Genomic DNA, 54,206 nt, shown 5'->3' with positions numbered 1-54,206 from the left:
GGCGCGTGCTCGACGACGACCCGGCTGCCGTCGCTCGTGCGCACGGTCGATCGACGCACGCTGCCCAGGAAGATCGTCTCTTCGACGATCGCATCCACGCCGGGAGCGTCGGGGCCCACCAGCAGCACGTTCTCGGGGCGGACCACGACCTCGCAGTGACCGTCGTGAGCGGCCGCCGCGAGGGGGAGTTCCTGCCCCCACACCTCGACGACGACGCCCTCGACGATCCCGGGGACGGCGCTGACCGGCCCGAGGACCTCGGCGACCGCCGTATCGCCGACGCGGGCGTAGACCTCGTCGGGCGTGCCCGCGGCGACGACGCGCCCCGCATCCATCACGACGAGCTGATCGGCCACGGCGGCGCCCTCGGCGGTGTCGCGCGTGGCCCACAGCGTGGTGACGCCACCTTCCCGCAGCTCTCGAACAAGTCGATCGCGGGTGGCGGCGCGCGCGCTCGTGTGCAGGGCGGCCAGGGCGTCGTCGAGCACGAGGGCGCGGGGCCGCGAGGCCAGGGCGCGCGCGAGCGCCCACCGCTGGCGATCGCCGTGCGACAGGCGGTGCACGCTCTTGTGGCCGGTGGTCAGACCGACCACTTCGCACAGACGGTCGGCCTCGGCATCCGGATCGATGACCCCCGCGTGCCGGCCCGCGGCGACGATCGCCGCGCGCGCACGGCCGAAACGCGCCACCGGCGTGCGGTCGCGGACCTCCGCGACGCGGGGCGCCGCCGGCCCCACGCGGCCCTCGATCGTGACGCTGCCCGCATCGGGCTTCTCCGCTCCGCTCACCAGGCGCAGCAGCGTCGACGCCCCGCAGCCCGAGGGACCGACGAGACCGACGATGCGTCCGGCGGAGACATCGAGATCGACGCCGTCGAGGATGACGACTCCGGAGCGCTCGCGACGGACGCCCTCGAGGACGATGGTCCAGCCCGTGGGGCGCGACGCGTCGCCCGGTGACGGATCGAGGGCGGTGACGGCGACCATGACCCGACGGTAGATGCCCCGGATGACATGCGAACGCCCGGGGGGTGAACCCCGGGCGTCGCTGGACCGAACCTTACGGAGCCAGTCGCGTCGGGCCGCGGAAGAGGTAGGTGACCTCGCGGATCGAGGACTCGCCGAGCAGCAGCATGAGCACGCGGGCGAGGCCCATGCCGAAACCGCCGTGCGGGGGAGCGCCGAAGCGGAAGAAGTCCAGGTAGAAGTCGAGGTGCTCGGGGTCGAGACCCTTCTCTTTCGCCTGCTCGATCAGCACGTCGACGCGGTGCTCGCGCTGCGCGCCGGTGGTGATCTCGACGCCGTTGAACAGCAGGTCGTACGACTTGGTCAGCCCGGTCTCCTCGTCGCGCATGTGGTAGAACGCGCGGATCTCGGGGTGGTAGTCGGTGATGAACACGAACTGGTGCCCGATCGTCTCGGCCACGTGCGCCGCGATCTGACGCTCGCCCTCGGGGTCGAGGTCGCCGTCGGTGCGGGGGATCTCGTAGCCGCGGGCGGCGACGATCTCGCGGGCCTCGGCGAGCGGGATGCGGGGGAACGGAAGCGTGGGAACCTGCACCTCGATGCCGAACAGCTCCTGGATCTCCGCCCCGTGCTTGTCGGCGACGGCCTGGAAAGCGGTCTGCAGAAGCTCCTCCTGCATGCGGGCCACGTCTTCGTGCGAGTCGATCCAGCTGATCTCGGCGTCGATCGAGGTGAACTCGGTCGCGTGACGACTGGTGAACGACGGGTCGGCGCGGAAGGCCGGGGCGATCTCGAAGATCTTGCCGAAGCCGGCGACCTGCGCCATCTGCTTGAAGAACTGCGGGCTCTGCGCGAGGTAGGCCGTCTTGTCCTCGAAGTAGGGCACCTCGAACAGCTCGGCGTTGGACTCCGAGGGGGAGGCCATGAGCTTGGGGGAGTGCACCTCGATGTAGTCGCGCTCGACCCAGTACGTGCGCATGGCGTGCTCGAGAGTCGTCTGCACACGGAAGATGAGGTTGTTGCGGCGCTGGCGCAGGTCGAGGAAACGCCAGTCCATGCGCTTGTCGGGGCTGCTGTCGGCGGCGATGGGCGTCTCGGGGTTGGCCGCGGCGGCGACCATCAGCTCGCCGACCTTGATCTCGACGCCGCCGAGCTTGACGCGCTCGTCGTGCTTGAGCTCGCCGCGCACGGTCAGGAACGTGCCGGTCGCGAGGCCACCGATCGTCTCGGTGAGGGCGAGGGCCGCGGCATCCTGCTCGCCGGCGTCCTCAGCCGGGCGCGTCGCCGGGTTGACCAGCTGCACGGCGCCGGTCTCGTCGCGCAGGACGACGAACTGCACCTTCTTCTGATCGCGCACGGTTTCGACCCATCCCGACACCTCGACGGGGCCGGCGGGGAGGGATTTCAGCTGGTTGACCAGGACGCGTTCGCTCACGATCGACCAGTCTACGTGCGGGCGGTCGCGCGCCCCTCGTCGCCTCCGCGTCGGGGGCGTCGTGGTGGGGCCGACCGTGTGCGCAGTCGATCCGCGGGCGGGGCGCGCCCGCCGTCCCTATGATGGCGCTCGTGACGTTCTCCCTCCCCCCGGAGTCGTTCCGGACGCTGCGTCCGGAACCCCGCGGGCGTGCCGCGCGACCGTGGGACGTCGCCCTCACCATCGTCCTGCTCGTGCTCCTGCCGCTGCTGGCGCTCGTGGCGACCTACGCCGGGGTGGTCCTCGCCTCCGCCGCGCAGGTCTGCGCGACGCAGTCGTGCGACGCAGGGCTCATGAACTCGGGTTTCTGGACCGCCGTCATCGCCCCGTGGGTGATCCTCGTGATCGGCGTCGTCGTGGCCATCGTCCGTCTCGTGCGTCACCGCCTGGCGTTCTGGGTCCCCCTCGTCGCGATCGCGACCATGGTCGCCGTGTGGTTCGTCGCCGCCGCCCTCGTCGGCGCCGGGCTCTCGGCATCCTGAATCGCTCGGGGGCAACCCCCAGGAACCGCGCCGGACCGGGCCGTAACCTGGACCGAGGACGCCTGGACGGGCGGCCGATCACCGAGCGCGAAGGCACCCGATGACCGACACCACCCTCTCCCTCTCCCCGCTGCGGGCCGGTTCCGGTTCCGGTTCCGCCGAGGAGCAGTCCTGGCTGACCTCGCTCGCCGACTGGACCGTGTCGCTCATGGAGGTCATCGGGCCCGTCGGGGCCGGCGTCGCGATCGCCCTCGAGAACCTGTTCCCCCCGCTCCCCAGCGAAGTGGTGCTCCCGATGGCCGGGCTCACAGCCAGCCGCGGATCGTTCACCCTCGTCGAGGCGCTGCTGTGGACCACGGTCGGTTCCGTCGTCGGCGCCTTCCTGCTCTACGGGCTGGGACGCTGGCTCGGCGCCGCGCGGCTGCGGGCGTTCGCGGCCAAGATGCCGCTGCTGCATCCCGAAGACGTCGACCGGACCGTCGCCTGGTTCGAACGCCACGGCGGCAAGGCGGTGTTCTTCGGTCGGATGATCCCGATCTTCCGCAGCCTCATCTCGATCCCGGCCGGCGTCTCGAAGATGCCGCTGTGGCGCTTCGGGCTGCTCACCGGCGCGGGGAGCCTGATCTGGAACACGATCTTCGTGCTCTCCGGCTACCTGCTCGGCGAGAACTGGCACATCGTGGAGGAGTACGCCTCGATCCTGCAGTACGTCGTCATCGCCGCGGTCGGCGTCGGCGTCGCGTGGTTCCTCTACTCGCGGGTGAGGTCGCTGCTCGCGGCCCGTCGGGACGCCTGAGCGGGGGATATCTCCACGTCGAGGCAACCGGCATCCGGACTCAGTCAGACCACAGAACCCGCGCCTAGACTGGGATCGTGCCCGCCGATCGCCTTCATCTCGTGCGCCACGGAGAGGTCTACAACCCCCGTCGCGTGCTCTACGGTCGGCTTCCCGGTTTCGGTCTGAGCGTCGAGGGGCGCCGCATGGCGCGGCAGGCGGCCGAGTACGTCCACGGCCTCGAGCGTCCCGTGAGCGCCCTCGTGGTCTCGCCCCTGCAGCGGACGCGCGAGTCGGCAGAACCCTTCGTCGAACTCTTCGGTGCCGAGCCGTTCATCGACGATCGCGTCATCGAGCCCACCAACGTCTTCGAGGGCCGCCGCATGAAGCAGGCGCTCGCGAACCCCCTGAACTGGCGTCACCTGAGCCGCCCCGCCGTGCCCAGCTGGGGCGAACCGTACGAGCGCATCGTCGCCCGGATGGTCGCGGCGATGGACGACGCCTGGAACCGCGTGCCCTCGGGCGACGTCGTCGTCGTCTCGCACCAGCTGCCCATCTGGGTGACCCACCTCGCCCTGTCCCACCAGCCCACCCGCCACGACCCGCGCAAGCGCCGCTGCGAACTGTCGAGCGTGACGAGCTTCGAACGGCGCGAGGGCGCCGGCGGTCCGCGGTTCGTCGAGGTGGCGTACGCAACGCCGGCATCCACCGCCGGTGCCGTCGACGTAGGAGCCGTGTGATGCGCCGAATCCTCACCGCGGCCGGAGCCGTCCTGGCATCCGCCGCGCTCATCGCGGGTCTGGCCGCCTGCAGTGCCGATCCTCTCGCCGACCAGTACCGCGCCGGTGACAACAAGGGCTACATCGCCGCAAACGGCTTCCAGACCAAGGAGATCGCGGCCGACCAGCGCGGCGAACCCGTCGACTTCTCGGGAACGCTCGACAACGGCTCGCCCGTCTCGAGCGCCGACTTCGCGGGCAAGGTGCTCGTGGTCAACTTCTGGTACGCCACGTGCGGACCGTGCATCATCGAGGCTCCGCGTCTCGAGCAGGCCTACCAGAGCTTCCAGGGTCAGGACGTCGCCTTCCTCGGCATCAACACGTACGACCAGCCCGCGACGGCCCTGTCGTTCGCGCGCGACCACGAGGTGTCGTACTCGAGCGCGATGGCCGTCGACGACGCGCAGCTGAAGCTCGCGTTCAACAAGGCGACCCCGCTGAACGCCACCCCCACCACCCTCGTGCTCGACAAGCAGGGCCGCGTCGCGGCCCGCATCGTCGGCGAGCTCCCCGAGGCCTCGATCCTCGAGGCGATCGTGCGCACGCTGGTCGCGGAGAACGCGTGAACCCGGGCGCTCTCGTCTTCGACGGGGCGCTGTGGGTGGCCGTCCCCATCGCGCTCGCGGCGGGGCTCATCTCCTTCCTGTCGCCGTGCGTGCTGCCGCTGGTCCCGGGATACCTGGGCTACATCGGCGGTGCCGTCGCCCCCCGCGGGGGATCGGCATCCGGACCCGGCCGCGGGCGACTGCTCGGCGGGACCCTGCTGTTCATCGCCGGTTTCACGGCGGTGTTCATGGCGATCAACGTCCTGGGCGGCACCCTCGGCGCCTTCTTCATCGAATACGCCGATGTCATCACGCGCGTCATGGGCGTGGTCATCATCCTGATGGGGTTGGTGTTCATCGGTCTGTTCGGGCTCGCCCAGCGATCGGTGCGCATGCAGTCCCGCGCGAACCTCGGACTCATCGGCGCCCCGCTGCTGGGCATCGCCCTCGGCATCGGCTGGACGCCGTGCATCGGCCCCACGCTCACCGCGATCCTCTCGGTGTCGTACAACCTGGGCGACCCGGGCCGGGCGGCGCTGCTCGGACTGGCGTACTCGCTCGGCCTCGGCATCCCGTTCGTCCTGCTCGCCCTGGGCCTCGGCTGGGCCACGCGGTCGGTGTCGTTCGTCCGCAGGCACATCCGCGTCGTGAACCTCATCGGCGGAGGGCTGCTGATCGTCCTCGGCCTGCTCATGGTCACGGGCCTGTGGGGCCAGTGGATGTCGGTGCTGCAGGGGGTGATCCAGGGTGTCCAACTCCCGCTCTGATCGAGGGAACACGATGACCGACCCGCTGCGTCCGTCCGACCACGCCGACAGCGGCTCCGCCGACGAGGTCACCCAGCCGAAGCTGGGCGTCGTCGGCTGGCTGCGCTGGGGATGGCGTCAGCTGACCAGCATGCGCACGGCCCTGGTGCTGCTGCTCCTGCTCGCGATCGCCGCGGTGCCCGGCTCGCTGGTGCCGCAGCGCAGCGCCGACCCCAACGGCGTCACCCAGTACTTCACCGACAACCCCGACCTGGCGCCGGTGCTCGACAAGCTGAGCCTGTTCGACGTCTACACCTCGCCGTGGTTCTCGGCCATCTACCTTCTGCTGTTCATCTCGCTGATCGGCTGCGTGCTCCCGCGCACGAAGCACCACTGGAAGGCCCTGCGCTCGCAGCCCCCGCGTACGCCGGCGCGTCTGTCGCGCCTGGACGACCACCGCTCCCGCACGATCGCGGTCGAGGGTGATGCGGATGCGGATGCGGATGCCGTGGCGGCGGCCGCCGTGGAGTCCGCGGCCGCGCAGCTGCGCAAGAGCGGCTACCGGGTGGCGCGGTACGACGGGCGCGGATCGTTCTCGGTGTCCGCCGAGCGCGGATACCTGCGCGAGACCGGGAACCTGCTCTTCCACGGTGCGCTCGTGGGCGTGCTGATCGCCGTCGGCGTGGGCGGGGGATTCACCTACACCGGTCAGCGCGTTCTCGTCGAGGGGCAGGCCTTCGCGAACAGCCTGCTCGACTACTCCTCGTTCAACCCGGGTCGCTTCGTCAGCGGCGACACACTCACGCCGTACTCGATGACGCTCGACAAGTTCGACGTGACCTACGTCCCCCCGGGGCAGCCCGGATCGGGTCAGGCCGGCGATTTCGTCGCGCACGTCACGACGCAGGCCCCCGGTACCGATCCGCAGGACGGGGAGGTGCGCGTCAACCACCCGCTCGACGTGCAGGGCGACCGCGTCTACCTGCTCGGCAACGGCTACGCCCCGACCGTGACGATCCGCGACGCCCAGGGCAACGAGGTGTTCCACGACTCGGTCGCCTTCCTGCCCCAGGATGCCAACATGACCTCGCTCGGCGTCATCAAGGTCGCCGACGGCCTGCCCGAACAGCTCGGTCTGCTCGGCTTCTTCTACCCGACGATGGACGTGCTCCCCTCGGGCGCCCTGACCTCGACCTACGGGGCGCTGGAGTACCCGACGCTCACGCTGCGCGTCTACGAGGGCGACCTCGGCATCGACGACGGCACTCCCCGATCGGTGTACACGCTCGACCCCTCGGGCATGACGCAGATCGCCGGAGGAGACAGCGGGAACCCGGCCATCCAGCTCATGCCCGGCCAGACCGAAGACCTGCCGAACGGCCTCGGCACGATCACCTTCGAGAACGAGGCGCCCGCGGGAGCCGTCGGGTACGAGGGATCGGTCAAGCGTTTCGCCTCCCTGTCCATCCACCGCGACCTCGCAGGGCCCTGGGTGCTCTCCTTCGCCCTGCTGGCCCTGCTCGGTCTGCTCGCCGCGCTCTTCGTGCCGCGCCGCCGCATGTGGGTCAAGGCCACCCCGCAGGGCGACTCCGTGCTCGTCGAGTACGCGGGCCTCGCGCGCGGGGAGGACCCGACGCTCGCGGCGGCCGTCGACCAGCTCGCCGAGAAGCACGGTGCGACCCTCCCCCCGACCCCCGGCCAGAGCCACCCCGACACCGGAAAAGTAGACTGAGACCATGCCCGGAACCGACCCGCTTCTCCTCGACGAGATCTCCCTCCTCCTGGTGTGGACGGCGGTCGCCATCTACGTGCTGGCGTTCATCGCCTACGCGATCGACCTGGCGCGCCGCTCCGACCTCGCGCTCAAGGCGAAAGACGAGGTCGTCGCGCGCGAGCTCGTGACCGCGGGCGGCGGGGGAGTGATCTCTTCCGGCGGCGGGTCGGCGGCATCCGCCACCTCCGCCAAGCCGCGCTACTTCTGGGCCCGCCTGGGCACCGTGCTCACGGCTCTCGGGTTCGTCTTCCACCTTGTCGCGACGGTGCTGCGCGGAATCGCCGCCGAGCGCGTGCCGTGGTCGAACATGTACGAGTTCGCCATGACCGGGCTGCTGCTGATCATCGCGGTGTACCTGGCCGTGCTCACCCGTTACGACCTGCGCTTCCTCGGCTCGCTCATGACCGGCCTCGCCGTGCTGCTGCTCGGCGGAGCGACGCTGGCGTTCCACGTCGAGGTCGTGCCGCTCGCCGACCCGCTGAAGTCGGTGTGGCTCGTCGTGCACGTGTTCGTCGCGAGCCTGGCGACGGCGCTGTTCGCTCTGGCTTTCGGGCTCTCGGTCGTGCAGCTCATCCAGACCCGTCGCGAGCGCAAGCTCGCCGAAGCCCCGGGGGATGCCGAGCCGAAGCGCGGCTTCCTGCGCACGGTTCCGAACGCCGACGCCCTGGAGTCGCTGGCCTACCGCTTCGCGATCGTCGGCTTCATCTTCTGGACCTTCACCCTCATCGCCGGTTCGATCTGGGCCAACGACGCGTGGGGCCGCTTCTGGGGCTTCGACACCAAAGAGGTCTGGACCTTCGTCATCTGGGTGCTCTACGCCGGCTACATCCACGCTCGCGCGACCCGCGGCTGGCGGGGCACCCGCTCGGCGTGGCTGTCGATCATCGGCTTCACCGCGGTGCTGTTCAACTTCACGATCGTCAACGTCTTCTTCAAGGGCCTGCACGCCTACAGCGGCCTGACGACGTAATCCGCCCTTCCCGTGGGACTCGGGCCCGTCCGGCAGTCGCCGGGCGGGCCCTTCGCGTGCGCCCCTCACTCTGTTGAGTGTCCAAAACACGCCGGCCAACGGCGGACACGGACGGCGTGTTCTGGACACTCAATGCAATTCGGCCGCGCCGAGGGCACGGGCGACCGGGGTCACCACGTCGCGCTGGGGTGCGTTGAGGTGGTGAGCGACGACGCGGATCAGCGTCCAGCCTTCGCGCGCGATGGCGCGCCAGCGGTCGGCATCCCGGCGGCAGCGATCCTCGAGACGGGTCAGCGGGTGGTCGTGGGTGACGCGGACACCGTGGAACGGCGAACGCAGATCGTGCGCGCTGAGCCGTCGACGAAGGACGCCGTGCTCGTCCGCCTCCCGCACGAGAACGCCGAGCCGAGTTCGGGTGGAAGCGGTCGCGATCGCAGGTGGCCAGCCCACACCAGGTCCGCCCGCCCCGCGTCGCATGTTCCCGCGGCCTGTGGACACCCCCCTTGTGGAGGGCCCACCTCGGAGCGCCTCCTCGGATGAGTGTCCGAGAAACCCCGTTCGGGCAGGACGCGCACCGGCGTTTCCTGGACACTCAACCGAGAGCATCGCGCCGCGGAGCCGCGACCCGGTCCGGTGGCGCTCTCGCTCGTGGCGCCGTTACGCGGGCTGGGCGGCGGTCTTCGCGGAGGTCGTGCGGCGGCGCACCACGATCAGCGTCGTGACGATCAGCGACAGCACGGCCCACACGACGAACCCGGCGACGCCCGCCCCGACTCCACCGGCCGACGACAGGGCGCCGAGCATCGCCTGGTACGCCGGAGCCGTCGGCAGGAGGGATGCCGCGGCGGCCAGCGCCGGAGGCACGGTCGAGACGATGCTCGCTCCCAGCGCCAGCGCGCCGATCACGGCGGCGATCCAGCGTCCCGCGCCCCCGAACACCGCGACCAGGGCCTGGTGCACGGCCGCGAAGGCGATGCCGGCCGCGACGCACACGAGGGCGAACACCGCCCAGTCGCCCCAGTCGTACTTCGAGGCGATCTGCACCACCCCGGCCACCAGCAGACCCTGCACGGCTCCGATGAGGGCCGCGGGGGCGAAGCCGCGCAGGGCCACGAGGGCCGACGGGCGACGACTGGTGAGGGCGCGCGCCGACACGGCCTGGAACGCCACGAACGAGGCGAGCCCGCCGAACCACAGCACGGCCATCGCCAACAGGGGGACGGCCGCGAGGCCGAAGAGCGAGTCGTCGGCTCCCGTCGCCGACACCGGGTCGGCCACGACGTCGGCGAGGGTTGTCGCCTGGCTGTCGGTGTAGGTCGGCAGCTGCGCGACGGCGGAGTCCAGCCCGTCGGCGAGCGACGAGGTGCCGCTCGCGACCTGGCTCACGCCGTCGGCGAGTTTGCCGGCGCCGTCTTCGGCTCCGGAGGCTCCGGATGCCAGCTGCGCGGCGCCCGAACTCAGGGTCGCGGCGCCTGCGCCGAGCTTCGCCGTCCCGTCGGCCAGCTGGGTCGCACCGGTGGCGATGCCGTCCATTCCGCCGGCGAGCGTGCCGAGACCGGTCGCCGCCTCGCGGGCACCGCCGGCGAGGCCGGTCGCGCCGTCGGCGAGCTGCTGGTTGGCGTCGGCGATGGCGCGGATGCCGGCCGGGAGCTGGGCGGCCTGTCCGGCCAGATCGCCGATCCGCGTGACCGTGTCGGTCGCCTGGCCGAGAGAGGCTGCGGCGGCGGCCGCCGCATCGCGCAGGGCCTGGCACTGCTCCGGCGTTCCCGTACACTCCGCCGCCGCCTTCTGCAGGGCGTCGTTCGCATCGACCAGGGCCTTGTTGACCTGCGGGGCCGCGTCGGCGAGCTTCTGCGCGTCGTCGGCGAAGCCCGGGGGGATCTGGTCGGCGAGACCGTTGATCCGCGTCGCGAGCTCCTGGTTGCCGGCGGCGATGCCGTCGGCCCCGGTCGCGAGCTTGTCCACGCCCGCGGCGGCATCCCGCGTTCCGCTCGCGAGGGCCGTCGACCCCGACGCCAGCTTCGAGGCGCCGTCGGCGAGAGGGCCGGTGCCGGCCGCGATCTGGGCGGCCCCGTCGGCGACGCCCGCGGCTCCGGTGGAGAGCTGTCCGAGACCGTCGCGCAGGTCGCCCGCCCCGGTCGCGGCCTGCGAGGCTCCGTCGGCCAGCTGGTGCGCGCCGCTCGCGGCGGAGCCGAGCTGATCGCTCAGTGTGGTGAAGCCGAGGAAGACGTTCTTCAGGTACTGCGACGACAGTTCACCGCCGTAGACGCTGGTGGCGGTGGTGGCCAGCGCGGAGGTGATGGCTCCGTCGACGACGCGCGCGTCCGGGGCCGTCTGCACGCCGATCGTCGCCTTGACCGGCGTCTCGCCCGGCCGCGTCGAGAGCGAGGCGGCCGTGAAGTTCTCAGGGATCGTCACGACGGCCGTGTACGTCCCGTCGGCGAGGCCCGCGGCGGCATCCTCGTCGTTCGAGATGACCCAGTCGATGTTGCTCGACTGGTCGTCGGCGCCCTTGACGAGACCGCCGGTGAGCTGTCGACCGAGCGGGACGAGCTGGCCGTTCAGTTCGACGGCCTTGTCGTCGTTGACGATCGCGGCGGTGATGTTCTCGAGCCGGTCGGTGGGGTTGTACAGCGCGCCGACCAGGATGCCGCCGATCACAGCGGGCAGCAGGAGCACGCCGATGAGCGTGAGCCAGGTGACGGGGCGGCGCGAGCGGGAGCGCTCGACGGGGAGAGTCATGCGAACACCTCGGAGAGATCGGCGAAGGTTTCGGGTTCGGTGCGGTGCCGTCGCGGCGTGGGCAATGACAGGGATGCCACGTCGGGGCGGTGCGCCTCCGACAGCAGAGCGAGGGCGCGGCGTTCGTCGCGGGCCGACACGACGAGAGTGAAGGGCGACGAGGCGTCTCCCGCCCGCTCGCGGGCCTCGACCGCGGCGCGGCGGAGCACGTGCGCGACGTCGTCGCGGGCGTCGTCGTCGAGGCGGTCGATGTCGGAGACGACGACGATGCGCGTTCCGCGGGCGACGGCCTGGACCACGTCCGCCTCGGCGGTGGAGGGGTCGTCGAGGAGGGCGACGCCGACGCGGGCGCGCACGGCACCGGCGCGCTCCGGCACCAGCAGGCCGTCGACGCGGAGCTTGCCCTCGATCTTCGACAGGCGACCGGCGAGGGCGAGGAGGAGCGTGCGCGTGGTGCGGGTCTCTCCCGTCACCAGCAGCGTGCCGCCGTAGCCCAGGCGCAGCGACACGTCGCGGAACACCGGCTCCTCGGCATCCGACGAGACGGATGTCTGCAGATCGTCGGCGGCGATCGCCATCGCGGGCTCGGCGGGCCAGTCGGTGAGGTGCACCTCGCGCTCGACCGCCTCGCCCTCGACGTCGAGCTTGGGCAGGATGCGGTCGAGCCAGCGCGGCATCCACCACGCCTTCGCGCCCAGCAGGGCGAGGATCGCCGGCACGAGCGTCATGCGCACGAGGAACGCGTCGACGGCGACCCCGACCGCGAGCCCCAGGGCGATGGGCTTCAGGCTCGAGTCGCCCTCGGGGACGAACGCCACGAAGACCGCGAACATGATCACGGCCGCCGCCACGACGACGCGGGCGGATGCCGAGAAGCCGCTGCGGACCGCGCCGAGCGCCACCTCGCGGGGCGTGCGCCCGTCGCGTTTCGCGTGTACGTAGTCCTCGCGCATGCGCGAGACGAGGAAGACCTGGTAGTCCATCGCGAGGCCGAACAGCACACCCATCACGACGATGGGCATGAAGCTGATGATCGGTCCGACCTTGGCCACGTGCAGGGCGTCGGCGAACCACCCCCACTCGAACACGGCCGCGACGACGCCGAACGAGGCGGCGACCGACAGCAGGTACCCGCCGGCGGCGGTGAGCGGCACCCAGATCGAGCGGAACACGATCATCAGCAGCACGAGCGACAGGCCCACGACGAACAGGCCGAAGGGCAGGAGGGCCGCGCCCAGCTGATCGGAGATGTCGATCGTGACCGCGGTGTAGCCGGTGACGAGCAGGCGCACGCCGAACTCGTCGTACAGGCGGTCTTCCTGGGCGCGCAGCTCGCGCACGAGGTCGGCGGTGCGGGGGTCGTCGGGGGCCGTCTCGGGGACGATCTGGACGATGCCGGTGTCGGCGGTCTCGTTCGGCGTCGCCAGGGCCACCTCGGCCACGCCGGGGATCTTGGCGATCTCGTCGCCGATGTCGGTCATGAGGTTCAGCGGGTCGTTCGAGGTGACGATCGTCCCCGTCATGATGAGGGGGCCGTTCGCGCCGGGACCGAAGTACTCGTCGGTCAGCTCGTACGCGACGCGGGCCTCGTCGCCCTGGGGCAGCTGTCCCGCATTGGGGAGGGTCAGCGCGAGGGAGGCGGCGGGGATCGCCGTGACGCCGAGCACGCCGATCACGGCGACGGTGGTGACCACCGGATGCCGGGTGACCAGGCCCACCCAGCGCTTGGCGGGGCCGTTGCGCTGGGCCCGCACGGCCGCCGTCGAGGCGCGACGCACGCTCTCGGCCGCGGCCTCTTCGGCGGCGGCGGCGTCGTCTTCGGCGGTCGCCGTGCGCGAGCGCTTCTTCGGGCGCTTGTACCCCCAGCCGACCACGCGCTGACCGGCGAACCCGAGGAAGGCCGGGGTCAGGGTCAGCCCGACGCACACCGCGATCGCGACCGCGACGGAGGCGGCGATGCCCATGGTGGTGAGGAAGGGGATGCCGGCGAAGCCGAGGCCGATGAGGGCGATGAGCACGGTGATGCCGGCGAAGACCACGGCCGAGCCGGCGGTGCCGACGGCGCGCGCGGTGGACTCCTCGGGGTCCATGCCGGCTCTCGTCTGGTCTTGATGTCGCGACACGATGAAGAGGGCATAGTCGATGCCGACCGCCAGGCCCAGCATCACCGCCAGCAGCGGCGTCGTCGAGGACACCGTGGCGAATCCGGTCGCGATGAAGATCAGCGCGATCGAGAGGGCGACGCCGAGGATCGCGGTGGCCAGCGGCATCCCGGCCACGAGGAACGAGCGGAACGTCACCATGAGCACGAGGGCGGCGATCAGCACGCCGAGGGCTTCGGTGAGGGACGCGCCGGGGATCTCGGTGGCGAAGAGCTGGCCGCCCAGCACCGCCTGCGAGCCGGCGGGAAGGGCGTCGCCGAGGGCGGTGGCGGCCTCGCGGAGTCCGTCTTCGGTGGCCTGGGGCACCTCGGTGGATTCGCCGGAGAACTGGATGCGCACGATCGCGGCGCGCTGATCGTCGGAGATGCCGCCCGAGATGCGGGAGTCATAGGGGTCGGTCACGGCTTCGACGAAGTCGAGCCCGCCGACGTCGGTCGTGGTCTTCTGCACGGCGTCCTGGTAGGCCGGGTCCGTGACCTTCGCCCCGTCGGCTGAGACGACGATGATCTCGGCGCTCGCGCCGCTCACCTGGGGGAACGTGCGACCGAGCATCTCGAGGCCCGCCTGCGACTCGGTGCCCGGGATGGTGAAAGTGTTGTCGGTGCCCTTGGCGAAGAGAGCGACGCCGCCTCCGGCGAGCACGAGCACGAGCAGCCACGCGGTCAGGACGCGCCACGGGTGGCGGAACGACCAGCGACCCAGGGTGTACAGGAATGTCGACACGGCGGCTCCCACGATCGGTGAACGAGTCGATACATCACCGTATCGGATACATCAATGTATCGTAGTCGGAGCGGGCGGGGTCGAACCTGGATTTCGCCCCAGAAAGAGAGGCAGCGGATGAGCGATTCCGCCCCCGCGACGACGCGCCGTCGCGAGAACACGCGCACCCGTCTCATGGATGCCGCCGCCGAGATGTTCGCCGAGATCGGCATCGAGGCCGCGTCGGTCGAGGCCATCTGCGAGCGCGCCGGATTCACGCGCGGCGCCTTCTACTCCAATTTCGCCTCGAAGGAGGAGCTCTTCCTCGCGCTGTGCGCGCGATCGGCCGAGGTGACCGTCGCGATGGTGCGCGAACGCGTCACCTCGATCGAGGCGCGCGGCCTGGATGCCACGGGCGAGGTCCTCCAGCTCGTGCAGGAGGTGCTCGAGATCGCCGGCGACGACCGGCTCGACGTGCTGCTCGGCGCCGAGATCCGCGTGCAGGCGCTGCGCAGCCCGGAGTTCGCGGAGGCGTATCTCGCGCTGAACCGCGCGCTGAGCGTCAGCGTGACGCAGCTGGTGCGCGACATCGCCCACGCGCGCGGGCTCTCGCTGCGCGTTCCGGCCGAGATGGCGACCGAACTGCTGCTGTCCGCGTGGGTGACGACCGCCGAGAAGGCGCTCATGACGCGTCAGAACGCGACGGCCACCCGCGCCGCGCTCGGTGAGCGCCTCGAGCAGCTCGTGCGCCTCATCCTCGAGTGAGCAGCAGCCCGTAGCACCGGCTCAGACGCGCGAGCCACCAGTCGCGTCGTTCGTCGTCGGCGGCGACGCGGTCGAGGTCGGCCCCGGAGGGGCGCGGACGCTCCAGGCTCAGCATCCCGTCCCGGGCGACGAGGGGGGACGCCACGACGTCGGCGGTGAACAGCGACGCGGTGCCCAGACCGCAGTCGTAGGGCAGCTCCGGCAGCGACGCCGCGAGAGCCGCCCCCATCGACAGGCCGATGGAGGTGTCGAGCGCGCTCGAGACGACCACCGGGAGCCCCGCCCGCCGCACGATCTCGCGCGCCGCGCGGACGCCGCCGAGGGGCTGCGCCTTGATCACGAGCAGGTCGGCGGCTCCGCTGCGCGCGACCCGCAGGGGATCGGCCGCCTTGCGGACGCTCTCGTCGGCGGCGATCGGGATGTCGAGGTAAGCGATGCGCTCCCGCAGCTGCGCGAGCTCCTCGACCTCGGCGCACGGCTGCTCGACGTACTCCAGGTCGAACTCGGCGAGGGCGTGCACCGCTCTCTCGGCCTCGTCGACGTTCCAGGCGGCGTTGGCGTCGACGCGCACGCGCCCCTCGGGGCCCATGCTCTCGCGCACCGCCCGCACCCGCGCGACGTCGTCGGCGAGGGTCTGACCGGCCTCGCCCACCTTCACCTTGACCGTTCGGCATCCGTCGTAGCGTTCCAGGATGCCGCGCACCTCGCCCGCGGGCACCGCCGGCATCGTGGCGTTGACGCCGATGCGGTCGCGGACCGGGAGGGGAGAAGGGGACCACCCGTAATCGAGGGCGGCGCCGAGCCAGGTCGCCGCCTCATCGTCGCCGTACTCGACGAACGGGGAGAACTCGGTCCACCCCTCCGGCCCCTCGAAGACGACCGCTTCGCGCACGTGGATGCCGCGGAAGCGCGCGGCCAGGGGAAGGGAGACGACTCGCGCGGTGGCGAGGACGTCGGCGAGCGGGGGGAGGGCGACGGTGCTCATGCCCTCATCATGGCGCTCAGCGCGGTCCGCCGCCGCCGAACCCGCCGAGCCAGAACGTCTGGCGTTCGACGGTGTACGAGGACAGGTCCTTCTGCCCGTCGAGGGATTGCCGAGCGGTCTCGGCCTGCTCGTGCGTGCGGCGCGGGCCGAACAGGTAATCCCGCAGTCGCGAGAGCTTCGACATCTTCTTCGTCATGATGACTCCGATCGTCTGGCCTCTCCACGCTACGTGGCCGGGAGCCGGCCGTCCACCCGTCCCGCCGTCCGGGCACGGGCATAGGCTGACGCCATGCTCTTCGACACTCCGGTGCGGCTCGGCGTCCAGATCCAGCCGCAGCACGTGCAGTACTCCGACATCCGCGACGCCGTCCTCCGTCTCGAGGAGATGGGCGTCGACGTCCTGTTCAACTGGGACCACTTCTTCCCGCTCTACGGCGACCCCGACGGGGAGCACTTCGAGGCGTGGACCATGCTGGCGGCCTGGGCCGAGCAGACCGAGCGCGTCGAGTTCGGCGCCCTCGTCAACTGCAACAGCTACCGCAACGCCGACCTGCAGGCCGACATGGCGCGCACCGTCGACCACATCAGCAAGAAGGGCGGCGACACCGGTCGCTTCATCTTCGGCACCGGTTCGGGCTGGTTCCAGCGCGACTATGACGAGTACGGCTACGAGTTCGGCACCGCGGGCTCGCGGCTCAACGCCCTCGCGACCGATCTTGATCGCATCGCCGCGCGCTGGTCGAAGCTCAACCCCGCCCCCACCCGCGAGATCCCCGTCATGATCGGCGGCAAGGGCGAGCAGAAGACGTTGCGCATGGTCGCCCGTCACGCCCACATCTGGCACAGCTTCGTCACGCCCGACGAACTGCCGCACAAGTTCGACGTTATCCGGACGTGGGCCGAGACCGAGCAGCGCGATCTGTCCGACCTCGTCGTGTCGAACGAGCTCAAGGACCGCGACGAGGACGTCGCGGACGCGCTGTTCGACGCCGGCACCCGCTTGTTCACGCTCGGTTTCTCGGGCCCCGAGTGGGACTACTCGCTCGTCGAGCGCTGGCTGCGCTGGCGCGACGCAAAGAACGCCTGACGCGAGTCGCCCGCCCAGCGGCGTCCCGGGTTTCCGGGGCGCCGCTGTCGCGTTCACGGCTTGAACTGCGCTCCGCCGGACGTGCCCGTCCAGTTTCTCGCGGCTTCACCGGCGTAGTACGCGGACTCGCTCTGATGGTTCAGCGAGCGGCGGGCGTCCTCGGACGCGTCGTGCGGGGGTGCGCCCAGGAAGTACTCCCGGATGCGGCCCAGAATCGACACCTTCTTCGTCATGATGACTCCGATCGTCGGGGTGCCCACGCTACGACGCCCGCCCGAAGGGTGTCCAGTGCGCCTCGTTCCCGTCCGTCGCCGAGCGGCCGCGCGTAGGCTGAAACCGTGACCGTCTCCGAGCTCTTCGACCCCGCGGAATGGACCCTGGCGCCCGGCGCCGAGGACTACACCGACATCACCGCCCACGTCACCCACGACGGTCGCGTCGCGCGCATCGCGTTCGACCGCCCGGAGGTGCGCAACGCGTTCCGCCCGCACACCGTCGACGAGCTGTACCGCGCCCTCGACATCGCGCGGCAGGACCACCGCATCGGCGTGGTGCTGCTGACCGGCAACGGACCCAGCCCGAAGGACGGCGGCTGGGCGTTCTGCTCTGGCGGCGATCAGCGCATCCGCGGGCGCGACGGCTACAAGTACTCCCACGAAGAGCACATCGTGCACGACCCGGGCCGCGCGGGGCGCCTGCACATCCTCGAGGTGCAGCGCCTGATCCGTTTCATGCCGAAGGTCGTCATCGCCGTGGTCCCCGGGTGGGCGGCCGGCGGCGGCCACTCCCTCAACGTCGTCTGCGACCTGTCGATCGCCAGCCGCGAGCACGGTCGCTTCAAGCAGACGGATGCCGACGTCGGATCGTTCGACGCCGGCTACGGTTCCGCGTACTTCGCACGTCAGATCGGGCAGAAGTTCGCCCGCGAGATCTTCTTCCTGGCCGAGGAGTACTCCGCCGAGCGCGCCTACGAGATGGGGGCGGTGAACCGGGTCGTCGCGCACGCGGAGCTCGAGCGGGAGGCGCTGGCGATGGCCCGCACCATCCTCACCAAGTCGCCGACGGCGATCCGCATGCTCAAGTACGCCTTCAACGCCGTCGACGACGGGCTCGTCGGCCAGCAGCTGTTCGCCGGGGAGGCCACGCGCCTCGCCTACGGCACCGACGAGGCCGTCGAGGGCCGCGACTCCTTCCTCGAGAAGCGCGAGCCCGACTGGTCCGACGTGCCGTGGCACTACTGAGCGCCGGGGCCGCCGCGTGAGGCTCGAGCCGCCGGCATCCGACGATCCGCGCGACGTCCTGCGCGCGCTGCGCGCCGGCGTGCTCGGGGCGGGACCGGCCGTCGCGCTCGGCGCGGGCGGACGCGTCGACGAGGTGCCGTCGGGGACCGCCGTCGTCGTGACCACCTCCGGGTCGACCGGCGTGCCGAAGTCGGTGATCCTCTCGCGCAACGCCCTCATCGCGAGCGCCTACGCGACCGCGGCCCGCATCGGCGAGGGAGCGTGGCTCCTCGCCGTTCCGGCGACGTACGTCGCGGGCGTCCAGGTGCTCGTGCGCGCCCTGCTCGCCGATCGCGAGCCGGCCGTGGTCGCGGGGCCCTTCCGCCCCGAGCCGTTCGCCGCCGCGGCTCTCGGCATGGCCTCGCACGAGAACGGCGCGCGCGTCCCGACGTACACCTCGCTCGTTCCGGCGCAGTTGCAGCGCCTCCTGGATGCCGCCGAGACCGACGCCACCGTGACCGACGCGCTGCGGTCGTTCGAGGCGATCCTCATCGGCGGGCAGGCCCTCGCCCCCGCGGTCGCGGAGCGAGCGCACGCCCTGGGTGCACGGATCGTCCGCACGTACGGATCGAGCGAGACGAGCGGGGGATGCGTCTACGACGGCGTGCCCCTCGACGGCGTCGGCGTCGCCGTCGTCGACGGCGAGGTGAGACTGTCGGGACCGATGCTCGCCGAGGGCTACCTCCGCGACCCCGAGCGCACGGCATCCGTCTTCCCCACCGCCGCCGACGGAACGCGGTGGTACCGCACCGGCGACGGGGGAGAGATCGTCGACGGCGTGCTGCGGGTGACCGGGCGGCTCGACAACGTCATCGTCTCGGGCGGGGTGAACGTCTCGCTCGATCGGGTCGAGGCCGCCGTGCGCGGCGTGGCCGGTCTCGAAGAGGCGGTGGTCGTGCCGGTCCCGGATGCCGAATGGGGCCAGGGATCCGCGGTCGTCGTGCCGGGTCTCTCGCCCGACGACGAAGGCGCCGTGCTCGAGCGGGTGCGCGCCGTGGTCGGCGCGGCCGTGGGCGCCCCCGCGCGCCCGGCGCGGGTGGTCGCCGTCGCCGAACTCCCGACGCTGTCGTCGGGCAAGCCCGATCGCGCGGCCCTGCGCGCGGCGCTCGGGCACGACCCGCGGGCATAGGATTGCCCTCCGTGGCAGCACCCTCTCGCAAGCGTTCGCACCCGGCCCCGAAGCGTCGACCCGGCGGCAACCCGCAGAAGGCGAAGGCGGGCGCCCCGCAGGCCGTGGCTCCGGCCACCGCGCGCGACTGGATCGCGGCGGCCCGCGTGCGCACGCTGCCCCTCGCCATCACGCCGGTGCTCATCGGCACGGGGGCGGCGACGCTCGTCGACGAGCAACTCCACGGGGTGATCGCCCTCGCCTGCCTCGCGGTCGCCTTCGCGCTGCAGATCGGCGTCAACTACGCCAACGACTACTCCGACGGCATCCGCGGCACCGACGACGTGCGCGTGGGCCCCGGACGACTGACCGGGGGCAAGAAGGCGAAGCCGCGCACGGTGCTGCTCGTCGCCCTGGCGTTCTTCGCGCTCGCCGCGGTGATCGGCCTCGCCCTGGTCATCCGCACGGGACAGTGGTGGCTCCTCGCCGTCGGCGCGGTCTGCATCGTCGCGGCGTGGTTCTACACCGGCGGCAAGCGCCCGTACGGCTACAACGCCATGGGCGAGCTGTTCGTGTTCGTGTTCTTCGGCCTGGTCGCGACCCTCGGCACGACGTGGCTGCAGGTGCGCTCCCTGCCGCAGGAGGCGTGGTTCGGCGCGGTGGCCGCGGGGCTGCTCGCGTGCGCGGTGCTGCTGGCCAACAACCTGCGCGACATCGACCAGGACCGCCTCGCCGGCAAGCGCACGCTGTCGGTGCTGATCGGTCGGCGCCCCACGCAGGTGCTGTTCACGCTGTTCGTTCTCATCCCCTTCGCGATCGCCGTGTTCCTCGCGTTCGTCTACCCGATCGCGTGGCTCACCCTGATCGCGCTGCTGGGCGCACTGGCCGCGATCCTCATCGTGTGGACCTACCGGACGCCGCGCGAGCTCATCACGGCCCTGCAGGTGACGAGTTTCACCTCGGTGGCCTACGGCGCGCTGCTGTTCTGGGCGTTCGCGGGCTGACGGCCCCGCTGCACCGGGAGGGTCGCAGCGCGCGGGGATGATGCGGGAGGCCGGGCCTCAGCCCGCCGCGGGGCGGTGGTCGCCGCTGTCGTCGGGCCGGGTGGCATCCACCACCGCGTCCTCGGCGTCGGCGTCGGTGTCGGCGCCGGAACGGCGACCCGTCGTGGCGCGCTGGGCACGACGCTCGGCGAGACCGCCCGTGACCTTCTCGAGGGGGCGGCGCAGGAACAGCAGCGACAGGCTGAAGCCGATGAGCGCCGCGAAGATCGCGGCGAGCCACGGCAGCTCCCGGAAGACGGGGAAGAGCAGCAGGATGCCGAGGGGCACGAGGAACGCGAGCAATCGCAGCACCGTGTAGACGAGGGCCGAACGAGCACGCATTGTTTCATTCTACGGCGGCGCCGGCGCGGCCCCTCCGCGGTCGTTCGACGGTGGGCGAAGGCTCTCGGTCTCCGGGCCCCCGTCCAGCCGCCGCACGTAGAATCACTCCATGGCACGGCTGCTTCTCATCCTGGCGCTCGTGGCGGTCCTGTTCTGGGTCTACACGATCGTCGATTGCGCTGTGCAACCCCCCTCTCGTCACCGCGGGGTGAGCAAGCCGGCGTGGCTGGCCATCGTCATCCTGCTCCCGGTGCTCGGCGGCATCCTGTGGTTCGCGATCGGCCGCGGCCGTGCGAGCCAGACGGTCGTGCGGAGGGCGCCCGATGACGACCCCGAGTTCCTCGGACGCATGACGGCCTCGGCCCGGGCCGAGCAGGACGAGCGCATCCGCCGCCTCGAAGAAGAGCTCGCGCAGCTCGACGCCGATGCCGACGACCCGCCCCGTCCGCCGCGCACCACCGACCCGGGCGACACCCCCGGCAGCGGAAAGCCCGGCGACGACGACACCCGCGGTCAGCGCGGCACCGTCGGCTGAGCCCGTCGTGACCTCGCCGAACGACCGCTCCGCCGCGCCCGCCACCGACGCGGCGGCCGCCCTCCTCGCGGGTCTCGTGGCCCGCGGCGTCCAACACATCGTGGTCAGCCCGGGTTCCCGTTCGCAGGCGCTCGCCCTCGTCGCGGCCGAGCTGGAGCGCGCCGGGCTCGTGCGCCTGCACGTGCGCATCGACGAGCGCGTCGCGGGGTTCACGGCGCTCGGCATCGGGCGCGAGACCGGGATGCCGGCGGTCGTCGTGTGCACCTCCGGCACCGCCGTGGCCAACCTCCTCCCCGCCGCTCTCGAAGCCCATCACGCGGGCGTCCCGCTCCTGCTCCTCACCGGGGATCGGCCGCCCGAGCTGCGCGGGGTCGGAGCGAATCAGACCACCCGGCAGCCGGGCCTGTTCCGCTCGGCGACGCGCTTCGAGGCGGATCTCGCCGTGCCGGAGGCCGTCGACCACACCGGCGACGACGCGCAGAGCGTCGCCCTCGACCAGGTCGCGGCCGAGGCGCTGGGCGCCTCCCTCGGCGAGGGTGCGCGCGCGGCCGGCCCGGTTCACCTCAACGTGCCCTTCCGTGAGCCGCTCGCCGGCGCGGTGCCGTCGTGGCTGCTCGAGCGGGCGGCATCCCGGGTCTCCGACACCGCCGCCGCGGAGGCCGTCATCCCCGATGACGACGACCTCTCCGGGGCGCTGTACCAGGGCGGGGGCGGCATCGGCATCGCCGACGTCGCGCCCGAGACCGGGGCGGCGCACCCCGTCGCGGCCGGCCCCCGCACCATCGTGGTCGCGGGAGCGGACGCGGGACCCGCCGCGGAGCAGTTCGCGCACGAGGGCGGCTTCCCGCTGGTCGCCGAGATCGTCAGCGGCGCGCGCTTCGGCCGGCACGTGGTGCACGGCTACCGGGCCCTGCTGAGCGACCCCGACCTCGGCGGACGGGTGGAGCGCGTCGTCGTCTTCGGCCGGCCCACCCTCAGCCGCGAGGTGACGCGTCTGCTCATGCGCGACGATGTCGAGATCCTCGCGGTACGCGGTCCGGGCGAACCCGTCAACCTGAACGGCGCGACCACGGCCGTCGACGCCGTCCGGGCGACGGGCACGGCCGATCGCGCGTGGCTCGGTGAGTGGATGCGCGCGTCGCGCGACGCCGCGGTCGACCTCTCGCCCCCGGCTCCCGACGCCGAGGGACTGGCCTCCGCGGTCCCCGCCGAACGCCTCGGCGCGATCAACGCCGAGGTCGGCGTCATGCGCGCCCCCGTCGACCGGCCCGCTCTCGTCGACGCGCTGTGGCGGGCGACCTGGCCGCACGACCGCCTGGTGTTCGGTTCGTCGCGCATCGTGCGCGTCGCCGACGAGCTGCTCGGCGGCAAGAAGGTCACCGTGCACTCCAACCGCGGGCTCGCCGGGATCGACGGGACCATCGCGACGGCGACCGGGGTCGCCCTCGCCAGCCAGGTCGACGAACGGCCCGGCGTGACCCGCCTCCTGCTCGGAGACCTCGCGTTCCTGCACGACATGGGCGCGCTGCTGCTGCCGCCCGGCGAGCAGGAGCCGCGCCTGCAGGTCGTCGTCGGCAACGACGGCGGCGGCACGATCTTCGACGGTCTCGAGGTGGCATCCGTCGCCGGTGACGACGCGATGACGCGCGTGCAGTACACCCCGCAGACCGCGCGACTCGAACAGCTCGCCCTCGCCTTCGGGTGGGAGTACCACCGCTGCACCACCCGGGTCGCCCTCGACCAGGTGCTCACCGCCCCGAGCGGGGGACGCCAGCTGATCGAGGTGCCGCTCCCGCGCTGAGCGCCGGGTCGGGGTCTCCTGCGCCCGCGCGGATCCCGTCAAGCTCTGGCGTCGATCCCGGATGCCACGGCACCATGTCGGGATGAGCAGAAGCCAGAGATGGTCCACGCCCGCCGCCGACGCCCTGCGCGTCGACCCGGGGTTCCGCCTCGCCGACATCGACACGCGGTCGACACCGGGGTACGACGGAGACAAGGACGACGGCAAGGCCGATCTCGACGCGGGCCGGGAGCCGCTGGAGGATCTGCAGGAGCGACTCTTCGCCGAGAGCGTGGCCGGCACCGCGACCGGTTCGGTGCTGCTGGTGCTGCAGGCGATGGACACCGCGGGCAAGGGCGGCATCGTGCGCCACGTCGTGGGCGCGGTCGACCCTCAGGGCGTCGAGCTCGCGTCGTTCAAGAAGCCGACCAGCGAGGAGCTCGCCCACGACTTCCTGTGGCGCATCGAGAAGCGCCTGCCGAACACCGGTCACATCGGGGTGTTCGACCGCTCGCACTACGAGGACGTGCTCATCGGACGCGTGCGTTCCCTCGCCCCCGCCGACGAGATCGACCGTCGCTACGGCGCCATCGTCGCCTTCGAGGCGCAGGCGGCCGAGATGGGCATCCGGGTGGTCAAGGTGATGCTGCACATCTCGAAGGACGAGCAGCGCGAGCGCCTGGCGAAGCGGCTCGACCGCCCCGACAAGCACTGGAAGTACAACCCCTCCGACGTCGACGAGCGCGAGCTCTGGGACGACTACATGGACGCCTACCAGGTGGCCATCGAGCGCACCTCGACCCCGGTCGCCCCGTGGCACGTGGTGCCCGCCGATCGCAAGTGGTACGCCCGCCTCGCGGTGCAGCAGCTGCTGATCGACGCGCTGGTCGACATCGACCCGCAGTGGCCGGCGGCCGACTACGACGTCGAGGAGGAGCGCCGGCGTCTCGCCGCGTCGTGACTCAGGCCAGGGCCTCGACGATCGGACGGAACTTCACGCGCGTCTCCAGCAGCTCGGACTCCGGCACGCTGTCGGCGACGATCCCCGCGCCGGCATAGGCGGTGATCGGCGCCGTCGGCGACGACGGGGCCGACCGGTCGATCTGCGCGCACCGCAGCGCGATCGCCCACTCACCGTCTCCCGAGGCGCCGGTCCAACCGACGGCCCCGGCGTAGCGCCCGCGGTCGAAGGGCTCGAGGCGGCGGATGACCTCCATCGCCGCGGCCGTGGGCGTCCCCGCGACGGCGGCGGTGGGGTGGAGCACCGAGAGCAGGTCGAGAGAGGAGGCGTCTTCGCTGAGCACGCCCTCGACGTCGGTGGCGAGGTGCCAGACGTTCGGCAGCTTGAGGGTGAAGGGCCGTGACTCGGCCGCGAGCGACGAGGTGTGGGGGGCGAGGGCTTTCAGGACGCTCTGCACGGCGAAGCGGTGCTCATCCTGGTCCTTGGTGCTCTCGGTGAGGGCGATGGATGCCGCGACGTCGGCGTCGGCGTCCCCGCCGCGCGCCACGGTCCCGGCGAGCACGCGCGCCGTCACCGTGCCGTCCGACACCGTCACCAGCGTCTCGGGGCTCGCCCCGATCAGGCCGTCGACGGCGAACACCCAGCAGTCGGGGTACCCCTCGAGGAGGGAGCGCACCAGGCGCCGCAGGTCGGAGCCGGCCGGGACCGTCCCCGTGATGTCGCGCGCGAGCACGACCTTGGCCACCTCACGGGCGCCGATGGCCTCGATGGCCTGGCGGACGGCATCCTGGTACTTCTCGGCCGTCTGCCGACCGGGGCCCAGGGTGGCCGACCAGTGCGGGCCGAAGGGGGAGCGCGGGGGCAGCTCGGGCTCGGGCTCGTCGGGGGTGTCGTCGAAGGCCAGGCGCGTGACCCAGGCCCGACCGCTGTGGCGTCCGACGATCATGCCGGGCACGCGCAGCACGTTCTCGCGCTCGGAGCGGGGGTCGAAGACGAACGAGCCGAAGGCCACGAGACCGGTTCCCGGCAGCTGCACGGGGTCGTCGACCTCGGCGGCCGCGGCGATCGCCCGCCACCGCTCCGAGATGGTCGCGTCGCCCGGCTGCGCGCCGACGTACCGCAGCGTGAGCAGGTCGCCGAACGCCGCGAGCGACTCCCCGCGCCGGCTCCAGAAGAGCGGGTCGTACGGCGTCGTGTACGCCAGCACGTCGTCCATCGGGGGGATCTCGCGCGTGATCACGCGCAGGCGCGGCACGACGTCTTCCGCGGGTTCGAGCACGTCAGCCAGCGTAGACCCGCGCCGATCGGTGCGGCGGTGCGCGGCATCCGGATGCTCCAGCGTCGAGCAGACGCGGCGTGCACGACGCAGGAGATCCCGCTCCCGGCGGCGCCGCAGGGCCGCATTCGCCGCGTCGAGCTCGACGACTCCTGCGTCGTGTCCGCGAGCGCGCGGAGGCCGGGGCCGGGAGCGTTTTAGACTCCGGAACATGGATACGCGTCCCGCCCCCGGCACCCGCCTGATGTTCGAGTGGCGCAAGTGGGACGGCTCGCCGCACTGGGTGCAGGACAGCGTCTACCTCGGTTCCGACGAGTGGGGCGAGTGGTTCGGCCAGCAGGTGGGGTGGCGCAGCGCACGGCCCGGAGCGGAGTTCGTCTGCCGTCAGCCGAACGTGACCCTCGTTCCGGCCAGCGGCGACTGGGCGTTCACGCACAACGCCGACCCGCACCCGGTCGCCGTCTACATCGACCTCGCATGGGACGTGCGCTGGCACGACGACGGAGTGCCGCGCGGCATCGACATGGACCTCGACGTCGTGCGCCGCACCGACGAGCGCGGTACCTGGATCGACGATCGCGACGAGTGGGACGAGCACCGCGTGCGCTACGGGTACCCCCTCGACATCGTCGAGCATCTGGATGCCACGGCCACCGACCTCGAACGACGCGTGCGCGATCGGGAGGCCCCGTTCTCGGACGAGGTGACCGGCCCCTGGTTGGAGCGCCTTGCGGCGCTGGCAACCCCCGGCGACGACAACCCGGCGCGCGCCTAGACTCGACGGGTGAGCAGCGACCCCAACCGCGCCGACCTCGGCAAAGACCCGCAGCGCGTCAGCGGCATGTTCGACCAGGTCGCCGCCGCGTACGACCGCACCAACTCGGTCCTCAGCCTCGGCAACGACCGCCTCTGGCGCGCGGCCGTCCTGCGGGCCGTGGCGCCGAAGCGCGGCGAGCGCATCCTCGACCTCGCGGCGGGGACGGGCACCTCGTCGATGGCGTTCGTGCCGAGCGGGGCGCACGTGGTCGCCGCCGACTTCTCGAAGGGCATGATCGCCGAGGGGCGTCGCCGACACGGAGACGTGCCGAACCTCGAGTTCGTGCAGGCGGATGCCACCGACCTGCCGTTCGACGACGGCGAGTTCGACGCGGTGACGATGTCGTTCGGGCTGCGCAACGTCAACGACCCGCGGCGCGCGCTCCGCGAGCTGCGCCGCGTCACCCGCCCCGGCGGGCGCATCGTCGTGTGCGAGTTCTCGCACCCGCCGTCCCGCGCGTTCAACGCGCTCTACCGCTTCTACAACGACCGCGTCCTCCCGGTCGTGGCGAAGGCCGTGAGCAGCAACGCCGAGGCCTACGACTACCTCAACGAGTCGATCCGCGACTGGCCTGACCAGCCGACGCTGGCCCGCTGGATGCGGGACTCGGGATGGGACGAGGTGGCGTACCGCAACCTGTCGTTCGGGATCGTCGCGCTGCACCGCGGAATCCGCCCGGCCTCCTGAGGCCCTGTCAACCGTCGAGATACCCGCGGCGGCCTCCGGCCACGCCAGGATAGGCTGAAATCGTGACCCCGAGACCGTCTGCGGCCAACACCCGCCTGTCGGGAAAGTTGGGCCTGAGCGACCGCATCTTCGCCGGCCTGCGTTCTCGCACCCTCCTCTCCACCGTCGAGGCGGGTCTCGCGCGCGTCGAGACGGAGCTCGAGGGCGAGGTGCGCAGCGCCGACAAGCTCGCCGACGTCACCGCGCGCTACCTCTACGAGGCCGGCGGAAAGCGCGTGCGCCCGATGCTCGCGATCCTCACGGCGCAGCTCGGCCAGGGCACGACGAAAGAGGTCGTCGAGGTCGCCACGGCCCTCGAACTGACCCACCTCGGCTCGCTGTACCACGACGACGTCATGGACGGCGCCGACAAGCGCCGCGGCGTGCCCAGCGCGCAGACGGTGTGGGGCAACAACATCGCCATCCTCACCGGAGACCTGCTCTTCGCCCGGGCAAGCCAGCTCATGGCCCGCCGCGGCGAGCGTGCGATCCAGCTGCAGGCCGACACGTTCGAGCGCCTCGTGCTGGGCCAGATGCACGAGACCGTCGGGCCCCAGGAGGGTGACGAGCCCGTCGACTTCTACCTGCAGGTGCTGGCCGACAAGACCGGCTCGCTCATCGCCGCGGCCGCGCAGTCGGGTGTCATCTACTCGGGAGCCCCCGAGGAGTTCGAGGAGCCCATGGTCGTCTTCGGCGAGAAGGCCGGCGTCGCCTTCCAGCTGCTCGACGACGTGATCGACCTGTCTCCCGACCCCTCCGAGACCGGCAAGGTCCCCGGCACCGACCTGCGCGCGGGCGTGCCGACCATGCCGTACCTGCTGCTCGGCCACCGTTCCGACGCGGCATCCGCCGACCTGCGCGCCCGCATCGACGACGGTCAGGAGCGCATCGCCGCCGGTGCCGACCCGTCGATCCTCGACGGTGCGCTCGCCGAGCTGCGCGACCACGAGACCACGCACGAGACCCTCGCTCTCGCGCACCGCTGGTCGCAGGAGGCCATCGACGCTCTCGCGCCGCTGCCCGACGGCGCCGTGCGCGAAGCGCTGACGCGCTTCGCCCGCGCCGTGGCCGACCGCTCGGCCTGACCTTTTTCCACCACCCCCCCCGATCGCGATCGAGAGGAACCCATGACGAAGCTGCGCCTCGCCATCGTCGGAGCCGGCCCCGCCGGCATCTACGCCGCCGACATCCTGCTGAAAGCCGAGCGTCAGTTCGACGTCTCCATCGACCTCTTCGAGCAGCTCCCCGCGCCCTACGGCCTGGTCCGCTACGGCGTGGCGCCCGACCACCCGCGCATCAAGGGCGTCATCACGGCCCTCCGCGAGGTGCTCGACCGCGGCGACATCCGCATCTTCGGCAACGTCCGCTTCGGCGAGGACATCACCCTCGACGACCTCAAGAAGCACTACAACGCCGTCATCTTCTCGACCGGCGCGATCCGCGACGCCGATCTCGACATCCCCGGTATCGACGCGGAGGGCTCCTACGGCGCCGCCGACTTCGTCAGCTGGTTCGACGGCCACCCCGACGTGCCGCGCACCTGGCCGCTCGAGGCCGAGTCGGTCGCGGTGATCGGCAACGGCAACGTGGCCCTCGACATCACGCGCATGCTCGCCAAGCACGCCGACGACCTGCTGCCCACCGAGGTCCCCGACAACGTGTACCAGGGCCTGAAGGCCTCGCCCGTCACCGACGTGCACGTCTTCGGCCGCCGCGGCCCCGCGCAGGTGAAGTTCACCCCGCTCGAACTGCGCGAGCTCGGTGAGCTGCGCGACGTCGACATGGTCGTCTACGACGAGGACTTCGACTACGACGAGGCCTCGAAGGCCGCGATCGAGACCAACAAGCAGGTCAAGGTCATCGACCGCGTCCTGCAGCAGTGGCGCACGCGCCCGGGCGTCAACAACGCCGGGGGAGAGGCTTCGCGCCGCCTCCACCTGCACTTCTGGGCCAAGCCGCTCGAGGTCGTGAAGGACGCCGACGGTCGCGTCGCCGCCCTGCGCTACGAGCGCACGAAGCCCGACGCCGAGGGCGGGGTCGTCGGCACCGGCGAGATCCGCGAGGTTCCGATCCAGTCGATCTATCGCGCCGTCGGCTACTTCGGGTCGCCGCTGAAGGACATCCCCTTCGACGAGCTGCGCGGCGTCATCCCCAACCACGAGGGCCAGGTGCTCTCGGCCGAATCGAACTCGCGGATGCCGGGACTGTACGCCACCGGGTGGATCAAGCGCGGCCCCGTCGGTCTCATCGGACACACCAAGTCGGATGCCATGGAGACGGTGCGCCACGTCATCAACGACCAGGGCGACTGGTGGCAGCCCGAGCACCCCGAGGAGGAGGCCATCCCGGCCCTTCTCGCGGAGCGCGGTGTGCGCTGGACCGACCTCGACGGCTGGCACCGCCTCGACGAGCACGAGATGGCCCTCGGCGCCCCGCACGAGCGCGCCCGCATCAAGGTCGTGCCCCGCGAGGAGATGATCGCGATCTCGCGCGGAGAGTGACCCTCGGCCCCGGCGGGGCCGGCGAGAAGATCTCGTGCCCCGCGACGAGATGATCGCGATCTCGCGCGGGGAGTGACCCGCGTCTCGAAGAGCCGCCCCGTCGTCGCGACGTGGGCGGCTCTTCGGCGTCCGGGCTCAGTCGCGCCGGCGCGCCCGCCGGAGCGCGCGAACGTCGCCTCTTCACGCCACCGAGACGGCTCCTCGCGAATATCATCCGCCCCTCGCGGGGGCAAGCCTGAGGCTGTGGAATTCCTTTGCTCGGCAGGATGGAGCCACGACAGGGGGCCGTGAGGTCCCCGCACCGAGGCGAGGGGGCCGGATGCGAAACCTCAGACGGATCGTGGCCGGAGCCTCGGCGCTGGCCCTCGCGGGAACGCTCGGCGCCTGTTCCGCCGGGGACGCCGTGCCGACCCTCACCTGGTACATCAACCCCGACGACGGTGGTCAGGCAGAGATCGCGGCATCCTGCACCGAGGCGGCCGACGGGGCGTACCGCATCGAGACCTCGCTGCTCCCGCGCGACGCGGCCTCGCAGCGCGAGCAGCTCGCACGCCGCCTCGCCGCCAGCGATCGCTCGCTCGACATCATGAGCCTCGATCCGCCGTTCATCCCCGAGCTCGCCGAGCCCGGCTTCCTCGCACCCGTGCCCGACGATCTGCAGAACACCGACGGGGTCGTGCAGGGCGCGGTGCAGTCCGCCAGCTGGAACGGCGAGCTCGTCACGGTGCCCTTCTGGGCGAACACGCAGCTGCTCTGGTACCGCAAGTCGGTCGCCGAGGCCGCGGGCCTCGACATGAGCCAGCCCGTGACGTGGGACCAGATCATGCAGGCCGCCGAGGACCAGAACAAGCAGCTCGGCGTGCAGGGCGCCCTCGCGGAGTCGCTCACCGTGTGGATCAACGCGCTCGTGGCATCCGGGGGTGGGCAGATCCTCGAGAACCCTGACGCCAAGCCCGACGAGATGCAGCTCGGACTCGAGTCGGATGCCGGCAAGAAGGCCGCCGACATCATCGGGCGCATCGGTTCGTCGGGGCTCGGCGGCCCGGGTCTTCCCACCGCCGACGAGAACGCGAGCATGAACCTGTTCCAGGGCGACAACGGTTCGTTCATGGTCAACTGGCCCTTCGTCTACCCGGCGATGCAGGGCTCGGCCCCCGAGGTCGTCGACGACCTCGGCTGGGCGGTCTACCCCCGGGTGGATGCCGGGACCCCGGCCGCGCCTCCCGTCGGCGGCATCAACCTCGGCGTCGGGGCCTACAGCGAGAACGTCGACCTGGCCTGGCAGGCGGTCGCGTGCATCGTCAGCCCCGAGAACCAGGCGCAGTACTTCGTCACCAACGGCAATCCGCCCTCGAACCTCGCCGCATACGACGACGCGGAGGTGATCGAGAAGTTCCCGATGGCCTCCACCATCGCGGAGTCCCTGCAGCTGGGTGCGCCGCGTCCGCAGACGCCGTACTACAACGAGATCTCCATCGGACTGCAGCGCACGTGGCATCCGCCGACCGCCGTCAACCCGGATTCGACGCCGCAGTCCTCGACCGACTTCATCCTCGCGGTGCTCAGAGGGGAGCGACTGCTGTGACCGACACGATCACCCGCGCCACGGGGCGCGCCGAGCCCGCGGCCCCCGCGAAGAAGAAGCGTCGCTCCGACCGCGCCCGCGCCGAGGCGCGCCTGGGCTGGATGCTCGCGGGCCCCGCCTTCGGCATCATGCTGCTGGTCACCCTGTACCCGATCGTGCAGGCGATCTGGGATTCCCTGTTCAGCCTGCGCCTCACCGCCCCCGGCGACCGCGAGTTCATCTGGTTCCGCAACTACCAGGTGATCCTCGGCGACCCGGCGTTCTGGCAGTCGATGGGGGTGACGCTGTTCATCACGGTCGTGACGGTGCTGCTGGAGCTCATCATCGGCTTCGCCTTCGCGCTCGTGATGCACCGCGCGATCAAGAAGCTGCGCGGCTTCGCCCGCACGGCGATCCTGGTGCCGTACGGCATCATCACCGTCGTCTCGGCGTTCGCGTGGTTCTACGCCTTCGACATCAACTCCGGCGGGTACGTCAACAACTGGCTGTCGTGGATCCCCGGGTTCGACGAGAACCTCAACTGGTTCGCGTACCAGGGCACCTCGCTCACCGTCATCATCCTCAGCGAGGTCTGGAAGACGACGCCGTTCATCTCCCTGCTGCTGCTGTCGGGTCTCGCCCAGGTGCCGGGAGACCTGGAAGAGGCGGCCAAGGTCGACGGGGCGACGTCGTGGGAGGTGCTGCGCCGCGTCATCCTGCCCAACATGAAGGCCGCGATCATGGTCGCGGTCCTGTTCCGCACCCTCGAGGCGTTCCGCATCTTCGACAACATCTTCATCATGACCGCGGGGGCCAACGACACCGAGGCGCTGTCGCTGCTGGCCTACAACACCTCGATCGGACGGCTCGAGATCGGCCTCGGATCCGCCATCTCGGTGCTGCTGTTCCTCAGCGTGCTGATCATCGCGGGCATCTTCATCAAGGGCTTCAAAGTGGACCTGTCGGCGGGGAGGAACTCCTGATGCGCGCAATGACCTGGCCCCAGCGGATCATGTGGCTCGTGATCATCGCGGCCGTGCTCGTGTGGTCGCTGTTCCCGGTGTTCTCGATCCTCATGACCTCGTTCAAGACGCAGGCGGGCCTGTTCTCGGGCACGCTCCTCCCGCAGGAGTGGACGCTCGACAACTACGCCACGATCCTCGCCCCGGGCGGCAGCGCGCAGGACCTCTTCCTTCCGGCGCTGCGCAACTCGATCGGCATCTCCCTCATCGCGACTTTCGTCGCGGTGGTGCTCGCGACCCTCTGCGCCTACGCGATCGCGCGCCTCGACTTCCCGGGAAAGCGCATCATCCTCACCACGGCGCTCGCGGTGTCGGTCTTCCCGATCGTGTCGATCGTTACCCCGCTGTTCAACCTGTGGCGCGTCGTCGGGCTGTACGACACGTGGCTCGGCCTGATCATCCCGTACCTCTCGCTCACGCTGCCGATCTCGATCTGGACGCTCGCGGCCTTCTTCCGTCAGATCCCGTGGGAGCTCGAGCAGGCCGCGCAGGTCGACGGGGCGACCCCGTTCGAGGCCTTCCGCAAGACGGTCGTCCCCCTCGCCGCCCCCGGGGTGTTCACCACCGCGATCATCGCGTTCTTCATCGCGTGGAACGACTTCGTCTACGGCATCTCGCTGACGTCGACGGATGCCGCCCGCCCGGTGCCCGCGGCGCTGTCGTTCTTCACCGGAGCGTCGCAGTTCGAAGAACCCACCGGCGCCATCTCGGCCGCCGCCATCGTGGTGACGATCCCCATCGTCATCGTCGTCGTCATCTTCCAGCGCCGGATCGTGTCCGGACTCACGCAGGGCGCCGTCAAGGGATAGAGGAGAGAGTCATGGCATCCATCACCCTCAACAGAATCGTCAAGACCTACGACGACGGTTTCACCGCGGTCAAGGGCGTCGACCTCGACATCGCCGACGGCGAGTTCGTGATCCTCGTCGGACCCTCGGGCTGCGGCAAGTCGACGCTGCTGCGCATGATCGTGGGCCTCGAGGACATCTCCGACGGCGAGCTGAGGATCGCCGACGAGGTCGTCAACGACAAGGCGCCGAAGGACCGCAACCTCGCGATGGTCTTCCAGAACTACGCGCTGTACCCCCACCTCACGGTGTACGAGAACATCGCGTTCCCGATGCGGCTCAAGTCGAGCGACCTCGACGACAAGGAGATCGACGAGCGCGTGCGCCGGGCGTCGAAACTGCTCGAGCTCGACGAGCACCTCGAGCGCAAGCCCGCGAACCTCTCGGGCGGTCAGCGGCAGCGCGTCGCGATGGGCCGCGCGATCGTGCGCAACGCCAGCGCGTTCCTCTTCGACGAACCGCTGTCGAACCTCGACGCGAAGCTGCGCGGGCAGATGCGCACCGAGATCGCGCGCCTGCAGCGTTCGCTCGGCATCACGACCGTGTACGTCACGCACGATCAGACCGAGGCCATGACCCTCGGCGACCGCGTCGCGGTGCTCCGCCGCGGCGAGCTGCAGCAGGTCGCGAGCCCGCGCGGGCTCTACGACCAGCCGGTGAACCTCTTCGTCGCCGGCTTCATCGGCTCCCCGCCCATGAACTTCCTCAGCGGAACCGTCGACGGCGACGTGCTGCGCCTGCCGATCGCCGACGTGCCGCTCGACGATCGCTTGCGCGCAGCGGTCGAGGGCCGTGACCTCGTGATCGTCGGGGTGCGCCCCGACGCCTTCGAAGACGCGGATGCCTCCGAGCGCGATCTCGAGGGAGGGGTCACCGCCGAGCTCGACATCGAGATGACCGAGTGGCTCGGCGAGGTGCTCTACGCCTATGTGCCCTACGAGACCGACGCCACGGTGAAGGACAAGCTGTCGGAGCTCGACCGCGACCTCGACGGCGAGAGCCTGCGCACCGAACTCGTGGTGGCTCTGGATGCCATGAGCTCGATCCGCGCGGGGGATGCCGCGCGCCTGTGGTTCTCGCCCGACTCGCTGCACCTGTTCGACCCGGAGACGGGCGTGAACCTCACGCGCGACGAGGCGAAGGCCGAGAAGCTCGAGGAGGACGCCCGCGCCGCGCGCAAGCGCGCGCTGGAGCGGGCGAAGGAACGGGCGTCGCGCGAGGAGGCGTCGGCGGCGCGCGTGCCGAACTCCTGAGATTCTGGCGCCCCGGTGCCCTCTGCGGCGCCGCGGACGGCTGCCACCGCGATTTCTCCGGAGTTTCGCCCGTGCGGGACACGGTAGACGCCCCGCCCTAGGCTGAGGCGATGGGGGAGTGGCATCCGGACATCCTCGGCGAGGGCTTCGAGCAGCGGACTCTGCCGCTGCGTCCCGACGACGAGGGCGAGGTCGTCGCGACGCTCGTGCGCTCCCGCCCTCACCCGGGCGCACGCCTGTTCGGCGAGTGGCGCGACGCCGACGTGCTCTACGTGCACGGCTGGTCGGACTACTTCTTCCAGACCGGACTGGCTCGCTTCTTCACGGATCGCGGCGCCCGCTTCTACGCCCTCGACCTGCGCAAGTACGGCCGCAGCCTGCGGCCCGGCCAGACGCCCGGATACACGGTGTCGCTCGACGTCTACGACGCCGACATCGCCGCGGCGCTGGATGCCATGGGCACCGCCCGCGAGGGGCGCCGCCTCGTGCTGCTCGGGCACAGCACGGGCGGTCTCACCCTCACGCTGTGGGCGGCGCGGCACCCCGGCGTCGCCGACCTGCTGGTGTTGAACAGCCCCTGGCTCGAACTGCAGCTCGGACCGCTCGGACGACAGGCGCTCGCGCCGATCGTCAACGTCCGCGCCCGTCTCGACCCGCTCGGGACGCACCCGGTCGTCGACCTGGGGTTCTACACGCGCGCGCAGCGCGAGCTCGGGACGCTCCCCGACGCCCCCGAGGGGTGGCGGCCGGCGCAGGGATTCCCGACGCATCCCGGCTGGTTGGCCGCGGTCATCGCGGGGCACGCGCGCGTGGCATCCGGGGTCGACGTGGGGTGCCCGGCGCTCGTGCTGCTGTCGAAGCGCTCGACCTCGGCGCTCAGCTGGAGCGACGCGATGCGCGCGAGCGACTCGGTGCTCGTCGTCGACGACATCGCCCGGGCGGCGACGCGTATCGCCGCGACCGTCACCATCGCCCGCATCGACGGGGCCCTGCACGACGTGTTCCTGTCGGCGCCCGAGGCGAGGGATGCCGCGTATGCGGCGCTGCGGAGGGGGATGACGGGTCTAGCGTAGAACGCGATCGAAGGAGCACCATGATCCCCACGTCGTCCGCGTCCGCGACCGAGCGCTACCGCGCCGCTCGAGACGAACTCCTCGCCGCCCGCACCGACGCAGCGCGTGCGGCGTCGTTCGCCTGGCCTCGCTTCGAGGGGCCGTTCAACTGGGCGATCGACTGGTTCGACCCCATGGCGCGCGGGAACCACGCGACGGCGCTCATCGTCGTCGACGACGACGAGACGCACCACGAGCGCACCTTCGACGAGCTCGCCCGTCGCTCCGACCAGGTCGCGGCGTGGCTGTCGTCGCAGGGCGTCGCGCGCGGCGACGCCGTGCTCCTCATGCTGAACAACCAGGTCGGGCTGTGGGAGGCGATGCTCGCCATCATGAAGCTCGGCGGGGTCATCGCACCCACGACCACAGCCCTCGGACGCGTCGACCTCGGCGACCGCATCGCGCGCGCCGACATCCGCCACGTGGTCGTCGGGGCGGCCGACGCCGACAAGTTCGACGACCTCCCCGAGGGACTCGGTCGCATCGTCGTGGGCGGAACCCACCCGGGGTGGGTCTCGTACGACGACGCCTTCGCCCAGGATGCCGAGCCGGCGCGGCATCCGGGGACCACCGCCGACGAGCGGCTGCTGCTCTACTTCACCTCGGGCACGACGTCGAAGCCCAAGCTGGTCGAGCACACCCATGCGTCGTACCCGGTCGGCCACCTCAGCACCATGTACTGGCTGGGGCTGCAGCCGGGCGATGTGCATTTGGCGATCAGTTCGCCGGGGTGGGCGAAGCACGCGTGGAGCCTGTTCTTCGCGCCCTGGATCGCCGGCGCGACCGTGCTGGCGCTGAACTACTCGCGGTTCTCGGCGGAGCGACTGCTGACGGAACTCGAGAACGACCGGGTCACCACGTTCTGCGCGCCGCCGACGGTGTGGCGCATGCTCATCCAAGCCGACCTCACCGGACGCCGTGGGGCGCTGCGCGAGGTCGTGTCGGCGGGCGAGCCGCTCAACCCCGAGGTGATCGCCTCGGTGCAGCGCGCGTGGGGTCTCGACATCCGCGACGGGTACGGGCAGACAGAGATGACCGCGGTCGTGGCGAACACGCCCGGCGCCGATCTCGTTCCCGGGTCGATGGGGCGTCCGCTTCCGGGATGCCCGGTGGTGCTCGTCGACCCCGTCTCGGGGGAGCGCGCCGATGAGGGCGAGATCTGCATCGACCTGTCCGACCGCCCGGTCAATCTCATGACCGGATACGTGGGCGACGCCGAACGCAACGCCGAGGCGTTCGCCGACGGACTCTTCCACACGGGCGACGTCGCCCGCCGCGACGAGACCGGCAGCATCACCTACATCGGGCGCACCGACGACGTCTTCAAGGCGTCGGACTACAAGATCAGTCCGTTCGAGCTCGAGAGCGTGCTCATCGAGCACCCCGCCGTCGTCGAAGCCGCGGTCGTCCCCGCCCCCGACGACCTGCGTCTGGCCGTCCCGAAGGCGTACATTGTGCTGGCGGGTGGGCACGAGGAGGGCGAGGAGGTCGCGCTCGACATCCTGCGTTTCGCCCGCGAGCGGCTCGCCCCCTTCCAGCGCGTGCGCCGTGTGGAGTTCTTCGACCTGCCCAAGACGATCTCGGGGAAGATCCGCCGCGTCGAACTGCGTCAGCGGGAAGAGGCCGTGTTCCGCGGCGAGGTGGACTGCGTGGAGTGGCGCGACGACTCCCTGCGCGGATGACACGGTCCGCAACCCCTCGCATCACGCCCGTCCGCATGTGAGCATCGGTACATGGATCACGAGAAGAAGCAGCCTTTCGAGAACCCCACCGTCGACGACGAGAGCGACATGCCGTCGCTGCAGGAGGAACGCAACGTGGGACGCGACACCGAGCGCGAGATCACCCAGATGATCAACGGCATCGAGGGCTGAGCCCCTCGTTGCGCCCCCGAGCGGCCTGGACGGTCGCGATCAGCGTCGTCGCGGTCGCGGCGGTCATCGGCGTCGCCGCGGTGATGACCTCCGCGGCGCGGGACGCGCCGGAGGTTGCGCCCGCGGCATCCGCGTCGACACGGCCCACGCCCACGGCGACGCGCACTCCGTCGCCGACTCTCACCCCGACCGCGACGCCCACCCCGACCGCGCGGCCCGGGACGGTGCTCGTCGACCGTAAGAACGACGGCAGCGTTCGCATGCTGGTCGCCGGCGACTCCCTCACCGCCGGATTCTTCGCGACGACGAAGGATCGGGGCTTCATCCGTCTCGTCGCGGACGACATCGGATCGGTCGACGTCACGGGCGCCGCGCAGGCGCAGCAGACGCTGTCGACCGTCGCGGCCGTGACCGACGTCCCCTCCGACGTGGGGGTCGCCGTCGTCGAGCTCGGCACGAACGACGTCGGGGTGCCGACGCCCCTCGCCGACTTCGAGCAGCAGTACGCGAGCCTTCTCGATCGCATCCGATCGACGTCGCCGAAGGCCGGGTTGCTCTGCCTCGGCACCTGGACCGCCGACGGCGCGGCCTACGACGAGGTCATCGCGCGCTCGTGCGCGGCCCGCGCCGGCGTGTACGTCTCGCTCGCCGAGGCCTTCGCGACCGCGGATTTCCACGGCCCCGCCGGGCGGGAGACGTTCGCCGGTGCCGGAGACGAGTTCCACCCGAACGACGCGGGTCACCGGGCGATCGCGGATGCCGTCCTCGCGGCGTTGACGCACTGACGCGCGTCCGCGGAGCCGGCGTGCGACACTTCCGGGAATGACGCACTCGACCCCGGTCCGTTCTTCCACGGCACCCGGACGGCGCTCCAGGCGGACGGCTCGAACGGGCGGCCCGACCCCGCCGCCGGCGGGGTCACACGGGCTCGGTCGTCCGGATGAGACCGCAGTTCACGCACGACCATGCGGCGAGGAAGCGCTCGTCGTCGAGGATCTCGAAGCGCAGAGGATCGCCGCACGTCGGGCACGTGAGGGGGTCGAGCGGTCTGCTCATCGCGCGAACGTCAGAGGGACGACCACGGCTTCGTCGCGGGCGCGATCAGCGGTAGTTCGTGAATCGGGAGCAGGTGATTGCTCATACCTCAGGATACCCTGATATGCCGCTTGACCTGGATAATACCTACCCTGAAATACCCTCGCATGGCCTGCGGTGATTCGATATTTTGCGGACTATCTGCGGACTGGAAACGGACGGAACGATCATGCGAGATGATGCTGACGCAGTCCGACGGCAAGCGATCGATGGCGCAGCGCGTGCCTTGACCCGCGCCATCGTCGATCTCGCCGAGGCCGTGGCGATGCCGCGAGAGCATGCGCCAGCGCCGGCCATTCAGCCGCCACGGCACCCGGACGACGCGTTGACGATGCCGCAGGTCTGCGAGATCACCGGACTCACGAGGAAGACGTTCTACAACCTGCGGGGCAAAGGTGAGGGGCCGCCGTTCTTCGTCGTCCGGAACCGTCTTCGTTGCTACCGCTCCGACCTCGAGACATGGATGACCGAGAAGAGGAACTCGTGAACGGCAGAGCACCGGATGAGTCGTTGACGCCGGCGCAGCAGCGCCGACGCGCGCAGGCCCTCGATGAAGTAGGGCAGGTGATCTCGGAAGCGATCGCGATCTTCGCGCCGCTGACTCCGCGCCAGTCCGCCGAGAGGGTGTGGGCGCCGGGCGGACCGTCCGTCGACGAACTCACCGTGTCCATCACGACATCCCGCGCGCGCCTTACGAACCGGCGGAGGGGTTGATCCTCCTCAGCCGGTTGCGCCGCCGGGCCCGTCTTGGTCGGCCTGGGCGCTCTTGGCGGCGTTGCGGCGCTCCTGTCGACGTTGTACTCGCGTTGGCAATGCGAAGAGTTCGTCAACGATTTCGTCCATGAACTCAAGAACGTCCGTCGAGTCTTCCTCTGTCACCGTTTCGACGACGAGATCGCTGTTCTCCGGATCCTTCTTCTCGTAGTCGCCGTGGGCCGCGTCGTTCCCGATGTGCCGGATCTCGTGGGCAGACTCAACCAGCACCGGGCGCAACAAACCCTTTTCGCCCAGCTGGATGATCTTCTTCTCAAGCATTCCCTGAGTCACCTTGAAGTGCTTTGCGCCGGCCTCGATGACGCCGCGCGCCATCAGCACCGCCGCTCTGTAAGCGCCGATGCTGTGGCAGCGGTAAGCCTCGTCGATAGCCGACGCAATGTGCGCGGGCACGTTGGGCGTCGATCGGCCAATAGGCTTCGCGGGTTCCCAGTACTCCACGAACCCGATCAAGGCGTGCGCGATGTCACTCGGTGTGGAGTGCTCGTGAATGCTGTAGAACTGCTCCTCTCGAGGGTCGACTGTCCCAACATCCATGAGACCGAGATGTCGTCGCCCCCCGATCAGGAGCCGCTTGCAGGCGAAGCACTGGAACGCTGCCTCACCGGGATAATCTGGCCCGCCAACAAGTCGGGCGCTTCCTTCGACGTACTCCATGTCTGCGTTCTTGCCGCAGTACGGGCAGACTGTCTCGCCTTGAACTCTCACCACGCACCGAACCTAGCCCGCCTGGACCAAAACGCACCCATGTCGTACGTCGCTCGTATGCTGTGCGCTACCTCGGGCACAGGGCCCGTGGACTACAGAGGGGAAGCACATGGGGCAGAGAGAAGCGCAAGCTGAGCTGTTCACCGCGATCGAGGCGCACGCGAAGGCGATCGCAAGCGCGACGCTCAACTCAGGGTCGAAAGCTCGGGCTCTCGCCGACTTGGCTCTCGCGTATCGATACGCAGCGGGCGGAGCTCAGCCGGGGAGCGTCACCGTAGAGAAGTAGTTTCCGAATGCGTTGGGGCCCCTGGGCGACCTCTGTGGGCGAGGGGCCCCAACGGTCAAGCGTCCTCAGCTATCGGACGGGAGGTAGCCCGCGTCGCGGGCGATGCGCTCGAATTCGTCGAGACTCTCGGTCCATGTAGCGACGCGCCCGAGGGTGCCGTCCGATGCATCATCGATGAGGGTGTAGCCCTCTGGTGCCTCGTCGACCATCTCGCCGTGTCGGGGGCCGTCCTGCAGTCGAATTTTCTCCATTGTCGGATTCTGGCACCGCGAGAAGGGTCGTGGAACAGGCAATGTCGGAGGTGGGCGGTACCGTGACGCCATGACCTCCGAGAAGAAGCCCTCACACGAGATAGAGACGCTGATCGCCGACATGATCGCATCGACCTTGGAGGGCAAGCTTGCCCCGACCGAGCTGGATAGCGTGCGCCACGAGGCGCGGACGCGTGAGCTCCTGCACCAGCTGACATCTCTCCACCCTTCATTCGGTGTAGACGACGTCGTCGTGCTCCTGCTCAACAGCATCGTCGGCAACGTGGCCGAGGAAGCGCGGCGTCACGGAAAGGACCCCCGGCGGGAGATCCGCGGCACGTCCCTCCGGTTCTCCGAGAGCGATGCCGCGGCCTGAGCCGCTCCCTGCGGAGACGGTCGAGCGCATCGAGATGCTGCTCGTCGCAGGCTTGGGGCGCAACGCGATCGCGCGCGAGGTAGGCGTGTCCGGTAGCTCTGTCTCGCGCGTTGCTCGAGATGCGGGCGTCACCTTCTCGGGCGCCGCGATGACGGCGGCGGCGACGGCGTGCGGCCGTGTCGATGCCGCGGTGGTTCGGGCTCAGCGTGAGCGAGAGCTGCTCGCCGCCCAGTCGCTCGCGATCGCCGCGGGACAGGCGCGCCGGGTGCGTCGGCTTGAGCGCAAGCTCGCCGATCTGCACCGTCACACCTCGTCTTCGCGCTCCTGAGCGGCGGCGGTTTCGAGAGCATCGAATGCCGCGTCTGAGTCGACGTGGTTCTCGCGCATGTAGTTCGTCATGAACTCGATACCCGCGTTGATGCCCCCGAGGATGCCGGCGGCTTGCTCGAGGCCAGGGTTGCTGCGTTCGACGATCCGGTTTGCCTTGTCGACGGCGAGGGAAGCGGCGCGCATGGCGTCAAGCTTCGTTTCCAGGGGTGCTTCGTCGAGGAGGTGCTCGGCGTACTCGTTGTCGCGGCCGCCGAAGTTGTACACCAGGTGGGGGCCGTCGAGGCTGTCGAGCGCGTCATTCGCGACGATGAGCATCTTCTTGGCGACCAGGTCTCTCAGCTCCCCGAGGTCCTCTTCGACTGCGCGGAGGTCGAGTAGCTGCGCAGAGCGGTCGAACAGGCGGCCTTCTCTGCGGCAGACGGTGGTCACTGTGGACCCGGAGACGCCGACCTGTCGCGCAATCTCGTTACGCGGGTGCCCCGCGTCGAACATCTCAAGGATGCGATCGCGAGCTGCGTTTGAGAGGGCCACCTGGTGCCTTTCGTCTGGGAGGATGCCGGGGCTCGCGCGCGCAGGGTACGCGCGAGCCCCGGGGCTTGGGGGTCAAGCTGCGGCGGCCTCTGCGCCGTCGGGGCGGGGGGTGTACTCCTGCTTCGCCAGGTCGGATTGGATCTGCGCGCTCAGCACGTCTGCGGAGCCGTGCGTGGCGTAGTTCTCCGCGGCCTGCAGGAGGGGGTCGGCGATCGCGTAGAGCGGGCCGGCCTCGAGGGCGCCGTTGAGGAGCTCAGCGAGGGCGGAGTCGGGGGTGACTTCGGCGATCCGCGACCAGACAGCGTCCTGCACCCACGCGCCCCCCGCGAGGGGATCGGACTGCCGGCCCGCCATCGAGTCGGCCACGAGACGGTCACTCATCTCGGGCTCCTTGTAGCTGTCCGCGGCGGCGAGCATTGGACCGTACTCTGCGATGGCGAGGAGCGTTGGAACGTCGGTCACACCGGAGATGAGGCGGCCGAGGGGCGCGCCGGCGTCGATCATGCGCACGATGCCGTTCCACTTCTGCGTCGCGATCACGACGGCGGCGACGTCGCCTGCGGGGAACTGCGTGTGCGTCTTGGCCTCGGTAAGCAGGTAGTCGCGGGCGCGCTCGAAGCCGGAGCGGTAGCCGGGCACGCGCTGCTGCGCCTCGGCCATGAACGCCTCGCGACGGTCGGCGCGGCGGTTGCGGAGCGCCTCGGCGGTGAGGTCGGGGTCGTTGTAGGAAGCCACGGCCCTGAGGCCGTCGCCCAGCTCGCGGGCGAGTGCGGCGGCGGTGGTCGGGGCGTCGCGCAGCTGCTGGCGGTAGTGGCGGACGTGGGCGGAGTTGATGGTCATGGTGATCCCTTCGGGGTGCGTCAGCGGGTGACGGTGGGGTCGAGGCGCACGAGGGGCGCGTGGCCGGTGTGGGTGGAGTCCATGAGGGTGAGTGCGCCGCTGATCAGGTCGCGGATGTCGCGCCAGGTGCCGTTGTGGTCCTGGAAGCGGTACTTGTGGTCGGGGTTGGCTCCGTCCGCCTGGCCCACGTCGATCGGGTACGGCCAGCTGTTGAGGCGGGCGACCTTCTCGCTGTGGTCGGCGGGGATCTCGTTGACTTCCTGGACGTCCATGCCGTTTTCGGCGAGACGCTGGGCGTAGTTCTCGTTGTCGGTGTAGCCGACGCCGAGGACCATCCAGCCGCCGGAGTAGGCGTTGCTGCGGATGGTGTTGTCGGTGGGGGCGGTGAGCTTGTACATGTGGGGTCCTGTCGGGTCAGGCGCCGACTGTGGGCGCGTTGGTGTTGTCGCGGTGCTGCAGCGCGCGCATGCGGGCGGTCAGCGTGGAGAGGGCGTGGAGGGAGCCGAGGGTGCCCTCTCCGTGTTCGATGAACGTCTGGACGCCGGCGAGGCCGAGGGCGGTCTGCCAGAAGAACGCGGCGGACATGAGGTTCTCCGCCTCTTCTTGCGTGAGCTCTTCCCCGGCTCGGGTGTAGTTGGGGCGCTCCCCGTCGGGGCGGGCGCGGTACCGCCCGTCGTCGTCCTGCGTGGCCCCGTCGACGGCGATCATGAGGGCCTCGGCGAGGTCTGCGGCGCTGCCTTCGCCGCCCGCGATGCCGAGGTAGGTGGCGGTGATCTGCAGTCCGGGGTTGGTGGGGAGCGGGGGGATGGTGAACGGCTCGGGGACGCCCTCGACGGTGAGGATGAGGTTGCGTCCGCGTTTCTCGTATGTGAGCACGGTGGGTGCCTTTCGGGTCAGGTTCCGTCGGCGCGCTCGAGGCGGCCGCTCGTGGACAGTCGGAGGGTGCCGGAGGGGAGGCCGCTGCCGGCGTAGGTGGGGACGCTGGCGAGGGGGATGCGCACGGCGCCCTGCAGGAGGATCTCTTCGCCACTGGGGGCGTTGACGGTGACGCCGAGGGTGCTGATGATCACCGACGTCGATCCCTTGCGGAGGGAGGCGACGTCGCCGACGTTGGCGACTGCGGTGCCGGCGATCAGGCGGGCTCCGGTGTTCGCGGCGTCGGCTTCGAGTCGGCTGCCGTTGGGGAAGGTGAGCGCGCCGCCGCCGATGCTCGGGTCGAGCACCATGTCGTTGACGAAGATCTTTCCCTCCTGGATGCGGACGTTCCCCATCGTGAGGCTGCCGGATCCGCCGTCGAGGATGATCGCGACGGGGCCCTGGCCGACCATGATGCGGCCGCCTCCGACGGGGCTGATGAGCACGGAGCCGACCTTGATCACGCCGCCCTCGAGGACCTCCCAGTCCCCGGCGATCGAGCCGACTCCACGCCACCGGAACGTGCCGTCGCCGTCGAGGAGCGCGCCGTCGTCGAGCTTGAGGGTGCCGCCGATGAACCGGATGCGTCCGTTACGGATCGAGGAGGACTCGAAGGGGTTCTCTCGGGACCGGTTCTCTACGACGTCGCGCAGTCGCTCGAGCGGTGAGTCGTTCGTGTTGATGAGCATGATGCCTTCCGTGCTCAGTAGCCGATGGGAGGGATCACGGCGTGGAGACCGTCGACGACGGCCTCCTTGGCGATCGACACGGCTTCGGCGTAGGTGACTCCGGGCGGGATGTTGATCGCGGCGATGTTGACGATCGGTGCGCCGCCGCCCGCGCTCTGCGGTACGGCCGCGCCACCGGCGAGGGCCGCGGCGGGGATGTACATGCCCCCGAAGATCGCCGCGGTCTCCGCCATGATCGCTTCGGAGCGAGCACGCTTCGACTCGGCGTGCGGGACGTACGTCTCGCCGCCGGTCTCCGGCTCCGCCCACACCCGGTACGATCCTGCCTTCGCCATCTGCGCGACGTGGTGCTCGCTCCCGGCGCCGCTGAGCACGGCTCCGCGGGCGTAGTAGCTCACGACGCCGCCGTCGGCCTCGGCGAACTGGTAGCCGCCGGCGAGGGGGCCTGAGCGCTGCACCTGACCGCCACCGATGAGGGGCACGGCGTCGAGGGTGACCGTCCGGCTGCGGATGCTCTCCCAGAGGGCCTTGAATGCCGCGGCCTGGTCCATCGCTTGCTGCGTCTTGACGATCACCTCCACCTCCGGTTTCGTTGGGATGGAGATGATCTCGTCGGCGAGGCGGCGAGCCTCGTCGGCGCTGTAGCCGAGGTCCTGCGCCCGCTGGATCAGGTTGTCCCGACCCTCCTGCAGCTTCTGCTGGAACTCCTCGACGTTGCCGGTCGCGGTCAGGTGATCGGTGGCCATCTGGCGGGTGTCGGATGCGAGGTCGACGAGCATGCTCATGTTGTCGCGTCCGGCCTGGGTGTTCTCGTCGAGGGAGGCGGTGTAGTCGGCGACGCCGTCCTGGTTCTCGTCGACTCCGTCGCGGGCCTTCTGGATTACCTCGTCGATCTTGGCGAGGGTGTCGCGGTAGGCGTTGCTCGAGGTGATCGCGTTGGCGTTGGCGTCGTTGCTGCGGTTGATCAGGTCGAGGAGCCGGCTGAGTTCGTCCTGCATCGACTTCGCACCGTCGGCGGCGTCGAGGTAGGCCTTGCCGGCCGTCTTGGTCTTGCTGATGTTCTCGTCCGTGGCGGAGTTGATCTGCTCCCGGATGTGCTTACCGTCCTGCTCGGCCTGCTGCATCTGGCGGATGCCCTCCGAGGCGGTGGTCGATGCGGAGGACACCTCGATCAGGCTCAGGCCGAATCGGTCTGCCAGTTCGGCGGCGACCTGAGTGTCGCCCTCGCCGGCTCGCAGTACGTCTTGCACCAACTTGAGCGCTTCGGCGTTGCCCTGCGCGGCATCCGCGATCGTCTCGAGCGAGATGCCGAACTTGGCGGCCGCGTCGGCGGCGGACCCGCGCGAGATCCACAGGTGCGTGCGCTCGGCGACCAGGGACTCGACGACGAACTTGCGGGTGGCTTCGGCGCCCTGGTCGAGGGCGTCGGCATAGGACTGTGCACGCTGGCGGGCTTCGGCCTGCTGCTGCGCGAGGGCTGCGACCACGACGAGGACACCGGTGAGAGCGACCCCGACGACGCCGGCGGCGAGGGCTGAGCGGCCCATCTGCGCGTTCGTGGCGCCGAGGGTCTCCTTCCACTCCGCCCACTTCGTCTGGACGCCGAGCGTGGCGCCTGCGAGCAGCGCGGCCGCGGTGGTGGCCGTACCGAGGACGAGGGCGGTCTCCTGCACCGGTTCGGGGGCGTCCCCGAAGAGGTCGACCATCCCGGTGAGGGTCTGCACCATCTCACGGAGCACATCGTTCGCGCCGGACCCGGTCTTGATGAGGGCGGTGTCGAATGCGCCGCCCAGCTTCTCGACGTCGCCGGCGAGGTTGTCCTGCCGTTGCGCGGCCTGGTCGGCGGCGTAGGAGGCGTCGTTGACGTTATCCGTCCAGGTGCTGACCGCCTGCGCCCCACCCTCATACAGGAGGGTCGCGGCGAGGAGGGACTCATTGCCGAAGATGCGGCCGAGCGCGGCCTGACGTTCCTGGTCGGTGAGGCCACCGAGCTTGTTCTTGAGTTCCTGCGCGAGGGGCGCGGCTTCGAGCATGCGCCCGTTCGCGTCGTAGACGCTGATGCCGTACTCCTCCATGACCTTCGCCGCGGCGCCAGACGGGGCCTGCAGCGACGCCAGAACGCCGCGGAGGGCGGTGCCGGCCTTCTCGCCCACGATGCCCTGGGTGGAGAAGTAGGCGATGACACCGGCGGTCTGCTCGAGTGACCAGCCCATCGAGTTCGCGAGCGGGCCGACGTAGGACAGCGCGAGAGACAGGTCATCAACGGAGCCCTGCGCCTTACCCGCACCGGCGGCGAGCACGTCGGCGACGTGACCGGCCTGCTCAGCGGGGAGACGGAACTGAGTGAGGACCGTGGCCATGATCTCGGCGGACCGAGCGACCTCGAGTTGCCCGGCGGCGGCGAGGGCGAGGGAGCCGGTGAGGGATCCGTCGACGATGTCGGAGACGCTCTGGCCGGCCTTGGCGAGTTCCTCTTGCGCCGCGGCGGCCTCGGTGGCGGAGTAGGCGGTGTCGGCGCCCGCGTCGAGTGCTGCGTCGGCGAGCTCGCGTTGCTCCGCGGCGGTGGCCTTCGTGGCGGCGCCGGTGTTGGACATCTGCGCGCTGAACTCGGAGTACTTCGCGATCGACAGGCTGACCATCGCGCCCGCTGCGACGCCCGCGGCGAGGAGGGCGACGCTGAGCTCCTTCGCGGCCGCCCGCTGCTTCTCGGTGACGTCGGCTTGGGTCTGCTGCTTCCGCGAGGCTTTGTCCGACTCGTCGCCGACCTTGCGGGTCGACGTTGCCTGTTCCTCGAGCGGGGCTTTCGCGTCTCGGGCCTTGCGGCCGGTGCGCTCGGTGGCGGTTCCCTGTCCGTCGACGTCGGCGGCTGCCTTCTTCGCGGCGTCTCCGGTCTTGGTGAACGCGGTCTGCGCGTCCCGCATGTCGGAGTCGAACACGGACTTGCCGACGGTGCGGAGCTTCCAGACGAGGGCGCCGGCTTCGAAGTCGCTCATCGGATGTCGCTTCCGTCGTCGGGAAGAGACCCCGGATTCTGGCGCAGGAATTCAAGGCCCTCGATCGCGTGTGCACGCTGTGTGGGCGTCAGGGAGTCGAGTGCCTCCGCGAGCACGGCGAGAGAGCCGGCGGCGATCGACAGACCGTGCACGACCTCTCCGAGTGCGTCGGAGGTGTGCTCCGCGCCGAGGATGGTGTCGCGGGCGCTGACCAGCTGATCGGCCACGGCCTCGAACGTCGACATCCGGTTCTCCTTGTTGGCGGTTCGCTTCGGGGCGTACGCCTCGAGCGACTTGGTGTCGACGCGCCACACACCGTTCTCGTCCTTCCTCCCGGTCAGCCGGCCGTCCCGCAACGCTTTCGTGAGGGCTGACCGGCTGACGCCGGAAGAGGATGCAGCACGTTCTACCGACACCGAAGATGCCACCGCCGCGACGGGTCCGTCGGTTTTGGTTGCACGCGCGACCTCCGCCGCGTGGACGCGGGCGGCATAGTCCAGGTCAGCGAGCAATTCCGTCACTTCGGGTTCTGGACTCACCTGGTTGCGAGCCCGCAACTTGCCCGGCCCGTAAGTGACGAGCAGAGCGGCCATGCGAGGGGTGATGAGGATCGAGCCCGGGCGGACGCGAGTCACGAGGACCCCTCTTTCCCGTAGTGGGCACCGGCCCAGAAGCCTGCGGCGGGGCGCGCGGTGGTGGCGTAGGTGTTGCAGAGGTCGTGGAGGGGGCAGGTGCGGCAGATGCCGCGCATGGCGATGAGGTCGGTGGGTGGGGTTTCGTGGCGTTCGGCGGTGAAGCGGGCGTCTCCGGTGCAGGCGGGGGTGGTGTCGCGGGCTGCGTGAGTGAGGGCGTCGAGGGCTTCGTCGGCGCGGTTCGGGGATCTCGCATTCGAAATGCGAGGTGGCGTGAGCTCGGGCCCCGGGCCGCGCGGGCGTCCGCGGCGGCGCACCTGGTCGGTGATGGACCAGGTCACTCGGCGTCCTCGTGTGCGCGCGCGAGGTGCGACCGGTCGGCGTCCGCGATGACGGGGAAGGTGGTGGCGGCTCGTCGAGGGTCGTTGGCAGCGTTGGCGAGGTCTATGAGGCGCTTTCCGACGGCGAGGGCTTGGGCGGGGTGGAGCCAGAGCCAGTGCTCCTGTGTCTCGTCGTCGTCGATGTCAGCGGCGATGATGATGCGGGGTGGGTCCTGGTCGCTGGTCCCCTCTCGTCCGGGGACGACGACGTGGCGGGCGACCTGCTCGGGGTCGGTCGTGATGGTGTTGGTGGCGGAGTCGAAGACGGTGACGGTCATGGTGTGCCTTTCGGTGTGGTCGCTATACCGCGGTAGAGCGGCGGGGTTCGGTGATGTCGTGGGCGCGGACGGCTGGGGTGGCGCCGCGGCGGTCCTGGTGAGGGCCTGGGGCGGCTAGGGCCTGGCGGTCGTGCTCGCTCGAGTCGACGTCAAGGGCGTAGTGCGGCATCCGTGCTTCCCGGAGCTGCTCGTTGTACGCGTCAACCTGTTCCTGCCACGCGTCGGGGTCGTCCCACGCTGCGGAGAGGGCCTCGAGGTTCGCGGGTCGGGGTGCGTTGCCGCGGTCGTCGCGGGTGTGGTCATAGCGGGTGCGGCTGTCGCGCAGGCTGCGCGCGCCGACGGCGATGTGTCCGGGCTTGAGGTAGGTGTCGGGGTTGTCGCGGAAGTGGTTGTGCATCGCCTCGAGCGCGTCTTCGTATCGCAGGTGCCCGACGATGGGCCACCAGGCTTCCGCGGTCATCCGATCGACCTGGCGGTTGTCGAGGACCTGCAGGCGCGTGAGGAGGGCGTTGAGCTCTTCTCGGGTCATGGTTTCGTCTCCCTGGGCGGGTCGATGGAGAGGGGTGCTGTGCCGGAGAGCTCGGCGTAGGTCTGGCGCGCGCGTTCTTCCGGCGTGAGGCGTGTGGATCGGCGCTGCGCCTGGTCGCGCTGTGCAGCGAGACGCAGCTGGTCGTACTTCTCGCGGAGCTTGGCGGCGCTGAGAATGTTCGATCGCCAGAAGGGGTCCGCCTGGCACCATCGGATCGCGGTCTCGATCTGCTCGACGGTACGGCCGTCGCGGTCGAGCATGAGGCGGACGGCGTCACGGTTCTTTTGTGTCCGTGACGGGGGCTTGCTGCCGTTGCGGAGGATCTCGGCGTCGAGGAGGTCGAGGAGAGACTCGATTTCGGGTCGGGGTGCCGCGAGAGCGGCCTCCGACGAGAGAGATTCCGTAGGAATCTCCTCTGTCTCTATCTCTATCTCTATCTCTGCTTTTTTCTCGGTTCGTTCTGGGTTTCCAGTCGGTTCCGGGTCGGTAACCGACTGGGTTTCCTGTGGGTTCTTCCGGGGACGTCCGCCGCGGCGACCGTTCTCTGTGTTCCGGGCGACGCGGGCCTCTCGCTCGGCCCGGGTCTCCTGGTGCTGGGCGTAGTCGCGGAGGACGTAGTCATCCCCGTGCTGCAGGAGGACGGGACGGGTGGGGTGAGTGGCGAGGAGCTCCTGGATCGCCCGGGGCTTCCAGCGCTTCCGGGCGATGCCGACCGGTATGCGCCCGTCTAGGTCCTGCATGCGGCTGTAGCCGTTCATCTCCACGAAGGCGCGGAACGCCCCATCGGAGAGGGGTTCGATCTTCGGGTGCTGCCAGAAGTCGTTCGGGAACGTCATGAACAGTCGCTTATCTCGGGGCATCAGCGGCGCCGCCTTTCCGGGGCGAGGATGGGACGCCACGCCACGCAGGCAACCCCGGAGGGCGGACTGCGCGCGCGGCGTCCCGAACGGTCATCAGGCGGACGCCTGCATGGTCATCAGGGCCATGTGCTGGCCTCCGCGGGTTGTTCAGCCCGGGGGATGTCACGGGCAGAAGACAGGGCGATGCACGCCACCGCGACGCGGGCGTAGAAGGAGGGCGGGGCGCCGCGCTTCCCGCCCTCGACCAGCCGGAGCAGATTGCTGGGAACGTCGGCATGCACCGCCACCTGACGGCGCGAGAGACCGAGCTGTCGACGGAGCGTGCGCAGGGAATGACCAGCGGAAGTTGGGGCGGCGTACCCGCGGCCGGTCATGATGCGACCGCCTCGGTGGCGGCGCGGTACTGATCCGTGAGGTCCTCCGATGCGGTGACGTTCTCGACTCCAAACAGCCACCGGGCGGCGCCGATGAGGTCGCCGGAGTAGAGCTCGTGGCCGCCGTCGTCGACGACAGAAACGGCGCGATCGCGGACGCGGGCCCTCAGACACTCATGCCGGAGAGCAGCGCGCAGCCGACCGACCGCGCGTCGGAACGCCTCGTCCGAGGGGTCGACGTCGGCGGGCACGAGCAGGACCCGCTCGCCGTCGTTCAGCACGACGTCGTACAGACCGTGGTCGACGAACAGCATCGAATGCACGATCCTGGGGCCCCATCCGGTCATGTCCTGCGTGCGGACCCCGTGGAGGTGCGAGCTCGGGAAGTGCGAGCCCGTACCGGTGAAGCTCTCTCCGATGAGGACGCGGGTGCCGGCGGGCGCGTTGACGCAGAATCGGGAGACGACGAGCGGCTTGAGGCCTACGGCTTCGAGCTCGCGTACGGTCCTCGAGAAGATGCCCGCCGAGCGATTGTTGAGATCGACGATCTCAGCCCGGATAGCGGAGAGCGCGGTGAGCGCTGAGCGTGAGATGTCATCGACACGTTCCGGGTGGCGCGACTGCGGCCGAGGGGATGCGGGGCGCTGCGCCGAGAGCGTCGCTCCGTTCAGCTCGAGAAGGGTCAGCGCCGCCTTTGCGGCGAGACGAGCCCGAGCGTTCTGCTTCTCTGCGGTGCTGGCGACTTCGTCGTCGTGGTCCGGCAGGTGAAGACGCCAGAAGTCGTCGCCGTCAATGCGTGCGATCAAGGCGTTGCCACGATTGTCGGCCGGATCTCCCAGCGTGATCTCGTCGTAGCCGTCGTGGCGGACGATGGGGGGTGTTACGGTGTTGGTGCTCATGGGGTCCATTCCCTTGGGTCTGGCCCTCGCCGCGTTCCCGCGCGGCGGGGGCATTTTTGTTGTGTGCTCAGCTGGCGTTCGCGAACGCGTTGGCCACGTACGCGTCGACGTCGGATTGACGGAACAGTCGTCGTCCCGCGACTTTCGCGGACCGCGGCGCCGTGCCCTGCGTGATCATCGCCCGCAGTGCCTTCTCCGTCTTTCGGATCATCGGTGCGACCTCGGCGACGGTGAGGAGAGGGTCGTTCATGGTCGACTCCTTCTGTGTTAGGTGCTGAACACGCTACAGCATGATGCTGCCTTGTGTTGAGTGTCAATGCCGAAAAGTGCCATGATTAGCCCCGTGACCGAGATTGAACCCACGCCCGACTTGGGCGACGAGATGGACCGCGCTATCGGGCGGAACCTTCGTCGAACTCGAGAGCTCAAGGGGATATCGCAAGCCGAACTCGCTCGCCTGGCTACGACGGCTGGGTTGCGCGGCTTTCATCAGACGACCGTCGCCCGTATCGAAAGCGGGCAGCGGTCCATGAGGGCGGCCGAGGCGCTCGCCCTGGCCCGCGTTCTTGAGACGAGCCTTGACAGGCTGGCCGAGAACGAGGAGAACTCGACGCTTCGCGAGCACATCGCTGAGGTGATCGCGGCGACAGAGCGCTACGACCTTGCGACCCGCGACCTCATGCGAGCTCGAGTGCTCGCTGCCGGCTACCTTGACCGCCTAGCTCCATACGGAGGCGCCGACTACCTCACGCACGAGGCGATCTTGAGCACGGGGCTCGACCCGAACCTGTATGAGCATCTTGAGCGACGCCTGGTCGGTTCCTCGCCTGAGATGCTCTTGCAGGCCCTACTTCACGCCGTAGGCGTGAACCCTCCCGCTGAGTACCGATTCCCCGGGCACGGCGCACGTGTGCAGTACCTCCTCGACGAGTATCGAGGGGGAGGCGAGTGAGCAGCATCAAACAGCGTCCCAATGGGCAGTGGCGAGCTCGGTACCGCGACTCGGGCGGGAAGGAGCATGCCCGTCATTTCGATCTCAAGAGGGACGCGCAACGTTGGCTCGACGAGGTCACAGCTTCCGTCGTCACTGGCATGTACGTCGACCCGCGCGCCGGGACTGCGCTCTGGGACGACTGGACCGCCGCGTGGGTAGCGCGACAGGCGTGGGCGGCGGGAACGGTCGTTGCGGCGGAGACGGCGCTCCACAGTGTCTCGTGGCGCCGTCGCGCGATCGGCCAGGTGAAACCTTCCGACATCCAGGCGTGGCTCAGCGCTGAGACAAAACGAGGGCTGGCGGCGTCCACCATGCGCACCAGGCTCAACTACGTGCAGATGGCATTCCGCGCCGCCGTTCTCGACAAGGTGATTCCTGAGAGCCCCGCGGCCACTGTGAAGCCGCCTCGTGGGCGTCGTGCCGACGTTGCGATGGAGATCCTCACGCTCGAGCAGTCCGCCGCGGTGCTCGCGACGGCGGGTAGCTTCCGTCCGTTCGTCGAGGTCTGCCTCTTCGCGGGCCTCCGACTCGGAGAGGCGGCGGGGCTGCAGCTCGGAGACGTGAACTTCCTCGGCCGCTCAATCCAGGTCCGGCGGCAGGTGCAGGGCTCATCGCTCGCGAGCACAACGATCGTCGCTCCGAAGTGGGGGAGCGAGCGCACGGTGTTTGTGCCCGATGACCTAACCGCATCGCTCTCTGCGCACGTTGCGGCCGAGCGCTTGATTGAGCCGGACGAGCACATCTTTCGCACACCCACCGGCCACCTATTTCAGCGCAACAACGCAGGCGAGGCATGGCGCGGCGTCCGCGAGCGCGCCGGTCTCCCGTCCTCCGTCACCCTGCACACGCTGCGCCACACCTACGCATCGAACCTCATTGCGTCCGGCTGCGACGTCGTGACCGTGCAGCGCGCGCTCGGACACTCACAGCCGTCGATCACGCTCAACACGTACGCCCATCTGTGGCCGTCCGCAGAAGACAAAACGCGAGCGGCGACGGCGGGTCTCATGGCCTCCATCGCCGCTCTCGCGGACTCTCCGCGGACTCAGGGCAAGAAAACCCAGGTCAGCGGGGCTTCTTACCGGTAGTTCGTGAACTGCAGGTCGACGTCGAGGTCAGCGGCCTTCAGCAGGCGCTGCACCTCCTGCAGGTCGTCGCGCGACTTGGACTGCACGCGCAGTTCGTCACCCTGGATCTGCGACTTCACGCCCTTGGGGCCCTCGTCGCGGATGATCTTGCCGATCTTTTTCGCGTTCTCCTGCGAGATGCCCTCCTTCAGCGTGGAGGTGATGCGGTACTCCTTGCCGCTCTGCACCGGCTCGCCGCTCTCGAGGCTCTTCAGCGAGATGCCGCGCTTGATGAGCTTGGTCTGGAAGACGTCGAGCACGGCGTTCGCGCGCTCTTCGGAGTTCGCCTTGATGACGATCGACTCGCCGCTCCACGCGATGGAGGCGTCGGTGCCCTTGAAGTCGTAGCGCTGCTCGACCTCTTTGTGCGCCTGGTTGAGGGCGTTGTCGGCTTCCTGCCGGTCGATCTTGGAGACGATGTCAAACGATGAGTCAGCCATGACTCAAAGGTACCGGGGCGCGCGGCCGGCGTCCCGGGGATGGACGTCGTGTCCTCTTCGCGTACGAGCATCGACAGCGCGCGCGATCGCGCCTAGCGTCGGTGGATGGCTGTGCGCAGAAAGCCCATCGCCCTGACCGTCCTCGCCGTCGCGGTGGTCGCCGCCGCGGGATGCGCGCCCGACGCCGGTTCGTCGACGCCGCCCCCTTCGGCTCCGACCTCGACGGAGGCCGCCCCGACCCCCGTGCCCTACGCCGTTCCCTCCGCCGCGCCGGACGAGGTCGGCCGCGCCGTCTTCGAGGTCGTTGACGGAGTGAACACCACCGACACCGTGCTCTCGGACGCCTTCGACGCCGGAGACGTGTTGACGATCGAGGGGCAGTGCGAGGGCGGGGAATGGATGACCTACGCGCTGCGAGATTCGACACCGGACGGAGACGGCGCCGTCCTGACCAGCGGAACGTTCCGGTGCGACTCGTCGGCCCCGCAGGGGAACACCTACGGGGTCGGGCTGTCGGGCACCGTGCAGGTGGTGCTCACGGTGGAGCAGGAGACGGAGCGCGCGTGGGTGACGGTGAAGAAGTGAGCCGCCGCCGCGCCACGGTCCCGCGTCGCTCGTAGACTCGGATGCCATGCGAGCACTCACCGAAGACGAGGTCAGGGACGCGTTCGTCAACGCCACCCCCGACGAGCTGCGGATCATCGCCCTTCCCCATGACTTCCTGCTGGCGGATTGGGACCACCTCGACTTCCTCGCCTGGCGCGATCCGCGCACGCGCGGACGCGGCTACGTGCTGACCGAGCACGAGGGGCAGCCGACCGCCGTGGTGCTGCGTGCCGCCGAGGGGCAGTCCCGCGCCCGCTCCGCGATGTGCAATCTCTGCCACACGATGCAGCCCGGTGACCAGGTG

General features: G+C 70.2%; 62 protein-coding genes (2 of these 62 only partly in view). 34 read left to right on the top strand and 28 right to left on the bottom strand.

Annotated features, from left to right (window positions below; translation table 11 throughout):
* Both AB1K56_RS02960 and aspS read right to left on the bottom strand, forming a co-directional pair.
* A protein-coding gene (locus AB1K56_RS02960) for an ABC transporter ATP-binding protein (protein WP_371204480.1) crosses the window boundary here: on the bottom strand, positions 1–986 show its 5' portion. It extends 79 nt beyond the left edge of the window; only the first 986 of its 1,065 coding nucleotides appear in the window; the start codon lies at positions 984–986; the stop codon falls past the left edge of the window.
* Between the two features lie 73 nt (positions 987–1,059).
* Entirely contained in the window at positions 1,060–2,400 is a 1,341-nt protein-coding gene (gene aspS / locus AB1K56_RS02955) for an aspartate--tRNA(Asn) ligase (protein WP_371204479.1), read from the bottom strand.
* Positions 2,401–2,531: 131 nt separating this feature from the next.
* On the opposite strand from aspS, the gene AB1K56_RS02950 reads away from it, so the two are divergent.
* The 7 genes from AB1K56_RS02950 (at position 2,532) to ccsB (ending at position 8,510) form a co-directional block, all read left to right on the top strand.
* The gene (locus AB1K56_RS02950) at positions 2,532–2,921 is read left to right on the top strand and encodes a DUF6264 family protein (RefSeq protein ID WP_371204478.1); all 390 of its coding nucleotides are present in this window, start codon (positions 2,532–2,534) and stop codon (positions 2,919–2,921) included.
* 100 nt (positions 2,922–3,021) lie between these two features.
* On the top strand, positions 3,022–3,717 hold the full coding sequence (locus tag AB1K56_RS02945) for a DedA family protein (protein ID WP_371204477.1): 696 nt from the start codon (positions 3,022–3,024) through the stop codon (positions 3,715–3,717).
* Between the two features lie 77 nt (positions 3,718–3,794).
* Entirely contained in the window at positions 3,795–4,436 is a 642-nt protein-coding gene (locus AB1K56_RS02940; protein ID WP_136587567.1) for a histidine phosphatase family protein, read from the top strand.
* A complete protein-coding gene (locus AB1K56_RS02935; protein ID WP_264631584.1) occupies positions 4,436–5,041 on the top strand; it encodes a TlpA disulfide reductase family protein in 606 nt (201 codons plus the stop codon). The genes AB1K56_RS02940 and AB1K56_RS02935 overlap by 1 nt, the downstream gene beginning before the upstream one ends.
* Complete coding sequence (locus tag AB1K56_RS02930) at positions 5,038–5,787, top strand: cytochrome c biogenesis CcdA family protein (protein ID WP_136587569.1); 750 nt, start codon at positions 5,038–5,040, stop codon at positions 5,785–5,787. Before AB1K56_RS02935 ends, AB1K56_RS02930 begins: the two co-directional genes overlap by 4 nt.
* A gap of 13 nt (positions 5,788–5,800) precedes the next feature.
* The gene (locus AB1K56_RS02925) at positions 5,801–7,498 is read left to right on the top strand and encodes a cytochrome c biogenesis protein ResB (protein WP_371204476.1); all 1,698 of its coding nucleotides are present in this window, start codon (positions 5,801–5,803) and stop codon (positions 7,496–7,498) included.
* Between the two features lie 4 nt (positions 7,499–7,502).
* The gene (ccsB, locus tag AB1K56_RS02920; protein ID WP_371204475.1) at positions 7,503–8,510 is read left to right on the top strand and encodes a c-type cytochrome biogenesis protein CcsB; all 1,008 of its coding nucleotides are present in this window, start codon (positions 7,503–7,505) and stop codon (positions 8,508–8,510) included.
* A gap of 129 nt (positions 8,511–8,639) precedes the next feature.
* Here the strand turns inward: ccsB and AB1K56_RS02915 are convergent, their stop codons facing one another.
* From AB1K56_RS02915 to AB1K56_RS02905, 3 genes are all read right to left on the bottom strand, one after another.
* Positions 8,640–8,960, bottom strand: coding sequence for a hypothetical protein (locus AB1K56_RS02915; RefSeq protein ID WP_371204474.1), 321 nt, complete (start codon positions 8,958–8,960; stop codon positions 8,640–8,642).
* A gap of 207 nt (positions 8,961–9,167) precedes the next feature.
* Positions 9,168–11,252, bottom strand: coding sequence for a YhgE/Pip domain-containing protein (locus AB1K56_RS02910; RefSeq protein ID WP_371204473.1), 2,085 nt, complete (start codon positions 11,250–11,252; stop codon positions 9,168–9,170).
* Positions 11,249–14,137 (bottom strand): MMPL family transporter, encoded by a 2,889-nt coding sequence (locus tag AB1K56_RS02905; RefSeq protein ID WP_371204472.1) that lies wholly within the window; start codon positions 14,135–14,137, stop codon positions 11,249–11,251. Before AB1K56_RS02905 ends, AB1K56_RS02910 begins: the two co-directional genes overlap by 4 nt.
* Positions 14,138–14,254: 117 nt before the next feature.
* Between AB1K56_RS02905 and AB1K56_RS02900 the strand changes: the two genes are divergently transcribed.
* Positions 14,255–14,881, top strand: a complete 627-nt coding sequence (locus AB1K56_RS02900) for a TetR family transcriptional regulator (RefSeq protein WP_371204471.1) — start codon at positions 14,255–14,257, stop codon at positions 14,879–14,881.
* On the opposite strand, the gene AB1K56_RS02895 is transcribed toward AB1K56_RS02900, so the two are convergent.
* Together AB1K56_RS02895 and AB1K56_RS02890 are read right to left on the bottom strand one after the other, a co-directional pair.
* Positions 14,868–15,866, bottom strand: coding sequence for an o-succinylbenzoate synthase (locus tag AB1K56_RS02895; protein WP_371204470.1), 999 nt, complete (start codon positions 15,864–15,866; stop codon positions 14,868–14,870). The genes AB1K56_RS02900 and AB1K56_RS02895 overlap by 14 nt on opposite strands.
* A gap of 16 nt (positions 15,867–15,882) precedes the next feature.
* On the bottom strand, positions 15,883–16,062 hold the full coding sequence (locus AB1K56_RS02890; RefSeq protein ID WP_371204468.1) for a hypothetical protein: 180 nt from the start codon (positions 16,060–16,062) through the stop codon (positions 15,883–15,885).
* Positions 16,063–16,155: 93 nt separating this feature from the next.
* Between AB1K56_RS02890 and AB1K56_RS02885 the strand changes: the two genes are divergently transcribed.
* Positions 16,156–16,953 carry an LLM class F420-dependent oxidoreductase gene (locus tag AB1K56_RS02885; RefSeq protein WP_371204467.1) on the top strand — a complete coding sequence of 266 codons (798 nt, stop codon included), beginning with the start codon at positions 16,156–16,158 and terminating at the stop codon, positions 16,951–16,953.
* A gap of 53 nt (positions 16,954–17,006) precedes the next feature.
* Here the strand turns inward: AB1K56_RS02885 and AB1K56_RS02880 are convergent, their stop codons facing one another.
* The gene (locus tag AB1K56_RS02880) at positions 17,007–17,186 is read right to left on the bottom strand and encodes a hypothetical protein (RefSeq protein ID WP_371204466.1); all 180 of its coding nucleotides are present in this window, start codon (positions 17,184–17,186) and stop codon (positions 17,007–17,009) included.
* A 105-nt stretch (positions 17,187–17,291) separates the two neighbouring features.
* Here AB1K56_RS02880 and AB1K56_RS02875 point away from each other — a divergent pair, with 105 nt between their 5' ends.
* The 3 genes from AB1K56_RS02875 to AB1K56_RS02865 are packed head-to-tail and all read left to right on the top strand — an operon-like array spanning position 17,292 to position 20,345.
* Complete coding sequence (locus AB1K56_RS02875) at positions 17,292–18,194, top strand: 1,4-dihydroxy-2-naphthoyl-CoA synthase (RefSeq protein WP_371204465.1); 903 nt, start codon at positions 17,292–17,294, stop codon at positions 18,192–18,194.
* 16 nt (positions 18,195–18,210) lie between these two features.
* Entirely contained in the window at positions 18,211–19,362 is a 1,152-nt protein-coding gene (locus tag AB1K56_RS02870; RefSeq protein WP_371204464.1) for an AMP-binding protein, read from the top strand.
* 11 nt (positions 19,363–19,373) lie between these two features.
* Positions 19,374–20,345, top strand: a complete 972-nt coding sequence (locus AB1K56_RS02865; RefSeq protein WP_371204463.1) for a 1,4-dihydroxy-2-naphthoate polyprenyltransferase — start codon at positions 19,374–19,376, stop codon at positions 20,343–20,345.
* Positions 20,346–20,402: 57 nt separating this feature from the next.
* Here AB1K56_RS02865 and AB1K56_RS02860 read toward each other — a convergent pair whose 3' ends face one another.
* Positions 20,403–20,726 (bottom strand): DUF4229 domain-containing protein, encoded by a 324-nt coding sequence (locus AB1K56_RS02860; protein WP_264631571.1) that lies wholly within the window; start codon positions 20,724–20,726, stop codon positions 20,403–20,405.
* A 109-nt stretch (positions 20,727–20,835) separates the two neighbouring features.
* Here AB1K56_RS02860 and AB1K56_RS02855 point away from each other — a divergent pair, with 109 nt between their 5' ends.
* The 3 genes from AB1K56_RS02855 (at position 20,836) to AB1K56_RS02845 (ending at position 24,002) form a co-directional block, all read left to right on the top strand.
* A complete protein-coding gene (locus AB1K56_RS02855) occupies positions 20,836–21,261 on the top strand; it encodes a PLD nuclease N-terminal domain-containing protein (RefSeq protein ID WP_136587585.1) in 426 nt (141 codons plus the stop codon).
* The gene (gene menD, locus AB1K56_RS02850; protein WP_371204462.1) at positions 21,152–23,062 is read left to right on the top strand and encodes a 2-succinyl-5-enolpyruvyl-6-hydroxy-3-cyclohexene-1-carboxylic-acid synthase; all 1,911 of its coding nucleotides are present in this window, start codon (positions 21,152–21,154) and stop codon (positions 23,060–23,062) included. The genes AB1K56_RS02855 and menD overlap by 110 nt, the downstream gene beginning before the upstream one ends.
* Before the next feature lie 82 nt (positions 23,063–23,144).
* Entirely contained in the window at positions 23,145–24,002 is an 858-nt protein-coding gene (locus AB1K56_RS02845; protein WP_136587587.1) for a PPK2 family polyphosphate kinase, read from the top strand.
* Between the two features lies 1 nt (position 24,003).
* On the opposite strand, the gene AB1K56_RS02840 is transcribed toward AB1K56_RS02845, so the two are convergent.
* Positions 24,004–25,218: an isochorismate synthase MenF gene (locus AB1K56_RS02840; protein WP_264631682.1), complete on the bottom strand. Its 1,215-nt coding sequence runs from the start codon at positions 25,216–25,218 to the stop codon at positions 24,004–24,006.
* A 271-nt stretch (positions 25,219–25,489) separates the two neighbouring features.
* On the opposite strand from AB1K56_RS02840, the gene AB1K56_RS02835 reads away from it, so the two are divergent.
* From AB1K56_RS02835 to AB1K56_RS02780, 12 genes are all read left to right on the top strand, one after another.
* Positions 25,490–26,053: a DUF402 domain-containing protein gene (locus AB1K56_RS02835; protein ID WP_371204461.1), complete on the top strand. Its 564-nt coding sequence runs from the start codon at positions 25,490–25,492 to the stop codon at positions 26,051–26,053.
* Positions 26,054–26,062: 9 nt separating this feature from the next.
* Positions 26,063–26,782: a demethylmenaquinone methyltransferase gene (locus AB1K56_RS02830; protein ID WP_371204460.1), complete on the top strand. Its 720-nt coding sequence runs from the start codon at positions 26,063–26,065 to the stop codon at positions 26,780–26,782.
* Positions 26,783–26,844: 62 nt separating this feature from the next.
* Positions 26,845–27,906 (top strand): polyprenyl synthetase family protein, encoded by a 1,062-nt coding sequence (locus AB1K56_RS02825; protein WP_264631568.1) that lies wholly within the window; start codon positions 26,845–26,847, stop codon positions 27,904–27,906.
* A gap of 42 nt (positions 27,907–27,948) precedes the next feature.
* Entirely contained in the window at positions 27,949–29,322 is a 1,374-nt protein-coding gene (locus tag AB1K56_RS02820; protein ID WP_371204459.1) for an FAD-dependent oxidoreductase, read from the top strand.
* A 319-nt stretch (positions 29,323–29,641) separates the two neighbouring features.
* Positions 29,642–30,907, top strand: a complete 1,266-nt coding sequence (locus AB1K56_RS02815) for an extracellular solute-binding protein (protein ID WP_371204458.1) — start codon at positions 29,642–29,644, stop codon at positions 30,905–30,907.
* Positions 30,904–31,869, top strand: coding sequence for a carbohydrate ABC transporter permease (locus AB1K56_RS02810; RefSeq protein ID WP_136587593.1), 966 nt, complete (start codon positions 30,904–30,906; stop codon positions 31,867–31,869). Before AB1K56_RS02815 ends, AB1K56_RS02810 begins: the two co-directional genes overlap by 4 nt.
* Entirely contained in the window at positions 31,869–32,717 is an 849-nt protein-coding gene (locus AB1K56_RS02805; RefSeq protein ID WP_058623330.1) for a carbohydrate ABC transporter permease, read from the top strand. The genes AB1K56_RS02810 and AB1K56_RS02805 overlap by 1 nt, the downstream gene beginning before the upstream one ends.
* Before the next feature lie 11 nt (positions 32,718–32,728).
* Positions 32,729–34,009 (top strand): ABC transporter ATP-binding protein, encoded by a 1,281-nt coding sequence (locus AB1K56_RS02800; RefSeq protein WP_371204457.1) that lies wholly within the window; start codon positions 32,729–32,731, stop codon positions 34,007–34,009.
* A gap of 110 nt (positions 34,010–34,119) precedes the next feature.
* Positions 34,120–35,082 carry an alpha/beta hydrolase gene (locus AB1K56_RS02795; RefSeq protein ID WP_371204456.1) on the top strand — a complete coding sequence of 321 codons (963 nt, stop codon included), beginning with the start codon at positions 34,120–34,122 and terminating at the stop codon, positions 35,080–35,082.
* Positions 35,083–35,102: 20 nt separating this feature from the next.
* Positions 35,103–36,803 (top strand): AMP-binding protein, encoded by a 1,701-nt coding sequence (locus tag AB1K56_RS02790; protein WP_371204455.1) that lies wholly within the window; start codon positions 35,103–35,105, stop codon positions 36,801–36,803.
* A gap of 51 nt (positions 36,804–36,854) precedes the next feature.
* Positions 36,855–36,995 carry a hypothetical protein gene (locus AB1K56_RS02785; protein WP_315995088.1) on the top strand — a complete coding sequence of 47 codons (141 nt, stop codon included), beginning with the start codon at positions 36,855–36,857 and terminating at the stop codon, positions 36,993–36,995.
* 8 nt (positions 36,996–37,003) lie between these two features.
* Positions 37,004–37,780: an SGNH/GDSL hydrolase family protein gene (locus AB1K56_RS02780; RefSeq protein WP_371204454.1), complete on the top strand. Its 777-nt coding sequence runs from the start codon at positions 37,004–37,006 to the stop codon at positions 37,778–37,780.
* A 133-nt stretch (positions 37,781–37,913) separates the two neighbouring features.
* On the opposite strand, the gene AB1K56_RS02775 is transcribed toward AB1K56_RS02780, so the two are convergent.
* Complete coding sequence (locus AB1K56_RS02775) at positions 37,914–38,051, bottom strand: hypothetical protein (protein WP_371204453.1); 138 nt, start codon at positions 38,049–38,051, stop codon at positions 37,914–37,916.
* Between the two features lie 265 nt (positions 38,052–38,316).
* Between AB1K56_RS02775 and AB1K56_RS02770 the strand changes: the two genes are divergently transcribed.
* Positions 38,317–38,577 (top strand): helix-turn-helix transcriptional regulator, encoded by a 261-nt coding sequence (locus AB1K56_RS02770; protein ID WP_371204452.1) that lies wholly within the window; start codon positions 38,317–38,319, stop codon positions 38,575–38,577.
* Positions 38,578–38,810: 233 nt separating this feature from the next.
* Here the strand turns inward: AB1K56_RS02770 and AB1K56_RS02765 are convergent, their stop codons facing one another.
* Together AB1K56_RS02765 and AB1K56_RS02760 are read right to left on the bottom strand one after the other, a co-directional pair.
* Entirely contained in the window at positions 38,811–39,521 is a 711-nt protein-coding gene (locus AB1K56_RS02765) for a DUF4145 domain-containing protein (protein ID WP_371204450.1), read from the bottom strand.
* Between the two features lie 402 nt (positions 39,522–39,923).
* Positions 39,924–40,109, bottom strand: coding sequence for a hypothetical protein (locus AB1K56_RS02760; RefSeq protein WP_371204448.1), 186 nt, complete (start codon positions 40,107–40,109; stop codon positions 39,924–39,926).
* A 70-nt stretch (positions 40,110–40,179) separates the two neighbouring features.
* Between AB1K56_RS02760 and AB1K56_RS02755 the strand changes: the two genes are divergently transcribed.
* Both AB1K56_RS02755 and AB1K56_RS02750 read left to right on the top strand, forming a co-directional pair.
* Complete coding sequence (locus AB1K56_RS02755; RefSeq protein ID WP_371204447.1) at positions 40,180–40,485, top strand: hypothetical protein; 306 nt, start codon at positions 40,180–40,182, stop codon at positions 40,483–40,485.
* A 34-nt stretch (positions 40,486–40,519) separates the two neighbouring features.
* Positions 40,520–40,813, top strand: a complete 294-nt coding sequence (locus AB1K56_RS02750; RefSeq protein ID WP_371204446.1) for a hypothetical protein — start codon at positions 40,520–40,522, stop codon at positions 40,811–40,813.
* On the opposite strand, the gene AB1K56_RS02745 is transcribed toward AB1K56_RS02750, so the two are convergent.
* The 14 genes from AB1K56_RS02745 to AB1K56_RS02680 form a co-directional block, all read right to left on the bottom strand.
* Positions 40,789–41,346 carry a hypothetical protein gene (locus tag AB1K56_RS02745; protein WP_371204445.1) on the bottom strand — a complete coding sequence of 186 codons (558 nt, stop codon included), beginning with the start codon at positions 41,344–41,346 and terminating at the stop codon, positions 40,789–40,791. The genes AB1K56_RS02750 and AB1K56_RS02745 overlap by 25 nt on opposite strands.
* Before the next feature lie 72 nt (positions 41,347–41,418).
* Positions 41,419–42,186 (bottom strand): hypothetical protein, encoded by a 768-nt coding sequence (locus tag AB1K56_RS02740; protein ID WP_371204444.1) that lies wholly within the window; start codon positions 42,184–42,186, stop codon positions 41,419–41,421.
* Between the two features lie 20 nt (positions 42,187–42,206).
* Positions 42,207–42,584 carry a hypothetical protein gene (locus AB1K56_RS02735; RefSeq protein WP_371204443.1) on the bottom strand — a complete coding sequence of 126 codons (378 nt, stop codon included), beginning with the start codon at positions 42,582–42,584 and terminating at the stop codon, positions 42,207–42,209.
* Between the two features lie 16 nt (positions 42,585–42,600).
* Entirely contained in the window at positions 42,601–43,062 is a 462-nt protein-coding gene (locus AB1K56_RS02730; protein WP_371204442.1) for a hypothetical protein, read from the bottom strand.
* A gap of 17 nt (positions 43,063–43,079) precedes the next feature.
* The gene (locus AB1K56_RS02725) at positions 43,080–43,790 is read right to left on the bottom strand and encodes a hypothetical protein (RefSeq protein ID WP_371204441.1); all 711 of its coding nucleotides are present in this window, start codon (positions 43,788–43,790) and stop codon (positions 43,080–43,082) included.
* A 14-nt stretch (positions 43,791–43,804) separates the two neighbouring features.
* A complete protein-coding gene (locus AB1K56_RS02720) occupies positions 43,805–46,783 on the bottom strand; it encodes a phage tail tape measure protein (protein WP_371204440.1) in 2,979 nt (992 codons plus the stop codon).
* Positions 46,780–47,376 carry a hypothetical protein gene (locus AB1K56_RS02715; protein ID WP_371204439.1) on the bottom strand — a complete coding sequence of 199 codons (597 nt, stop codon included), beginning with the start codon at positions 47,374–47,376 and terminating at the stop codon, positions 46,780–46,782. The genes AB1K56_RS02720 and AB1K56_RS02715 overlap by 4 nt, the downstream gene beginning before the upstream one ends.
* A gap of 38 nt (positions 47,377–47,414) precedes the next feature.
* Positions 47,415–47,756 (bottom strand): hypothetical protein, encoded by a 342-nt coding sequence (locus tag AB1K56_RS02710; protein ID WP_371204438.1) that lies wholly within the window; start codon positions 47,754–47,756, stop codon positions 47,415–47,417.
* Positions 47,753–48,073 (bottom strand): hypothetical protein, encoded by a 321-nt coding sequence (locus AB1K56_RS02705; RefSeq protein ID WP_371204437.1) that lies wholly within the window; start codon positions 48,071–48,073, stop codon positions 47,753–47,755. Before AB1K56_RS02705 ends, AB1K56_RS02710 begins: the two co-directional genes overlap by 4 nt.
* A 22-nt stretch (positions 48,074–48,095) precedes the next feature.
* Positions 48,096–48,602, bottom strand: coding sequence for a hypothetical protein (locus AB1K56_RS02700; protein ID WP_371204436.1), 507 nt, complete (start codon positions 48,600–48,602; stop codon positions 48,096–48,098).
* On the bottom strand, positions 48,599–49,438 hold the full coding sequence (locus tag AB1K56_RS02695) for a hypothetical protein (protein ID WP_371204435.1): 840 nt from the start codon (positions 49,436–49,438) through the stop codon (positions 48,599–48,601). Before AB1K56_RS02695 ends, AB1K56_RS02700 begins: the two co-directional genes overlap by 4 nt.
* Positions 49,439–49,578: 140 nt before the next feature.
* Positions 49,579–49,836, bottom strand: coding sequence for a helix-turn-helix transcriptional regulator (locus AB1K56_RS02690; protein WP_371204434.1), 258 nt, complete (start codon positions 49,834–49,836; stop codon positions 49,579–49,581).
* Positions 49,833–50,735 (bottom strand): hypothetical protein, encoded by a 903-nt coding sequence (locus tag AB1K56_RS02685; protein ID WP_371204433.1) that lies wholly within the window; start codon positions 50,733–50,735, stop codon positions 49,833–49,835. The genes AB1K56_RS02690 and AB1K56_RS02685 overlap by 4 nt, the downstream gene beginning before the upstream one ends.
* Before the next feature lie 67 nt (positions 50,736–50,802).
* Positions 50,803–50,985: a helix-turn-helix transcriptional regulator gene (locus AB1K56_RS02680; protein WP_371204432.1), complete on the bottom strand. Its 183-nt coding sequence runs from the start codon at positions 50,983–50,985 to the stop codon at positions 50,803–50,805.
* 93 nt (positions 50,986–51,078) lie between these two features.
* On the opposite strand from AB1K56_RS02680, the gene AB1K56_RS02675 reads away from it, so the two are divergent.
* Both AB1K56_RS02675 and AB1K56_RS02670 read left to right on the top strand, forming a co-directional pair.
* Positions 51,079–51,687, top strand: a complete 609-nt coding sequence (locus AB1K56_RS02675; protein WP_371204431.1) for a helix-turn-helix transcriptional regulator — start codon at positions 51,079–51,081, stop codon at positions 51,685–51,687.
* Positions 51,684–52,817: a tyrosine-type recombinase/integrase gene (locus AB1K56_RS02670; RefSeq protein WP_371204430.1), complete on the top strand. Its 1,134-nt coding sequence runs from the start codon at positions 51,684–51,686 to the stop codon at positions 52,815–52,817. The genes AB1K56_RS02675 and AB1K56_RS02670 overlap by 4 nt, the downstream gene beginning before the upstream one ends.
* On the opposite strand, the gene AB1K56_RS02665 is transcribed toward AB1K56_RS02670, so the two are convergent.
* On the bottom strand, positions 52,808–53,296 hold the full coding sequence (locus AB1K56_RS02665) for a YajQ family cyclic di-GMP-binding protein (protein ID WP_076677322.1): 489 nt from the start codon (positions 53,294–53,296) through the stop codon (positions 52,808–52,810). The two genes, AB1K56_RS02670 and AB1K56_RS02665, sit on opposite strands and share 10 nt — an antisense overlap.
* A gap of 105 nt (positions 53,297–53,401) precedes the next feature.
* Between AB1K56_RS02665 and AB1K56_RS02660 the strand changes: the two genes are divergently transcribed.
* Together AB1K56_RS02660 and AB1K56_RS02655 are read left to right on the top strand one after the other, a co-directional pair.
* The gene (locus AB1K56_RS02660; protein WP_371204429.1) at positions 53,402–53,881 is read left to right on the top strand and encodes a hypothetical protein; all 480 of its coding nucleotides are present in this window, start codon (positions 53,402–53,404) and stop codon (positions 53,879–53,881) included.
* Between the two features lie 46 nt (positions 53,882–53,927).
* Positions 53,928–54,206, top strand: the 5' portion of a protein-coding gene (locus AB1K56_RS02655; RefSeq protein WP_136587604.1) for an FBP domain-containing protein. The gene runs 222 nt beyond the window's last position; the window shows 279 of its 501 coding nt (coding positions 1–279); the start codon lies at positions 53,928–53,930; its stop codon lies off the right edge, out of view.

It is taken from the genome of Microbacterium sp. BWR-S6Y (assembly GCF_041379845.1).
In the GTDB taxonomy this organism is placed as follows: Bacteria; Actinomycetota; Actinomycetes; order Actinomycetales; family Microbacteriaceae; genus Microbacterium; species Microbacterium hydrothermale.
Note: the sequence above shows the minus strand (reverse complement) of the source record. Positions and strands in the feature narration are given on the sequence as shown.

Bases quoted from the DNA above. Each gene is read 5' to 3' on its own strand.
- AB1K56_RS02855 (WP_136587585.1), top strand. From the start codon at position 20,836: ATGGCACGGCTGCTTCTCATCCTGGCGCTCGTGGCGGTCCTGTTCTGG.
- AB1K56_RS02660 (WP_371204429.1), top strand. From the start codon at position 53,402: ATGGCTGTGCGCAGAAAGCCCATCGCCCTGACCGTCCTCGCCGTCGCG.
- AB1K56_RS02755 (WP_371204447.1), top strand. From the start codon at position 40,180: ATGACCTCCGAGAAGAAGCCCTCACACGAGATAGAGACGCTGATCGCC.
- AB1K56_RS02925 (WP_371204476.1), top strand. From the start codon at position 5,801: ATGACCGACCCGCTGCGTCCGTCCGACCACGCCGACAGCGGCTCCGCC.
- menD (WP_371204462.1), top strand. From the start codon at position 21,152: ATGCCGACGACCCGCCCCGTCCGCCGCGCACCACCGACCCGGGCGACA.
- AB1K56_RS02695 (WP_371204435.1), bottom strand. From the start codon at position 49,438: ATGACGTTCCCGAACGACTTCTGGCAGCACCCGAAGATCGAACCCCTC.
- AB1K56_RS02740 (WP_371204444.1), bottom strand. From the start codon at position 42,186: ATGACCATCAACTCCGCCCACGTCCGCCACTACCGCCAGCAGCTGCGC.
- AB1K56_RS02945 (WP_371204477.1), top strand. From the start codon at position 3,022: ATGACCGACACCACCCTCTCCCTCTCCCCGCTGCGGGCCGGTTCCGGT.
- AB1K56_RS02900 (WP_371204471.1), top strand. From the start codon at position 14,255: ATGAGCGATTCCGCCCCCGCGACGACGCGCCGTCGCGAGAACACGCGC.
- AB1K56_RS02890 (WP_371204468.1), bottom strand. From the start codon at position 16,062: ATGACGAAGAAGATGTCGAAGCTCTCGCGACTGCGGGATTACCTGTTC.
- AB1K56_RS02665 (WP_076677322.1), bottom strand. From the start codon at position 53,296: ATGGCTGACTCATCGTTTGACATCGTCTCCAAGATCGACCGGCAGGAA.
- AB1K56_RS02725 (WP_371204441.1), bottom strand. From the start codon at position 43,790: ATGCTCATCAACACGAACGACTCACCGCTCGAGCGACTGCGCGACGTC.
- AB1K56_RS02910 (WP_371204473.1), bottom strand. From the start codon at position 11,252: ATGACTCTCCCCGTCGAGCGCTCCCGCTCGCGCCGCCCCGTCACCTGG.
- AB1K56_RS02750 (WP_371204446.1), top strand. From the start codon at position 40,520: ATGCTGCTCGTCGCAGGCTTGGGGCGCAACGCGATCGCGCGCGAGGTA.
- AB1K56_RS02935 (WP_264631584.1), top strand. From the start codon at position 4,436: ATGCGCCGAATCCTCACCGCGGCCGGAGCCGTCCTGGCATCCGCCGCG.
- AB1K56_RS02840 (WP_264631682.1), bottom strand. From the start codon at position 25,218: ATGGACGACGTGCTGGCGTACACGACGCCGTACGACCCGCTCTTCTGG.
- AB1K56_RS02700 (WP_371204436.1), bottom strand. From the start codon at position 48,602: ATGACCCGAGAAGAGCTCAACGCCCTCCTCACGCGCCTGCAGGTCCTC.
- AB1K56_RS02785 (WP_315995088.1), top strand. From the start codon at position 36,855: ATGGATCACGAGAAGAAGCAGCCTTTCGAGAACCCCACCGTCGACGAC.
- AB1K56_RS02685 (WP_371204433.1), bottom strand. From the start codon at position 50,735: ATGAGCACCAACACCGTAACACCCCCCATCGTCCGCCACGACGGCTAC.
- AB1K56_RS02680 (WP_371204432.1), bottom strand. From the start codon at position 50,985: ATGAACGACCCTCTCCTCACCGTCGCCGAGGTCGCACCGATGATCCGA.
- ccsB (WP_371204475.1), top strand. From the start codon at position 7,503: ATGCCCGGAACCGACCCGCTTCTCCTCGACGAGATCTCCCTCCTCCTG.
- AB1K56_RS02860 (WP_264631571.1), bottom strand. From the start codon at position 20,726: ATGCGTGCTCGTTCGGCCCTCGTCTACACGGTGCTGCGATTGCTCGCG.
- AB1K56_RS02815 (WP_371204458.1), top strand. From the start codon at position 29,642: ATGCGAAACCTCAGACGGATCGTGGCCGGAGCCTCGGCGCTGGCCCTC.
- AB1K56_RS02735 (WP_371204443.1), bottom strand. From the start codon at position 42,584: ATGTACAAGCTCACCGCCCCCACCGACAACACCATCCGCAGCAACGCC.
- AB1K56_RS02800 (WP_371204457.1), top strand. From the start codon at position 32,729: ATGGCATCCATCACCCTCAACAGAATCGTCAAGACCTACGACGACGGT.
- AB1K56_RS02790 (WP_371204455.1), top strand. From the start codon at position 35,103: ATGATCCCCACGTCGTCCGCGTCCGCGACCGAGCGCTACCGCGCCGCT.
- AB1K56_RS02715 (WP_371204439.1), bottom strand. From the start codon at position 47,376: ATGGCCGCTCTGCTCGTCACTTACGGGCCGGGCAAGTTGCGGGCTCGC.
- AB1K56_RS02690 (WP_371204434.1), bottom strand. From the start codon at position 49,836: ATGACCGGCCGCGGGTACGCCGCCCCAACTTCCGCTGGTCATTCCCTG.
- AB1K56_RS02795 (WP_371204456.1), top strand. From the start codon at position 34,120: ATGGGGGAGTGGCATCCGGACATCCTCGGCGAGGGCTTCGAGCAGCGG.
- AB1K56_RS02895 (WP_371204470.1), bottom strand. From the start codon at position 15,866: ATGAGCACCGTCGCCCTCCCCCCGCTCGCCGACGTCCTCGCCACCGCG.
- AB1K56_RS02775 (WP_371204453.1), bottom strand. From the start codon at position 38,051: ATGAGCAGACCGCTCGACCCCCTCACGTGCCCGACGTGCGGCGATCCT.
- AB1K56_RS02705 (WP_371204437.1), bottom strand. From the start codon at position 48,073: ATGACCGTCACCGTCTTCGACTCCGCCACCAACACCATCACGACCGAC.
- AB1K56_RS02880 (WP_371204466.1), bottom strand. From the start codon at position 17,186: ATGACGAAGAAGGTGTCGATTCTGGGCCGCATCCGGGAGTACTTCCTG.
- AB1K56_RS02820 (WP_371204459.1), top strand. From the start codon at position 27,949: ATGACGAAGCTGCGCCTCGCCATCGTCGGAGCCGGCCCCGCCGGCATC.
- AB1K56_RS02765 (WP_371204450.1), bottom strand. From the start codon at position 39,521: ATGGAGTACGTCGAAGGAAGCGCCCGACTTGTTGGCGGGCCAGATTAT.
- AB1K56_RS02760 (WP_371204448.1), bottom strand. From the start codon at position 40,109: ATGGAGAAAATTCGACTGCAGGACGGCCCCCGACACGGCGAGATGGTC.
- AB1K56_RS02885 (WP_371204467.1), top strand. From the start codon at position 16,156: ATGCTCTTCGACACTCCGGTGCGGCTCGGCGTCCAGATCCAGCCGCAG.
- AB1K56_RS02720 (WP_371204440.1), bottom strand. From the start codon at position 46,783: ATGAGCGACTTCGAAGCCGGCGCCCTCGTCTGGAAGCTCCGCACCGTC.
- AB1K56_RS02835 (WP_371204461.1), top strand. From the start codon at position 25,490: ATGGATACGCGTCCCGCCCCCGGCACCCGCCTGATGTTCGAGTGGCGC.
- AB1K56_RS02845 (WP_136587587.1), top strand. From the start codon at position 23,145: ATGAGCAGAAGCCAGAGATGGTCCACGCCCGCCGCCGACGCCCTGCGC.
- AB1K56_RS02805 (WP_058623330.1), top strand. From the start codon at position 31,869: ATGCGCGCAATGACCTGGCCCCAGCGGATCATGTGGCTCGTGATCATC.